54 protein-coding genes (1 of these 54 running past the window's edge) are annotated in these 55,130 nt (G+C 64.2%); 20 read left to right on the forward strand and 34 right to left on the reverse strand.

Annotation, left to right across the window (positions count from 1 at the left end; all coding sequences use genetic code 11):
• The 3 genes from ACK4OE_RS10010 to ACK4OE_RS10020 all read right to left on the reverse strand — a co-directional run.
• On the reverse strand, positions 1-263 hold a 263-nt coding region (locus tag ACK4OE_RS10010), incomplete at its 3' end, for a GlcG/HbpS family heme-binding protein (RefSeq protein ID WP_409884666.1).
• A gap of 139 nt (positions 264-402) precedes the next feature.
• Entirely contained in the window at positions 403-1,035 is a 633-nt protein-coding gene (locus tag ACK4OE_RS10015; RefSeq protein ID WP_409884667.1) for a response regulator transcription factor, read from the reverse strand.
• Positions 1,025-2,578 carry a sensor histidine kinase gene (locus ACK4OE_RS10020; RefSeq protein WP_409884668.1) on the reverse strand — a complete coding sequence of 518 codons (1,554 nt, stop codon included), beginning with the start codon at positions 2,576-2,578 and terminating at the stop codon, positions 1,025-1,027. The genes ACK4OE_RS10015 and ACK4OE_RS10020 overlap by 11 nt, the downstream gene beginning before the upstream one ends.
• A 132-nt stretch (positions 2,579-2,710) precedes the next feature.
• Here ACK4OE_RS10020 and ACK4OE_RS10025 point away from each other — a divergent pair, with 132 nt between their 5' ends.
• Positions 2,711-3,661 (forward strand): cation diffusion facilitator family transporter, encoded by a 951-nt coding sequence (locus ACK4OE_RS10025; protein ID WP_409884669.1) that lies wholly within the window; start codon positions 2,711-2,713, stop codon positions 3,659-3,661.
• Entirely contained in the window at positions 3,658-4,110 is a 453-nt protein-coding gene (gene dtd, locus ACK4OE_RS10030; RefSeq protein WP_409884670.1) for a D-aminoacyl-tRNA deacylase, read from the forward strand. The genes ACK4OE_RS10025 and dtd overlap by 4 nt, the downstream gene beginning before the upstream one ends.
• A gap of 135 nt (positions 4,111-4,245) precedes the next feature.
• Here the strand turns inward: dtd and ACK4OE_RS10035 are convergent, their stop codons facing one another.
• The 11 genes from ACK4OE_RS10035 to cyoA form a co-directional block, all read right to left on the reverse strand.
• Positions 4,246-7,878, reverse strand: a complete 3,633-nt coding sequence (locus ACK4OE_RS10035; protein ID WP_409884671.1) for a PAS domain S-box protein — start codon at positions 7,876-7,878, stop codon at positions 4,246-4,248.
• A 21-nt stretch (positions 7,879-7,899) separates the two neighbouring features.
• A complete protein-coding gene (locus tag ACK4OE_RS10040) occupies positions 7,900-8,718 on the reverse strand; it encodes an alpha/beta fold hydrolase (protein ID WP_409884672.1) in 819 nt (272 codons plus the stop codon).
• Between the two features lie 359 nt (positions 8,719-9,077).
• Positions 9,078-10,277 carry an MFS transporter gene (locus tag ACK4OE_RS10045; RefSeq protein ID WP_409884673.1) on the reverse strand — a complete coding sequence of 400 codons (1,200 nt, stop codon included), beginning with the start codon at positions 10,275-10,277 and terminating at the stop codon, positions 9,078-9,080.
• 80 nt (positions 10,278-10,357) lie between these two features.
• Positions 10,358-11,107 (reverse strand): sulfite exporter TauE/SafE family protein, encoded by a 750-nt coding sequence (locus ACK4OE_RS10050; protein WP_409884674.1) that lies wholly within the window; start codon positions 11,105-11,107, stop codon positions 10,358-10,360.
• A gap of 220 nt (positions 11,108-11,327) precedes the next feature.
• Positions 11,328-11,864, reverse strand: a complete 537-nt coding sequence (locus ACK4OE_RS10055) for a response regulator transcription factor (RefSeq protein ID WP_409884675.1) — start codon at positions 11,862-11,864, stop codon at positions 11,328-11,330.
• Positions 11,854-13,209, reverse strand: a complete 1,356-nt coding sequence (locus ACK4OE_RS10060) for an ATP-binding protein (RefSeq protein WP_409884676.1) — start codon at positions 13,207-13,209, stop codon at positions 11,854-11,856. Before ACK4OE_RS10060 ends, ACK4OE_RS10055 begins: the two co-directional genes overlap by 11 nt.
• Entirely contained in the window at positions 13,206-14,012 is an 807-nt protein-coding gene (locus ACK4OE_RS10065) for an SURF1 family protein (protein WP_409884677.1), read from the reverse strand. The genes ACK4OE_RS10060 and ACK4OE_RS10065 overlap by 4 nt, the downstream gene beginning before the upstream one ends.
• A 36-nt stretch (positions 14,013-14,048) precedes the next feature.
• Positions 14,049-14,498: a cytochrome o ubiquinol oxidase subunit IV gene (gene cyoD / locus ACK4OE_RS10070; RefSeq protein WP_409884678.1), complete on the reverse strand. Its 450-nt coding sequence runs from the start codon at positions 14,496-14,498 to the stop codon at positions 14,049-14,051.
• Positions 14,499-15,131 carry a cytochrome o ubiquinol oxidase subunit III gene (cyoC, locus tag ACK4OE_RS10075; protein ID WP_409884679.1) on the reverse strand — a complete coding sequence of 211 codons (633 nt, stop codon included), beginning with the start codon at positions 15,129-15,131 and terminating at the stop codon, positions 14,499-14,501.
• A complete protein-coding gene (gene cyoB, locus ACK4OE_RS10080) occupies positions 15,124-17,127 on the reverse strand; it encodes a cytochrome o ubiquinol oxidase subunit I (RefSeq protein WP_409884680.1) in 2,004 nt (667 codons plus the stop codon). The genes cyoC and cyoB overlap by 8 nt, the downstream gene beginning before the upstream one ends.
• Before the next feature lie 8 nt (positions 17,128-17,135).
• Entirely contained in the window at positions 17,136-18,209 is a 1,074-nt protein-coding gene (gene cyoA / locus ACK4OE_RS10085; RefSeq protein ID WP_409884681.1) for a ubiquinol oxidase subunit II, read from the reverse strand.
• 324 nt (positions 18,210-18,533) lie between these two features.
• Between cyoA and ACK4OE_RS10090 the strand changes: the two genes are divergently transcribed.
• Positions 18,534-19,868: an MFS transporter gene (locus ACK4OE_RS10090; protein WP_409884682.1), complete on the forward strand. Its 1,335-nt coding sequence runs from the start codon at positions 18,534-18,536 to the stop codon at positions 19,866-19,868.
• Between the two features lie 69 nt (positions 19,869-19,937).
• Here the strand turns inward: ACK4OE_RS10090 and ybeY are convergent, their stop codons facing one another.
• A complete protein-coding gene (gene ybeY / locus ACK4OE_RS10095) occupies positions 19,938-20,396 on the reverse strand; it encodes an rRNA maturation RNase YbeY (RefSeq protein WP_409884683.1) in 459 nt (152 codons plus the stop codon).
• Positions 20,397-20,465: 69 nt separating this feature from the next.
• The gene (locus ACK4OE_RS10100; protein WP_409884684.1) at positions 20,466-21,416 is read right to left on the reverse strand and encodes a PhoH family protein; all 951 of its coding nucleotides are present in this window, start codon (positions 21,414-21,416) and stop codon (positions 20,466-20,468) included.
• An 81-nt stretch (positions 21,417-21,497) separates the two neighbouring features.
• On the opposite strand from ACK4OE_RS10100, the gene ruvA reads away from it, so the two are divergent.
• The 6 genes from ruvA to ACK4OE_RS10130 all read left to right on the forward strand — a co-directional run bounded on the left by ruvA (position 21,498) and on the right by ACK4OE_RS10130 (position 28,507).
• Complete coding sequence (ruvA, locus tag ACK4OE_RS10105; protein WP_409884685.1) at positions 21,498-22,073, forward strand: Holliday junction branch migration protein RuvA; 576 nt, start codon at positions 21,498-21,500, stop codon at positions 22,071-22,073.
• Positions 22,074-22,292: 219 nt separating this feature from the next.
• The gene (locus ACK4OE_RS10110) at positions 22,293-24,083 is read left to right on the forward strand and encodes a trypsin-like peptidase domain-containing protein (RefSeq protein WP_409884686.1); all 1,791 of its coding nucleotides are present in this window, start codon (positions 22,293-22,295) and stop codon (positions 24,081-24,083) included.
• Between the two features lie 34 nt (positions 24,084-24,117).
• Complete coding sequence (ruvB, locus tag ACK4OE_RS10115; RefSeq protein ID WP_409884687.1) at positions 24,118-25,176, forward strand: Holliday junction branch migration DNA helicase RuvB; 1,059 nt, start codon at positions 24,118-24,120, stop codon at positions 25,174-25,176.
• 31 nt (positions 25,177-25,207) lie between these two features.
• A complete protein-coding gene (locus ACK4OE_RS10120; RefSeq protein WP_409884688.1) occupies positions 25,208-26,503 on the forward strand; it encodes an efflux RND transporter periplasmic adaptor subunit in 1,296 nt (431 codons plus the stop codon).
• A 10-nt stretch (positions 26,504-26,513) separates the two neighbouring features.
• A complete protein-coding gene (locus tag ACK4OE_RS10125) occupies positions 26,514-27,752 on the forward strand; it encodes an ABC transporter permease (protein WP_409884689.1) in 1,239 nt (412 codons plus the stop codon).
• A complete protein-coding gene (locus ACK4OE_RS10130) occupies positions 27,752-28,507 on the forward strand; it encodes an ABC transporter ATP-binding protein (RefSeq protein WP_409884690.1) in 756 nt (251 codons plus the stop codon). Before ACK4OE_RS10125 ends, ACK4OE_RS10130 begins: the two co-directional genes overlap by 1 nt.
• A gap of 127 nt (positions 28,508-28,634) precedes the next feature.
• Here the strand turns inward: ACK4OE_RS10130 and ACK4OE_RS10135 are convergent, their stop codons facing one another.
• The 7 genes from ACK4OE_RS10135 to ACK4OE_RS10165 form a co-directional block, all read right to left on the reverse strand.
• The gene (locus ACK4OE_RS10135) at positions 28,635-30,479 is read right to left on the reverse strand and encodes a lysoplasmalogenase family protein (protein ID WP_409884691.1); all 1,845 of its coding nucleotides are present in this window, start codon (positions 30,477-30,479) and stop codon (positions 28,635-28,637) included.
• A gap of 36 nt (positions 30,480-30,515) precedes the next feature.
• Positions 30,516-31,685, reverse strand: coding sequence for a DSD1 family PLP-dependent enzyme (locus ACK4OE_RS10140; protein ID WP_409884692.1), 1,170 nt, complete (start codon positions 31,683-31,685; stop codon positions 30,516-30,518).
• Positions 31,669-32,310, reverse strand: a complete 642-nt coding sequence (locus ACK4OE_RS10145) for a histidine phosphatase family protein (protein WP_409884693.1) — start codon at positions 32,308-32,310, stop codon at positions 31,669-31,671. Before ACK4OE_RS10145 ends, ACK4OE_RS10140 begins: the two co-directional genes overlap by 17 nt.
• Positions 32,311-32,339: 29 nt before the next feature.
• The gene (locus ACK4OE_RS10150) at positions 32,340-33,056 is read right to left on the reverse strand and encodes a DUF4136 domain-containing protein (RefSeq protein ID WP_409884694.1); all 717 of its coding nucleotides are present in this window, start codon (positions 33,054-33,056) and stop codon (positions 32,340-32,342) included.
• Positions 33,057-33,140: 84 nt separating this feature from the next.
• Positions 33,141-34,109 carry a tRNA 2-thiocytidine(32) synthetase TtcA gene (gene ttcA, locus ACK4OE_RS10155; protein ID WP_409884695.1) on the reverse strand — a complete coding sequence of 323 codons (969 nt, stop codon included), beginning with the start codon at positions 34,107-34,109 and terminating at the stop codon, positions 33,141-33,143.
• A 4-nt stretch (positions 34,110-34,113) separates the two neighbouring features.
• Positions 34,114-34,485, reverse strand: coding sequence for a dihydroneopterin aldolase (locus ACK4OE_RS10160; protein ID WP_409884696.1), 372 nt, complete (start codon positions 34,483-34,485; stop codon positions 34,114-34,116).
• Positions 34,486-34,511: 26 nt separating this feature from the next.
• Positions 34,512-35,297 carry an SDR family oxidoreductase gene (locus ACK4OE_RS10165; protein ID WP_409884697.1) on the reverse strand — a complete coding sequence of 262 codons (786 nt, stop codon included), beginning with the start codon at positions 35,295-35,297 and terminating at the stop codon, positions 34,512-34,514.
• A 15-nt stretch (positions 35,298-35,312) separates the two neighbouring features.
• On the opposite strand from ACK4OE_RS10165, the gene ACK4OE_RS10170 reads away from it, so the two are divergent.
• Complete coding sequence (locus ACK4OE_RS10170; protein WP_409884698.1) at positions 35,313-36,431, forward strand: class I SAM-dependent methyltransferase; 1,119 nt, start codon at positions 35,313-35,315, stop codon at positions 36,429-36,431.
• A 10-nt stretch (positions 36,432-36,441) separates the two neighbouring features.
• Positions 36,442-36,636, forward strand: a complete 195-nt coding sequence (locus tag ACK4OE_RS10175; RefSeq protein WP_409884699.1) for a DUF2905 domain-containing protein — start codon at positions 36,442-36,444, stop codon at positions 36,634-36,636.
• Positions 36,637-36,662: 26 nt separating this feature from the next.
• On the opposite strand, the gene otsA is transcribed toward ACK4OE_RS10175, so the two are convergent.
• The 3 genes from otsA to otsB are packed head-to-tail and all read right to left on the reverse strand — an operon-like array spanning position 36,663 to position 40,645.
• Complete coding sequence (otsA, locus tag ACK4OE_RS10180) at positions 36,663-38,042, reverse strand: alpha,alpha-trehalose-phosphate synthase (UDP-forming) (RefSeq protein ID WP_409884700.1); 1,380 nt, start codon at positions 38,040-38,042, stop codon at positions 36,663-36,665.
• A gap of 48 nt (positions 38,043-38,090) precedes the next feature.
• Positions 38,091-39,896: a glycoside hydrolase family 15 protein gene (locus tag ACK4OE_RS10185; protein WP_409884701.1), complete on the reverse strand. Its 1,806-nt coding sequence runs from the start codon at positions 39,894-39,896 to the stop codon at positions 38,091-38,093.
• A complete protein-coding gene (gene otsB / locus ACK4OE_RS10190) occupies positions 39,893-40,645 on the reverse strand; it encodes a trehalose-phosphatase (RefSeq protein ID WP_409884702.1) in 753 nt (250 codons plus the stop codon). The genes ACK4OE_RS10185 and otsB overlap by 4 nt, the downstream gene beginning before the upstream one ends.
• A gap of 243 nt (positions 40,646-40,888) precedes the next feature.
• On the opposite strand from otsB, the gene trxC reads away from it, so the two are divergent.
• On the forward strand, positions 40,889-41,326 hold the full coding sequence (trxC, locus tag ACK4OE_RS10195) for a thioredoxin TrxC (RefSeq protein WP_409884703.1): 438 nt from the start codon (positions 40,889-40,891) through the stop codon (positions 41,324-41,326).
• Positions 41,327-41,350: 24 nt separating this feature from the next.
• On the opposite strand, the gene ACK4OE_RS10200 is transcribed toward trxC, so the two are convergent.
• From ACK4OE_RS10200 to ACK4OE_RS10215, 4 genes are read right to left on the reverse strand one after another with little or no spacing between them, the layout of a single operon-like run.
• The gene (locus tag ACK4OE_RS10200) at positions 41,351-41,827 is read right to left on the reverse strand and encodes a DoxX family protein (RefSeq protein ID WP_409884704.1); all 477 of its coding nucleotides are present in this window, start codon (positions 41,825-41,827) and stop codon (positions 41,351-41,353) included.
• Positions 41,824-42,612: a DNA-binding domain-containing protein gene (locus tag ACK4OE_RS10205; protein WP_409884705.1), complete on the reverse strand. Its 789-nt coding sequence runs from the start codon at positions 42,610-42,612 to the stop codon at positions 41,824-41,826. Before ACK4OE_RS10205 ends, ACK4OE_RS10200 begins: the two co-directional genes overlap by 4 nt.
• Positions 42,603-43,454, reverse strand: a complete 852-nt coding sequence (locus ACK4OE_RS10210) for a DUF692 domain-containing protein (protein WP_409884706.1) — start codon at positions 43,452-43,454, stop codon at positions 42,603-42,605. Before ACK4OE_RS10210 ends, ACK4OE_RS10205 begins: the two co-directional genes overlap by 10 nt.
• Before the next feature lie 43 nt (positions 43,455-43,497).
• Positions 43,498-43,785 carry a DUF2282 domain-containing protein gene (locus tag ACK4OE_RS10215; RefSeq protein ID WP_409884707.1) on the reverse strand — a complete coding sequence of 96 codons (288 nt, stop codon included), beginning with the start codon at positions 43,783-43,785 and terminating at the stop codon, positions 43,498-43,500.
• Positions 43,786-43,989: 204 nt separating this feature from the next.
• Between ACK4OE_RS10215 and ACK4OE_RS10220 the strand changes: the two genes are divergently transcribed.
• The 3 genes from ACK4OE_RS10220 to ACK4OE_RS10230 all read left to right on the forward strand — a co-directional run bounded on the left by ACK4OE_RS10220 (position 43,990) and on the right by ACK4OE_RS10230 (position 46,332).
• Positions 43,990-44,616 (forward strand): sigma-70 family RNA polymerase sigma factor, encoded by a 627-nt coding sequence (locus tag ACK4OE_RS10220; RefSeq protein WP_409884708.1) that lies wholly within the window; start codon positions 43,990-43,992, stop codon positions 44,614-44,616.
• Between the two features lies 1 nt (position 44,617).
• A complete protein-coding gene (locus ACK4OE_RS10225) occupies positions 44,618-45,259 on the forward strand; it encodes an NrsF family protein (protein ID WP_409884709.1) in 642 nt (213 codons plus the stop codon).
• A 245-nt stretch (positions 45,260-45,504) separates the two neighbouring features.
• Entirely contained in the window at positions 45,505-46,332 is an 828-nt protein-coding gene (locus tag ACK4OE_RS10230) for a MipA/OmpV family protein (RefSeq protein ID WP_409884710.1), read from the forward strand.
• Between the two features lie 64 nt (positions 46,333-46,396).
• Here ACK4OE_RS10230 and ACK4OE_RS10235 read toward each other — a convergent pair whose 3' ends face one another.
• Positions 46,397-47,647 carry a multifunctional CCA addition/repair protein gene (locus ACK4OE_RS10235; RefSeq protein WP_409884711.1) on the reverse strand — a complete coding sequence of 417 codons (1,251 nt, stop codon included), beginning with the start codon at positions 47,645-47,647 and terminating at the stop codon, positions 46,397-46,399.
• A gap of 163 nt (positions 47,648-47,810) precedes the next feature.
• Between ACK4OE_RS10235 and ACK4OE_RS10240 the strand changes: the two genes are divergently transcribed.
• The 3 genes from ACK4OE_RS10240 (at position 47,811) to ACK4OE_RS10250 (ending at position 50,705) form a co-directional block, all read left to right on the forward strand.
• Complete coding sequence (locus ACK4OE_RS10240) at positions 47,811-48,266, forward strand: hypothetical protein (protein ID WP_409884712.1); 456 nt, start codon at positions 47,811-47,813, stop codon at positions 48,264-48,266.
• A gap of 106 nt (positions 48,267-48,372) precedes the next feature.
• On the forward strand, positions 48,373-48,759 hold the full coding sequence (locus tag ACK4OE_RS10245) for a hypothetical protein (protein ID WP_409884713.1): 387 nt from the start codon (positions 48,373-48,375) through the stop codon (positions 48,757-48,759).
• Between the two features lie 74 nt (positions 48,760-48,833).
• Entirely contained in the window at positions 48,834-50,705 is a 1,872-nt protein-coding gene (locus ACK4OE_RS10250) for a hypothetical protein (protein ID WP_409884714.1), read from the forward strand.
• Positions 50,706-50,713: 8 nt separating this feature from the next.
• Here ACK4OE_RS10250 and ACK4OE_RS10255 read toward each other — a convergent pair whose 3' ends face one another.
• The 3 genes from ACK4OE_RS10255 to ACK4OE_RS10265 form a co-directional block, all read right to left on the reverse strand.
• Positions 50,714-51,022: an NIPSNAP family protein gene (locus ACK4OE_RS10255; protein WP_409884715.1), complete on the reverse strand. Its 309-nt coding sequence runs from the start codon at positions 51,020-51,022 to the stop codon at positions 50,714-50,716.
• A gap of 8 nt (positions 51,023-51,030) precedes the next feature.
• Positions 51,031-51,723, reverse strand: a complete 693-nt coding sequence (locus tag ACK4OE_RS10260) for a glutathione S-transferase family protein (RefSeq protein WP_409884716.1) — start codon at positions 51,721-51,723, stop codon at positions 51,031-51,033.
• Between the two features lie 263 nt (positions 51,724-51,986).
• Complete coding sequence (locus ACK4OE_RS10265; RefSeq protein ID WP_306556427.1) at positions 51,987-52,559, reverse strand: 5-formyltetrahydrofolate cyclo-ligase; 573 nt, start codon at positions 52,557-52,559, stop codon at positions 51,987-51,989.
• A gap of 14 nt (positions 52,560-52,573) precedes the next feature.
• On the opposite strand from ACK4OE_RS10265, the gene ACK4OE_RS10270 reads away from it, so the two are divergent.
• Positions 52,574-54,556: a transglycosylase SLT domain-containing protein gene (locus ACK4OE_RS10270; RefSeq protein WP_409884717.1), complete on the forward strand. Its 1,983-nt coding sequence runs from the start codon at positions 52,574-52,576 to the stop codon at positions 54,554-54,556.
• 93 nt (positions 54,557-54,649) lie between these two features.
• On the forward strand, positions 54,650-55,130 hold the 5' portion of the coding sequence (locus ACK4OE_RS10275) for a DUF4124 domain-containing protein (protein ID WP_409884718.1). 116 nt of this gene lie beyond the right edge of the window; only the first 481 of its 597 coding nucleotides appear in the window; it begins with the start codon at positions 54,650-54,652; the stop codon falls past the right edge of the window.

Genomic DNA, 55,130 nt, shown 5'->3' on the forward strand with positions numbered 1-55,130 from the left:
GTGTAGGCCTTCAGGCGGCTGGCTTCCAGCGTGTGGGGGCCTGCGTTGTCGGCGCGGTGCACGGCGCGCACGGTGCCTGCGCGGTCCACCACGGTGGCGGTCACGTTGTAGCCGTTGGCGCCGCAGGTGGCGACGGTTTGCGCGGCGATCTGCGTGGCCAGGTCCAGTGAGATGTTCTTTTCGGTGCGTACGCCTTCGGCGCTGGCCGCTGTGGCGATCAGGGACAGGGTGAAGGCGGCGATGGTGGCGAGGCGGTTTTGCATGGTGTTCTCCGGTGTTTTTGACGTCGGGGCCACCGGTTGTGGCGCCGTGGGAGAACTGTAGAAATTGCCGCTGTTTTCAGCCATTCGTGCGGCTACGCGCGTGCCTCCGTAGAACTACGGAAGTCCCATGCAGACTGATTCAAGCCGCCAAGTCCACCAGTGCCGCATACCGCCGTATCAGCTGCGCCAGCGATTCCGCCCCCAGTTTGGCGAACAGGTTGGCGCGGTGCGTCTCCACCGTGCGGGGTGAGAGTTCGAGCGCCCGGCCGATTTCTTTGTTGGTCAGCCCCTCGACGATGAGGCCCAGCACCTCGCGCTCGCGGGCCGACAGTTGCGCAAAACGTTCGCGCGCCTGCTGGTCCGCCTGGTGGCGCTCGCGGGACCGCACATGCTGGCGCACTGCGTTCTGCAGGGCTTCGATCAGCACCTCGTCGTCCACCGGCTTTTCCAGAAACTCCGCCGCGCCGGCTTTGAACGCGCGGCGGCACATCTCCACGGTGCCGTGGCCGGTCAGCAAGATCATGGGCTGGTCCACGCCGTGCGCCAGCAGCTGCTCCAGCACCGTGAGGCCGCTGATGCCGGGCATGCGCACGTCCAGCACGATGGCGCCGATGCTGGCGCGGTCAAACCCCGCCATGAAGGTTTGCGGGTCAGCCCAGGTCTGTACGCGCAAGCCCACGGTGCTGATGAGCAGGCCCAGGCTGTCACGCACGGCGGCATCGTCGTCCACGAGGTGGATCAGGGGCGAGAGGGATGGCGCGTTATCGGTCATTGGCAGGCGGTGAGGTGGGCAGGGTCAGCACAAACTCGGCGCCCGGGCGGCCAGTGGCCGGGTGCGTGGATTCGGGCGCCAGGGTCAGTTGCGCTCCCATGGCTTGCGCCAGGCTCTCGCACAGCGTCAGGCCCAGGCCCAGCCCACCGGTGCGCGTGGTGTAGAACGGCTCGAACAGGTGCTGGCGCGCGTCGGGCGGTATGCCCGGGCCATGGTCGCGCACCGATAGCACCACATGCGCAGCATCTGCACGTTGCATTGAAACGCGCAGCTGGCGCTCGGCGGGCGGCACCTGCTCCAGCGCCTGCAGGGCGTTCATCAGCAGGTTGTGAATGATCTGCTGCAGGGCAACGGGTTCGGCTAACACGTGGGGCAGGTCAGGGGCGGCAGACACCTCGGGCACCACACCGCGCTGCGCCAGCTCGGGCTCCAGCAGGTGCAGCGCGTCGTGCACCGCTGCAGGCATGGCCAGCGGCTGGGCTTGCCCCACCAGGTCGGGCCGCTCCACCAGTCGGCGCAGGCGGCCCACCACGGTAGACGCGCGGCGCGCTTGCTCTACCGCGCGGGCCATGGCCGTTTGCGCGGTGTCGAGGTCGGGCGGGTCATCGGTCAGCAGGCGCTGGGCGGCCTGGGTGCTGGACAGCAGGGCGGTCAGCGGCTGGTTCAGCTCGTGCGCCATGCCGGCTGCCAGCTCGCCCAGCGTGTTCAGCCGCGCCACCTGCCCCAGGCGCAGCAGCTCTTCGGCCCGCTGGCGGGCCACACGCTGGCGCCGCAGGGCGCGGCCTGCCGCCCACAGCGCCGCAGTCAGCAGGCACCAGCCCAGCATGCCCCACCAGGGCAGCTCGTTCAGGCCGACGCTGCGGCGCGCCACCACGTCCAGCGGCTGGCTGGGTGCCGCCAGCAGTTTGTGAAAGTCGTAGGTGCGGATGCCGCTGGCCAGGTCGGCCTGCCCGGGCTGCACCACAAAGGCCTCGCCGCCCTGCTCCAGCGTCACCCGCACGGGGCTTGTCGCCCGGTCCATGGGCCACTCGTCGTTGGGGATGGTGGTGCGCAGGTCGATGTGCAGCGCGTAGCTGGCGGGCGTGGCAGCCAGCACCAGGTAGTAGCGGCCCGCGGGCAGGTTCACGCCCGCCATGGCGGCGTGGCCGGTGCGGCGCGACGTGGCTTCGGCCGCTGCCAGCTCTGCCTGCAGTGCAGGGGGCCAGTCGCTTTGCGCTGTGCGCTGCAGCACCGACAGGATCTGCGGGTACACCGAGGTCAGCCGTGGCAGAGGCGACGATGCGGTGCTGGTGCTGTCGCCCGCAGCCGCAGCGGGTTGCAGCAGCGCCAGCGTGGCCATGATGGCGTCGTGCTGCACCACACGCTGGCTCAGCAGCCGGTGCACGATGCGCGCGTCGGTCTCGAACGCGGCGTGCAATTGCTGCAGGCGCGCCACAGTCAGCCAGCTGACCCCCGCACACGCGATAGCGGCCCACAGCAGCAGGCTGGTGAGGTGGCGTTGTACAGGTCGTGGAAGGAGGCGCTGGCGCCATGCCCGGGTCATGCGCGGATTCTGGCATGGGGGCTTGCACAGGCGTGTGGCTTGCGACGGTTTGAAGCGACCTTAAAGCTGCCCAAAGGCGGCTCTGGTGTAATTTCGGGCTGGCGCTCGTCGCGCCTCGCCCATACTCCCTCCATGTCCAACGTTCCCCCCAAGCCGCACCACTGGCTCACGCCCCGCAACCTGCTGTGGGCGTCGATTGCGGTGGCGGTGGTCACCATCGCGCTCAAGACGCTGGCCTGGGTGGTCACCGGGTCGGTGGGTTTGCTGTCTGATGCCATGGAGTCGTTTGTGAACCTGGCCAGCGCCATGTTTGCGCTGGCCATGGTGACCGTGGCAGCACGGCCTGCGGATGATGACCACCCCTATGGCCACCACAAGGCCGAGTATTTCTCGTCGGGGTTCGAGGGCATCCTCATCGTGGGGGTGTCAGCAGGCATCTTGTGGGCGGCGGGGCACCGCTTGTTCGACCCGCAACCGATTGAACAAGTGGGCTGGGGTCTGGGCCTGTCGGTGCTCAGCTCGGCGCTCAACGGATTCTTGGCGTGGCTCATGTTCCGGTCGGCGCGCGAGTACCGTTCCATAGCGCTGGAGGCCGACGCCCGCCACCTGGTCACCGATGTGTGGACCTCGGCGGGCGTGCTGGTGGGCATTGCGGGCGCGGTGCTCACCGGCTGGCTGTGGCTGGACGCCGTGGCCGCAATTGCGGTGGCGCTGAACATCCTCAAGGAAGGCGTTTCACTCGTCTGGCGCTCGTCCCAGGGCCTCATGGATTCAGCCGTAGAGCCCGAGGTGCAGGCCACCATCGACACCACACTGCAGCAGTTCGTATCGGCCCAGCCGCCTGGCGCCGTGCGGTTCGACCATGTATCCACCCGCCGCGCAGGCCAGCGCCAGTTTGTAGACATGCACCTGCACATGCCCGCGCACTGGACTTTGCGCCACGCCGCGGAGCTGCGCGGCCAGGTCGAGCGCGCACTCATGACCGCCGTGCCCGGCCTGCGCGCCACCATCGAGCTGCTGCCTACCGACGTGGAAGCGCATTTTGACGACCCCCGTGACGACCCCAAGGAAACAACGAAGTGATCAGCGTATTGCAACGTGTGCGTGAAGCCCGCGTGGATGTGGAAGGACAGACCGTGGGCGCCATCGGGCCCGGCCTGTTGGTGCTGGTGTGTGCCGAGCGTGGCGACACCGAGGCGGAGGCCGACAGATTGCTGGCCAAGATCCTCAAGCTGCGCATCTTTTCAGACGCCGCAGGCAAGATGAACCAGAGCGTGCAGGACACCGGAGGCGGGCTGCTGCTGGTGAGCCAGTTCACCCTGGCGGCAGACACCACGGGCGGCAACCGCCCCAGTTTCACCCAGGCCGCCGCGCCGGACGACGGCCGCAGGCTGTACGACTATGTGGTGGCCCAGGCCCGCAAGGTGCACCCCGACGTGGCCACGGGCCAGTTTGCGGCGGACATGCAGGTGCACCTGGTCAACGACGGGCCGGTGACGATACCGCTGCGCATGGCGCCACCGACGTGTTGATATTTAAAAATGATAGCTGCTGGCGCTTGATGGATAAGCGCTAGAGCCTGTTTTTGCTAAAATTTCGGCCCCAGTCATGCTTGTCTGTAGCGGCGCGGCGGTCAGCTGTCAGCGCCGTGCCTTTGGGCACTGCGCTCACAAGGCATTCGCCTCCGCCTTGGCCGCAGTCTCAGTCAGGCGGTCGATGGGCTCGGGGCAGTGCTTGAGATATCCCTGCGCATAGTCCACCCCCATCTCCTTGAGGCGCTGCAGCACTTCGGGGCTTTCTACAAACTCAGCCACCGTTTCCAGCCTCATCAGCCTGGCGACATCGGCAAAACAGCGGACCGCCGCTTCGTCCAGTGGATCGCTGATAAGGTTTCGAATGAACTGCCCGTCGATCTTCAGGTAGTCAACAGGCAGGGCTTTGAGGTACCCGAACGACGACGCACCAGCGCCGAAGTCGTCCAGTGCGACTTTCACCCCGCCGGCGCGGACATGGCCGATGAAGGTCGCCGCGTCCGCAAGGTTGGTGACGGCGGCTGTTTCTGTGATTTCGATGCAGAGCTTGGAGCAAACCGTTGCACCGGCTGCGCCAAACAATTCGAGTGCCCATGCGTGAAACGCCCTGTCGCCCACCGATTGCCCCGAAAGGTTGACGCTGAGGCTGTCGATCAGGCCAGGCTCGTTCAGGCTTTGGAGCCAACGGACCGAGTTTTGTAAAACCCAGCGGTCAATGCGCGACGCCAGATGAAAGCGTTCGGCGGCAGGCAGGAACACTCCGGGCTGCACCAACGATCCGTCGTCGTTTCTCAAACGCAGCAGAACTTCGGCGTGAATGCCCGGCGCTTGATCCCTCAGGCAATGAATGCGCTGCGCAAACAGCACAAAGCCATCGTGGTCCAGCGCGTGCTGGATCCGGGTCGTCCACTGCATCTCATGGTTTCTTTCGCGCATGGTCACGTCGGTTTCAAACCATGCGTGGACGCGATTTCTCCCGGCCTCCTTGGCCGCATAGCACGAGGCATCGGCAGCCTGCTGAATGGCTGAGACGTTGGCCCACCGCTTGTCCAGCGGAACGAGGCCAATGCTGGTGCCGATCCGAAAACGTTTCTCCCCATGGACAAACCGAAAGTCGTTCATGCGGTCACAGATCTTTTGGGCAATCCGACTCGCCTGTTCCATGGTGCAGTGCTCCAGGATGATGGCGAATTCGTCACCGCCCAGGCGCGCAAGGGTGTCGCGCGCACGGATCGAGTCCCCCAGCAGCTTGCTGACCTGCTGCAACAACTGGTCACCGATGGCGTGACCACATGCGTCATTGACCAGCTTGAACTGGTCCAGGTCAATGTAGAACAGAGCATGGCTGCTGTCGTTGTCCTGCGCATGGCGTAGCGTTCTGAGCAAGCGCGACTCGAACTCCGCGCGGTTGACAAGACCGGTCAGCGAATCGTGCGTGGCCCGATAGGTCATCTCGCCACTGAGCCTGCGCTGCTCGCTGACATCATGAAAGACCAGCACAACGCCGAGCATTTCGCCCTGCGGACTGCGAATGGGGGCCGCCGAGTCCTGGATTCCGTGTTCAGTGCCGTCTCGCGCAATGAGCAAGGTTTTGGGGGCCAGGCCCACCGTCTTGCCTTCGGCCAGGCACGCCGCCACCGGGTCGGGTGCGGGCTCGCGCGTTTCTTCGTTGACGATGTGAAACACCTGCAGCAAGGGGCGCCCGATCGACTCCGAAGACAGCCACCCCGTCATGCGCTCGGCCACCGGGTTGAGCCAGCTGATCAGCCCATCGGCATTGGTGGTGATGACGGCGTCCCCAATCGACTGGAGGGTGACCCTCATCAGTTCGTGCTGCTGAGCCAGTTCGGCGCTTAGTTGCAGCATGGCTTCGTCACGGCGTTTTCTCTCGGAAATGTCGATGTGGATACCAAACACCCACTCGGGCTTGCCGTCGGCGGTGCGTGTGATGAGCCTTCCCCGGTCTTCGACCCAAATCCAAGAGCCATCCCGATGGCGCAGGCGCAGTTCGAACACATAGGCGTCGCTACGGCCCGCAAAATGCTCGCGCAGCAACTGCTGGGTCTGGGGCAGCTCGTCCGGGTGGGCGATGTCTGCACGGTACTGGTTCGTTATGACGCCCAGTTCTTCGATGGTCCAGCCGATGATCTCCGCCCAGCGAGGGTTGACGATCACCTCGCCGGTTCGGACGTTCCATTCCCAGGTGCCGGCGTTCGTGCCCTCTATGAGGTTGCGTAGTCGCTCGTGCTCCCTGGCCAGGGCTGTCTCCGCGCGCCTGCGAAGCGTCACGTCCTGGCTGACCGAGAGACTGCGCAAGGGCTGGCCGTGCTCGTCGCGCTCCATAAGCGCGGACAGCAAAACGTCGATGATTTCGCCCTGGCGCGTGACCATTTGGTAGGGCACTTCGTCGCACCGGCCGGCGGCAAAGAAGGTCGGCAGGACTTCCTCTTTGGCCCGCCGGCGGGACTCTTCGGTGAGGAAATCTGACGACAATCGGCCAATGACTTCCTCGCGGCGGTAGCCTAGACAAGCGAGCCAAGCATCGCTGACATGCAGAATTCGGCCTTGGGCATCAATGGAGTGGAGCATGGCAGGCGTGGTTTCGTACATCGCCCGCAGTCGACCTTGCGCGATCACCAGCGCCTGTTGCTGCTCCCGCCGCTGCGTGATTTCCTGAAGTGTTCCGCGCAGGCCGCTGATGCGCCCAGACGCATCGCGCACAGCCTCGCCGCGCGCCTCCACCCAGCCTGTATGGCCACCGGGTCGCCGGTAGCGCAGATCCAGGACGTAGTCCTGGCCGGTGCTCAGCGCATTGGATACCCGCTCTGCGAGCTTGGCATAGTCTTCCGGCAGGTAAATGCGCGATTGATCTTCAAAACTGGGTGCGGGTGCCTGTGGGTCGCCGCCGAGAATCGAGTACATCTGCGGAGACCACGTCACCACATCCCCCTCGACTTGCCAGTTCCAACTGCCTGTTTGACCAAGCCTCTGGGCTTCTTCCAGTGCCAACTGCGCTGTCTTGAGTGCGGTCACGTCACTGACATTGACGAAAAAACCAAGCACCTCGCTGCCTGCGATATCGGGGACGTAGTGCGCCAGGATGTGGCGGCGACTTCCATCAAAATTGGTCACTGCACGTTCGAAATTCTGTTCGTGTCCTGCCAGCGCAGCGTGGGCGTAATCCTCGTTCCATTCAACGATGCGTTCGCCCAGCAGCTCTTCGCGCGACATGCCGATCAACTCGTGCGGTTGCCTGCCGAACCATTGCGCGTAGGCATGGTTGGCAAAGCGGCATCGCCGATCCTTACCCCAGTAAGCGACCATGCCTGGGATCGCGTCAGCGATGGCGCGAATAAAGCGCTGGCTTTCGCCGAGCGCCAGGCCCGCCGACTCTGCCAGGTTGCGCTGTTCAATGAGTTCAGCCTCGAAGCGGTGGCGCTCGTGGGTGGAAACAAGGCTCCAAAAATAGGCGGGAGCGCCGTTGTATTCCCCCCGGCGGCTATCGAGCAGCACCGGTACGCGAGTTTTGTCGCCGCCGCTGACTTGCAAATGGATCTCGCTGATCTGCCCGTCCCGCAGCAAGGTGGGCCAGATATGGGTCTGCAAAAAAATACGGCTGGCTGGCGGCAGCAGTGCTTCCAACAAAACCCCGATGCGATCCTCTCGTGCCCCCCCTGCAAGCGCAAGAAGTGCTGCGTTGACGTCCAGCAGGCGGCCCCCTTCGTCCGTGACGATCACCGCGCAGGGCAATTGGTCCAGCAGATTCATGGAAGGGGCCTTGCCTTTGCGTCAGGCGCTGACGGCAGCCTGATCCAGGTAGTCGCGCATGGCTTTGATCACAAGGTCGGGGTTGCTCATGTGCGCGCAATGGCCGGAAACGTCGAGCACTTCAAGCGTGCTGTCCGGCAGGTGGGCATGCAGATACTCCCCGACGGAAAGGGGTGCCAGAGTGTCGCTGCGGTGTTGCAAAAGCAACGACGGGCGCGAGACCTTGGCCAGGTCTGCCCGGTTGTCTGCGAAGAATGTGGCCCGAGCGAACACTTTTGCAACGGCCGGGTCCGTCGAGCAAAAACTGTCGGTCAGCGTGCTGGTCACGTCGCCAGCTCCTGCATTTCCTGCAACCACCGGTGCCAGGTAGTTGGCCCATCCCATGTAGTTTTGATCCATCAGCGCCAGCAGGCCTTCCAGGTCGTCACGCTCGAAGCCCCCAGCGTAGCCGGGCGGGTCATTCAGAAAGCACGGCGATGGGCCCAGCAAAACCAGCCGGTCAAACAGCGAAGGCCGCTCTATCGACGCGAGCATGCCGATGCTGCAGCTGACCGAATGGCCCACAAAAGTCACCCCTTCGTCCAGGCCAAGGGCATCGCATATTTCCAGGACGTCCAGTGCGTAACCTTTAAGGTCGGCATACCGCAGCCGGTCAAACGCTGCCCGATCCGATCCGCCGCTGCCCACATAGTCGAACATTACTTGGCGGTGCGTAGCTCTGAACGCCGGTGTAACCAAGCTCCACATGTCTTGACTGCACCCAAAGCCATGCGCATACATCAGCACAGGGCCTTCGTCGCCCAAAATCTTGACATTGTTTCGCTTCAAAACGCTGCTCATGGCGCATGTTCTCGGGTTGGTGCGGTATTGCCGCAAAGCGGTTACTACAACTTTGTAGGTTGCCATGGACTATAGCGACGCAGCCGCTGCCTGGCTGTGTGCAACAGGCGGCGGTGCGGGTAAACACCGCGTTTAACAATAGTTTGCAGTTGCCGTGGGATTCCACGGGGGTTGAGTGTCTTGCTTGCGCTCCCTGGTTTGAGAGGTTGCAGCGGGCCGGAGATGCTGTCTTTTGGAAAGCACTGGCGCGCAGGGCTCGATCAGTGGGACCGGTTCAGTCCAGTGCACCAGCCGTTCATGGCATTTTGAACAGGTTCTCAGGATTCGTGTGCAGAATCCCCGAAAGCCTGAGGTGAGCACTATTTCTGAAGAACAAGCAGTGGCGACACCGGCAGCACCCGGAACGCCACCGACGCCAACGCAAGCCATGCCGCGATGGTCAGCATGACAGCGGTGTGTGCATCCCACCCCCAGCGCTGTGCCCAGGTGGCGACGAAGCCGGTGAACCACTGCATCAGCGCCACGCCCAGGAACATCGCCATGGTGTATGCCGACAGGGCGCGGCCCGTCAGCGCGGGCCGGTAAGACGCGCGCACGTCGGCGTACTGCAGCACGCCGTAGCCCGACAGCAGGCCCATCAGCAAGATCAGCACCACGCTGGCGGCCGCGTGCACGCGCATTAGCGCAAGCACGGCAAACAGTGCGGCCATCAGCAGCGACGCATTGCCGATCCACCACCTGCGGCGGCCGGTGCCCGGGTCCAGCCGTCCCGCCAGACCGGGCGCGAAGAGGGCGATGAGCGAGAGGCCCAGCGCCACGTTGCCGCTGTCCACCAGCGAGAGGTGGTAGCGGTCCATCAGCAGCGGTGCCAGCCACAAGCCGCGCAGCGACAGGAACGCAGCATAGCCCGACATGCCGAGCACCAGAATGCCCCAGGTGTGCGGCACTATCAGCAGCTCGCCAAAGCCCCGCAAGGCCTGGCCCCAGGTTTCACGCTGCGCCGGGGGTGGGGCCAGGGGCGCAGGCTCATGCACCCGCAGGTAGATCATCAGCCACGACAGCGCGCTCAACACCGCCAGCACCGCATAGCCCGTGCGCCACCCCCCGCCGTGTTGCACCAGCCATGCCAGTGGCGTGCCCGTGAACAGCAGGCCCAGCCCGCCAACGCCCATGGCCACCCCGGAGAGGTAGGCAAACCGCTCCGCCGGAAAATGCCGCGCGATAAACAGTGTGCAGGCCAGGAAGGCGGGCGAGCAGCCCACCCCGATCATCAGCTGGCCCACCATGAGCCAGGCGTAACCCGGTGCCGCGGCAGAAAGCGCCGAACCTGCGATGGCCAGCGGAAACGCAGTGAGCACGGTTCGGCGCAGGCCATACAGGTCCAGCCCCACGCCCATCAGCAACTGGGCCACGCCAAACGACAGGCCGAACAGCCCGGCAAAGGCGCCCAGCGACCCGGGCGAAAGCCCAAAATCCGCCGTCAGCCCTTGCGCCACCATGGCGGTGGTGGTGCGAAAGGCCTGGCTGAGCGCGAAGCCGCTCAGCAGCGTCAACAGCATGGCCCACAGAGCGCGGGGCTGCGGGCGCTCGTTACCCGCTGGGGTGGCCCCGGATGAAGAAGGTGACACTGCGCTTGCTTTCACTGGCGCCAGAAGAACACCGCTGCCATTACCAGGCCGGTGGCCACGATGCCCCAGCGCAGCACATTCGCAGGCAGTTTGCGCGCCACCCGTGCGCCGCCGTAGCCGCCTGCGGTGGCGGCCACCATCATCATCAGCGCCTGCGGCCACAGCACGATGCCGCCCGCCGCGTAGATTGCCACGGCGATGGCAGTCAGCAGGGCAGACACGAGGTTCTTCATCCCATTCATGGCGTTGAGTTGCGTCTGCCCCAGGAGGCCGAACAGCGCCAGCAGCAAGATGCCCAAACCCCCGTTGAAATAGCCGCCATAGCCCGCGACTGCCAACATGCCCAGCGCGGCCTTCCATGGCTGTGCGGGGCCGTGGGCAGACGCCCCCGCCCACTGCCGCAGCGTGGGGCCAAAGGCGAACATGGCCGTGGCCGCCAGCAGCAGCCAGGGCACCACCTTGCGGAAGGTGGCATCAGGCGTGATGAGCAGCAAGGCAGCCCCCGCCGAGCCACCGATGAGAGCCAGCAGAATCACAGCCCGCATGGACAGGCCGGGTGGCGGTTGCATGTCTTCCCGAAAACCCCAGGCCCCTGCCATGTAGCCAGGTAGTAGGGCCACGGTGCCCGTGGCGTTGGCCACCACCGGCGGCACGCCGGTGAAAACGAGCGCGGGCAGGGTCAGGAAGCTGCCGCCGCCTGCAACCGCGTTGAGGGCGCCGGCCGCGAAGGCGGCAGTGAGCAGCAGGGCGGTGTCGAACATGGGTCTCCAGAAATCGTGTTTTTTGTAGCTGCAAGGCGTACCGGGTGGCAACACCAGGCAGCGATTCGCCGCTGGCGCAGTGCTGCGGCGCGGGGCACACGATGTTAGACGGCCTTGGCCGGTGTCAAAGGCACGAAAGCACTGCTGTTTGGAGAAGGTGCCATGCGCAAAACGTGCGCAATGGCGATGCGGCTGCCTGCAATGGGCAGGCGCCGCGTGCTCACACGCGCTGCTTGCCCAGCTTGCGGCTAAGGGTGCGGCGGTGCATGCCCAGCCGGCGGGCTGCTTCCGAGATGTTGAAGTCGGTTTCGGCCAGCACCTCGTGAATGCGTTCCCATTCCAGCGTCTTGATGGAGCTGGAGCGGTTGGTTAGCTCGACCTCGGCGTTGCCCTCCATCAGGCCAAAGGCGGCTTCGATGTCGTCGGTGTTGGATGGCTTGGCCAGGTAGTGTACGGCTCCGAGTTTGACGGCCTCCACCGCAGTCGAGATGCTGGCAAAGCCGGTGAGCACGACGATACGCATGGTGTTGCTGTGGGCATGGAGCATCCGCACACAAGCCAGGCCCGAGGCTTCGCCCTTGAGCTTGAGGTCTACCACCGCGTACACGGGCATGTGCTCAAAGAGCAGCTGCTCCATATGCGCCAGGCTGTCGGCGTGCAGCACGCGGTAACCCCGCCGCTCGAACGAGCGCGCAAGGGTGCGGGCAAAGGCCTCGTCATCCTCCACGATCAGCAGCAGCGGGTTTTCAGTGTCCATGGTGGTTGGGTCGCTTGTCTTGCAATGCAATGGCCGCCAGCGGGATCGTGATGGTGACCTCGGCGCCACCGCCCTCAAGGTTGCGCGCTGCCACGGTGCCGCCCAGCGTGCGTGCCACGTTCATCGACAGGAACAGCCCTAGCCCGCCGCCGGGGCGCCCCTTGGTCGACTGGTAGGGCGTGCCAATCTGTTTCAGTACCGCTGCGGAGAAGCCGGGCCCCCGGTCGCTGACCACGATGCGCAGCACCTCAGCATCACTGCGCGCCTGCAGGCTCACCCAGTGCGGCGACGCATCACGGGCATTGTCCAGCACATTGAAAACCATTTGCTCCAGCGTGGCATCGGCCACCATGGGGCGGTCGTCTTCAATGTGGTTGTCAAACACAAACTGGTCGACCGACCGCGTGGCCCGCCAGTCCTGCACCAGAGTGTCAAGAAACCGGCACGCCGTGGTCTGGCTGGAGTCCTCGCCGCGCGTCTCGCCTGCGGACAGCAGGATGCCGCTGACAATGGTTTTGCAGCGTTGCACCTGGGCTTCCATCTCGGCGATTTCTTCCTGCAGCACGGGGTCAGTTGCCAACGCGGGGATGCGTCGCCAGTCGCCCAAAATGACGGCCATGGTGGCCAGCGGCGTGCCCAGCTCGTGCGCGGCGCCCGATGCCAGCAACCCCATGCGCACGATGTGTTCCTCCTCGGCGGCACGCTGGCGCACTGCAGCCAGCCGGGCGTCGCGCTGGCGCAGGTTGCGGCTGATGCGGGTGATGAAGATGACCACCAGGATGGCATTGAGCACAAAACACACGAGCAGCCCCAGCACATAAGGGCTGGCCCAGCCCTCGTGCATGTTGGGCGCCATGGGCAGGGGTTTGCTGTGCTGGGCCAGCAGCACCACACACGCCGATGTCAAAATAACAATGAACCAGATGTAGCTGCCCCGCAGCAGCATCGCGCCCACTGCAATCTGTAGCACGTACAGAAAAACAAAGGGGTTGCTGATGCCACCGCTCAGGTACAGCTGGGCGGTCAACGCGGCCACGTCGATCAGCAGGCCAATGAAGATCTCGACGTCGTGCACGCTGCGTCGGGTGCGCCAGCGCACCAGGCTGACGATGTTGAAGATCGCCATACAGCCCACGATAGTGAGCATCTCTCGCATGGGCAGGGGCATGCCCAGGATGTAGTGCGTGGTCTCGATGGTGAGCAGCTGGCCCACCACGGCAATCCAGCGTAGCTGGATAAGCTGCTGCAGGTTCTTGAGCCCGGCCGTGGCGGTGGCCGAACTGGCTTTGCTCAAAGGCCGTAAGGGCCGGGGGGGTCTGCGGCTACTGGGGCGGGTACTGGTCATGGCGGAGGGGCGGCGCGGCTGTGGGCGCGCAGACGCATCTCGTAGCGTGCCACAACCACAGTGGCCCCTACCACCATCAGTGCCAATCCAAACCAGGTCAGCGCATAAACCAGGTGGCTGTTGGCAAAGCGCACAACCGTAAGGCCGGTGCGGGGCCAGGGGCCTTGCGCTGCCGGACGCTGCTCGGTGTTGGTGGCGCCTTGCCGGGTCGGGAAACCCACATCCACAAAATATGGTGCTGCGTTGGGCAGCTGCAATGCCTGCGCCATGGCCCCCACATCGCGTGAGTGCCAGCGCTGTTGCTCAGGCGCATTGCGGCGAAGGAACCCCCCGCCCGGCTCGCTGATGCGCAGCAGGCCTTCGATGGTCACCGGCCCACCCGCCGTGGCGTTGATCGCTTGGCTCTGCCACTGCTCGCGCTGGTTGGCAGGCACAAACCCCCTGTTGACTAGAACCTGTGTGCTGTCGTCCTGCTGCAGGGGGGTCATCACCCAGAACCCGGCACCCAGCTCGGTGGTGGCTTGGGTCAGCAGGGTTTTGTCTGCCAGCCATTCACCCTGCAGCCGTACCGCCAGGTACTCGTGCGTCGGGGCGGTGATCTGCGGCCACTGCGCCGCAGGTGGCGGCGCGCTCGGGGTGGCGTAGAGGCGCTCCGTGGTGCGTTCGATCAGATCGAGCTTCCAGGAGCGGCGTTGCACTTGCCACATCCCCAGGGCGATGAACCCCGCAAACAGGGCCACACCCACCAGCGCGAGCACGGCCAGCGTCCACGTGGAGTGCGGGCTGCGGCGGCCCGTGTGCATGGCAGCGTCCACCTTTGACCTGGGCCGTGCGTCAGGTCAGGGCGACGAGCGCAGCTCGGTGCCCGCGGGTGCCATGCCCGGCATGGGCGGGTGCTCCGGCATCATGTTGGTGTTCATGTGGAACATCACCCACAGCGTGCCTGCAATGGTGATGGCCACAAACACCACGGTGAAGATGGTGGCCAGCAGCGTCCAGCCGCCCTCGATCTTGCCGTTCATGTGCAGGAAGTAAACCATGTGCACGAGGATCTGGATGACGGCAAAGCCGCCCAGCACCAGCACAGCGGTGTTGCGGTCGGCAATCACCTTGGCCATTACCAGCCAGAACGGAATGGCCGTGAGAATGATCGACAGCACGAACCCGGTCATGTAGCCAGAGAACGTGCTATGTGGCTCGTTGGCGTCGTGGTGGTGGCTATCGCCCTCATGCCCGTGCCCGTGACCACCGTGGTGGTCGTGTGCGTGCGTTGTGTGTTGTGCGCTCATTTACAGCACTCCCATCAGGTACACAAAAGTAAATACGCCAATCCAGATCACGTCCAGAAAGTGCCAGAACATGGACAGGCACATCAGGCGGCGAGTGTTCTCGGGGATCAAGCCGTGCTTTTTGATCTGCAGCATCAGCACCACCAGCCAGATGAGGCCAAAGGTGACGTGCAGGCCGTGGGTGCCCACCAGCGTAAAGAAGGCCGACAGGAAGGCGCTGCGCTGGGGTGTGGCGCCCTGCTGGATCAGGTGATAAAACTCATAGAGTTCCAGGGCCAGAAAGCACAGGCCGAAAAGGCCGGTGACCGCCAGCCACAGCAGCGTGCCGTTCACATCCTTTTTCTGCTTGCGCAGCATGGCAAAGCCGAAGGTGATGGATGACAGCAGCAGGAACGCTGTGTTGATGGCGACCAGCGTCAGGTCAAACAGCTGCGCGCCCGTAGGGCCCGCCGCATAACTGCGGCCCAGCACGCCATAGGTGGCAAACAGGGCGGCAAAGATGAGGCAGTCGCTCATCAGGTACAGCCAGAAGCCCAGGGCCGTGCCGTTTTCGGGGTGGGGATCGTGCGCCAGGTGGTATGCGCGCGGGGCCAGGGCGCCAGCGGCGCCTGCTTGGATGCGAAGTTCAGACATGGCGGGCCAGTTGCAAAGTGCGGGCTTCTTCGGTGGAGTTCACTTCGGATGCCGGGATGTAGAAGTCACGCTTGTAGTTGAACGTGTGGATGATCGACGCCAGCAGCAGCACGGCAAATGACACACCCGCCAGCAGCCACATATGCCAGATCAGCGCAAAGCCGAACACCAGAGACAGGGCAGAGATCACCGCGCCCGAACCTGTGTTGGCAGGCATGTGGATAGGCGCAAAGCCAGTGAGCGGGCGCTGGTAGCCATGCTTTTTCATGTCCCACCAGGCGTCGATCTCATGCACCACCGGGGTGAACGCGAAGTTGTAGCTGGGCGGAGGCGACGAGGTGGCCCATTCCAGCGTGCGTGCGTCCCAGGGGTCGCCCGTCCAGTCGCGCAGTTCGTCGCGCTTGAGGTAGCTCACCACCAGCTGGATTAGGAAGCAGGCAATGCCCGCTGCGATCATGGCCGCCCCGATGGCGGCGATCACGAACCAGATCTGGAGCGACTGATCTTCAAAGTGGCTGACGCGGCGGGTGACACCCATCAGGCCCAGCACATACAGCGGGCCGAACGCCACCCAGAAGCCCACTACCCACAGCCAGAAGGAGCGCACGCCCCAGGTGCGGTCTAGCTTGTAGCCAAAGGCCTTGGGGTACCAGTAGTTGATGCCCGCAAACAGGCCAAACAACACGCCGCCAATGATCACGTTGTGGAAGTGGGCAATCAGGAACAGGCTGTTGTGCAGCACGAAGTCGGCCGGGGGCACGGCCAGCAGCACGCCGGTCATGCCGCCGATGGCAAACGTAATCATGAAGGCCACGGTCCACATCATGGGCAACTCGAACCGGATGCGGCCCTTGTACATGGTGAACAGCCAGTTGAAGATCTTGGCCCCGGTGGGGATCGAGATGATCATCGTCGTGATGCCAAAGAACGTGTTCACGCTGGCGCCAGAGCCCATGGTGAAGAAGTGGTGCAGCCACACCAGGTAAGACAGGATGGTGATAACGACGGTGGCGTACACCATGGAGGTGTAGCCAAACAGGCGCTTCTTGCAGAACGTGGCCACCACTTCAGAGAAGATGCCAAAGCAGGGCAGGATCAGGATGTAAACCTCTGGGTGGCCCCAGATCCAGATCAGGTTCACGTAGAGCATGGGGTTGCCGCCCAGCTCGTTGGTGAAGAAGTTGGTGCCGGCGTAACGGTCCAGCGACATCAGTGCCAGCGCGGCCGTCAGCACGGGGAACGATGCGACGATGAGTGCGTTGGTGCACAGCGCGGTCCACACGAACACGGGCATCTTCATCAGGCTCATGCCAGGTGCGCGCATCTTGACGATGGTCACGATCAGGTTGATACCTGACAGCGTGGTGCCCACACCCGCTATCTGCAATGACCAGATGTAGTAGTCAAGACCCGTGCTTGCGCTTTGCGACCCCAGGTTGGAGAGCGCCAGCCAGCCTGATGTTGAAAACTCTCCCAGGAACAGTGACACCATCACCAGCACTGCGCCCGCCGTGGTCATCCAGAAGCTGAAATTGTTAAGGAAGGGAAAGGCCACGTCGCGCGCACCGATCTGCAGCGGGATAAGGTAGTTCATCAGTCCCGTGACCAGCGGCATGGCCACGAAAAAGATCATGATCACGCCGTGGGCGGTGAAGATCTGGTCGTAGTGGTGGGGCGGCAGGTAGCCCATGTTGTCGCCAAAGGCCATGGCCTGCTGCAGGCGCATCATCACCGCGTCGGCAAAGCCGCGCAGCAGCATGACGATGCCCAGAATCATGTACATGATCCCGATCTTCTTGTGGTCGATGCTGCAGATCCAGTCACGCCACAGGGGCCCCCACAAGCGGAACCTGGTGATTCCCGCCGTGACGGCGATGCCGCCCAGCAAGACGGCGATGAAGGTTGCCAGAATGATGGGGTCATGTGCCATCGGAATGGCATCCCAGCTGAGGCGACCCAGTGCCCAGTGGGCGGGAGAAGTTGTTTCGTAGGACATGGAAATGCTCACTGGCGAATGCTGGCGCCGGACGTTGGGTCCGGTGCGTTGCGAAGTTCGAGCTCGGCCACCACCTGGGTGGCGTTCTGTACCGTGCACCAGTCCTGCGGCAGGTTCAGGCCCACGGCGCGCACGTAGGCGTCGCCACCGCTGGCGTCAATGGCCATCATGTGGTGCATACACATTTTTCCATCTTCGACGCAGCGGTTGAGCACCTTGTCGTACAGGCCTTCATCCACAGAGGCAAAGTGCTGCACGGGGTGTCGTGCGCTGGGTTTGACGAGGTTCAGGTAGGTGTCTTTGTCCAGAGGCTTGCCTTCGGTCTTGGCCTTTTGCACCCATTGTTCAAAGTCGCTATCGCTCAGTCCATGGAACTTGAACGTCATGCCCGAGAAGCCCGCACCGCTGTAGTGCGAGGACATGCCCTTGAACACGCCGGGCTTGTTGATCACCGCGTTCAGCTCGGTCTGCATGCCGGGCATGGCGTAGATCATGCCGGCCAGGTCGGGTACGTAGAACGCGTTCATGGTGGAGGTTGCCGTCAGCTTGAACAAAATGGGGCGGTCTACCGGGGCGGCCACTTCGTTCACGGTGGCAATGCCTTGTTCGGGGTAGAAGAACATCCACTTCCAGTCCATTGCGACCACTTGCACCACCAGGGGTTTGACGTGGGCAGGCACCGGGCGCTGGGCATCAATGCGGTCCAGCGGGCGGTAGGGGTCGAGCTTGTGGGTGGCGATCCAGGTGATGGCGCCCAGGGCGATGATGATGAGCAGCGGCACGGTCCAGATCACCAGCTCCAGCGTTGTGGAGTGGTGCCACTCGGGGTCGTAGTCGGCCTCGGTGTTGGCGGCATTGTTCTGGCGGTATTTCCACGCAAACCACAAAGTGAGAGCGATCACCGGCACGATGATCAGCAGCATCAGTAGCGTGGCGGTGATGACCAGCTGGCCTTGCTGGGCGGCGACATCGCCAGCCGGGTTGAGCACGACAGCCTTGCTGCAGCCGGTGAGTAATCCAGCGAACAGGGCAGTGGCTGCTGCAAGCCCGACGAGCCTGCGGGGTTCCTTGATGTGGTACATGCTAGGGGCGCGCCTGAAAGCGCTTTAGGTGTAAACGCGAATGACTCGACCACCGCACTGTAGTAGCCCATACAAATTTGTCGATTGGACATTTTGTCCAAGATCAAACTTTTGCAGGTTTTGGGGCAGTTCAGGGTGGGTAAGTGCGTTTCAGGTGACTGCGGCGCTGACTGCGCGCTGTCATGGGGTATCCCATGGCTTTTGGGGGACCCAAAAGGGGCGCTATCAGGGTTTTCCTACGCGCTTTGTTAGCGAAAGCGCACTTGTGATGGTGCGACGCACAAGGTAGAACAGTGGTCAGGTTTTCAATTGAGGAATGTCAATATGGTTGGCCAAGGTTCTGCGGCGCTGGCTGCGCCAGGTTTTGAGGGTGAAGGGTCGCTTGCACGGGCGCACACCGACGAGGATGTCACCCCCGGTGAGATCGCGGTCGGGGTGATCATTGGGCGGTCCTCTGAATATTTCGACTTTTTTGTGTTCGGTATTGCCAGCGTGCTGGTGTTTCCGTCGCTGCTGTTCCCGTTTTTGTCGCGGTTGGATGGCACGTTGGCGGCTTTTGCCATCTTTTCCGTTGCGTTTGTTGCGCGCCCGTTCGGTACTGCCATATCAATGGCTGTACAGCGGCGCTGGGGCCGCGGCACCAAGTTGACGCTGGCGCTGTTCCTGCTCGGGGCCAGCACGGCGGGCATGGCGTTTTTGCCCAGCTATGCCGCTGCGGGCACCGCCGCCATCGTGGCGCTGGTCGTCTTGCGGGTGGGTCAAGGCTTGGCGCTGGGTGGGTCGTGGGACGGCCTGCCGTCGCTTTTGGCACTGAGCGCACCCAAGGAGCGCCGCGGGTGGTTTGCCATGATTGGCCAGCTGGGGGCGCCCATCGGGTTTGTGCTGGCGGCCAGCCTGTTTGCCTACCTATACAGCAGCCTGAGCGTGACCGAGTTTCTGGACTGGGGCTGGCGCTATCCGTTTTTTGTGGCGTTTGCCATCAACGTAGTGGCCCTGTTCGCCCGCCTGCGCCTGGTGGTGGGCCAGTCGTACGCTGAGCTGCTGCAGCAATTGGAGCTGCAACCCGTGGGCGTGACCCGCGTCATGCGCGATGAGGGCCGCAATGTGCTGCTGGGGGCCTTTGCTGCCCTGGCCAGTTTTGCGCTGTTCCACCTGGCCACGGTGTTTCCGCTGTCGTGGATCGCTATGTATTCCGAGCAGTCCATCACCGAGGTGCTGAACGTACAGATCGTCGGCGCGTTGCTGGCCGCTGGCGCCATCATGGTGTCGGGCTGGCTGGCCGACCGCGTGGGTCGCCGCAACCTGCTGGGCACCATGGCGCTGTTTATCGGTGCGTTCAGCTTGGTGACGCCGTGGCTGCTGGGCGCGGGCCAGGTGGGCAACAACATTTTTCTGTTGGTGAGCTTTGTGCTGCTGGGCCTATCGTACGGGCAGGCGTCGGGCACGGTGACGGCGAACTTCTCGCCGCAGTACCGCTACACCGGGGCGGCGCTGTCGGCTGACTTGGCTTGGCTGGTAGGCGCCGGGTTTGCCCCACTGGTCGCGTTGGCACTGTCCGCCAAGTTTGGGTTGGGCGCTGTGTCGTTGTACCTGCTGTCGGGCGTGGTGTGCACGCTGGTGGCACTGCGCATCAATCGCCGGATTGAGCGCAAGGAATAGGGCTGTAGCTTGGGGGCGGGCCGCCAACCCGCACCCAGGCGCAGCAGGGACTATCGAGTAAGCAGGTGCTTACTTGGAGTAGGGGTCAGCGAACCCCAGCCCTTTCATGATGTCCGTCTCATAGGCTTCCATCTCGTCGGCATCGGCGGTGCTGGTTTCGTGGTCCCAGCCCTGGGCGTGCAATGCGCCGTGCACCAGCATGTGGGCGTAGTGTTCTTCCAGGCTTTTGTTTTGCTCCAGGGCCTCACGTTCGATCACCGGGGCGCACAACACCAGATCGGCCGTCACCACGGGCTCCTGGGTGTAATCGAAGGTGAGCACGTTGGTCGCGTAGTCTTTCTTGCGAAAGTCGCGGTTCAGCTGCTGGCCTTCTTCGGCGCCCACGATGCGCACGGTGATCTCCGCGTCAGTGGCAAGTGCGTGGCGAATCCAGCGCGTGACCTTGTGGCGCGGCAGTACGGCGCGGTGGGCGGCTGCGTCAGCAAAACGACCAAACTGCAGTGACAGAGACAGTTGTTGGAGAGACATTTCTGGTCTTTTTGGCTTCTAGCGCTTTATCCATAAGCGCTAGTAGCTATTAATTTATGAGTGGTTGGGTCAGCTACGTGCCGGTGTTGCTCGTCGCGGCGCGTCGTAGGCGTCCACAATGCGCGCGACCAGCGGGTGGCGCACCACGTCTGCGCTGGTAAAGCGGGTGATGGCGATGCCTTTGACGCGCTTCAACACGCGTTCTGCATCGACCAGCCCGCTCATCGCGCCTTTGGGCAGGTCCACCTGGCTCACGTCACCCGTGACGACGGCGCGCGCGCCAAAGCCGATGCGGGTAAGGAACATCTTCATCTGCTCGGGCGTGGTGTTTTGCGCTTCGTCGAGGATCACAAACGCATTGTTCAGCGTGCGCCCGCGCATGAAGGCCAGCGGCGCGATCTCGATCGCATTGCGCTCGAACGCCTTTTGCACCTTGTCATGGCCCATTAGTTCATACAGCGCGTCGTACAGCGGGCGCAGGTACGGGTCCACCTTTTGCGCCAGGTCGCCCGGCAAAAAGCCCAGCCGTTCGCCTGCTTCGACTGCGGGGCGGGTTAGCACGATGCGCTGCACGGTACTGCGTTCCAGTGCATCCACCGCACAGGCCACCGCCAGATAGGTCTTGCCCGTGCCGGCGGGGCCGATGCCGAACGTGATGTCGTGGGAGGCAATGTTCTGCAGGTACAGGTTCTGTGTGGGCGTGCGCCCGCGCAGATCGGCGCGGCGGGTGTTGAGAATGATCGCGTCGTCGGGCGCCTGCAGCAGCTCGCTGTCGCCCGCCAGCATCAGCTGGATGTAATCCTCGGTGATCGGGCGCTCGGCCATCTCGTACAGCGCCTGCAGCAGCTCCATCGCCTGCGTGGCCTTGGCCTTGGGGCCGTCTACCTTGAACTGCTCGTGCCGGTGCGCAATGCTCACCGACAGGGCCACTTCAATGGTGCGCAGGTGCGCGTCGGCCGGGCCACACAGGTTGGTGAGGCGGGTGTTGTTGTGGGGGGTGAAGGTGTGGCGCAGGATCACGCGGATAATTCCAGTTTGGCAATCGAGAACACGGCAAGGAAACGGCGCTGCACCCTGTGCAGCCGCCGACAAAGGACACCCATGATAGGCAAATTGACCGGCACCCTGCTGGAGAAGAACCCCCCGGAGGTGCTGGTGGACTGCCAGGGCGTTGGCTACGAGGTATATGTGCCCATGAGCACGTTTTACAACCTGCCAGCCTTGGGCGAGCGGGTCAGCCTGCTCACCCAGTTCATCGTGCGCGAAGACGCGCAGCTGCTGTATGGCTTTGCTACCGCGCCCGAGCGGCAGGCGTTTCGTGAACTCATCAAGATATCAGGCGTGGGGCCGCGCACCGCGTTGTCCGTGCTGAGCGGCATGGGCGTAGGCGACCTCGCTCAGGCGATCACGCTGCAGGAGGCCGGGCGCCTGGTCAAAGTGCCGGGCATCGGCAAGAAGACGGCCGAGCGGCTGCTGCTGGAACTCAAGGGCAAGCTGGGCGCGGACATCGGTGTCCCCCAGGGCGCTGCGCACAGCGATGCACAGGCAGACATCCTGCAGGCCCTGCTGGCGCTTGGTTACAACGACAAGGAGGCGGCGGCGGCGCTTAAGGCATTGCCGCCAGACGTGGGTGTGAGCGACGGTATTAAGCTGGCGTTGAAGGCGTTGGCGAAGTAGCATCCACCCGGCTTTCAAGGGTGAAGAATCTTTCTCAAACATTTATAGGCGCCTTGCCATGGGCACTGGAGAAGAAAAATGACGCGTAGTTTTGTGGCCCGATGGGGCGGGATCGTTGCGGCAGTGGCCGCACTGTTGGTCGGGTGCGGTGGCGGCAGCCAGGAAGGCGGCACACCCGCATCCAGCCCGGCGCCGCTGGTCACCAAGGTGGATCGCTGGGTGCAGCCTGCCAGTGCGGACCAGGGTGTGGCGAGCATCAAGTCGCGAAGCGCAGATGCGGCGCCTCGGGCTGCTGTTGTTAGCCTGGGGGAGCTTGCCCAGGCCAAAATTGCAGAGGCGGCACCCACTGTCGGTCCGCGTCTGGTGGGCGTGGGCCGAGCTGTCGAGGCCACCAAGAGCGTTTCTGCTACCGGGACGCAGTTGCAGTGGAAAGATGCTGCTTCGGGCGGTAAAGTGGCAGCGATCAGTTTCAGCGCAAAGGGCGCTTACGGCGTGCGCCTGGGCGTGCTGGTGGACCAGTTGCCTGGTAGTGCCCTGCTGCGCGTGTATGCACAGTCTGCTGTGGGCAAACCCTATCAGGTCGCTGGGCAGGAAATTCTGCAGATGATTGAGCGAAACCAAGCTGCTGGCGACCGCAGCGAGGCCACCCGCACCTGGTGGACCCCCGACACAGGCGAAGGCGAGGCAACGCTGGAGGTCGAGTTGCCGCCTGGCGTGCCGGTGAGCGCGCTGCGTATTTCGGTGCCTCAGTTGTCACATATCTTCGAGAATTTATCGTTGCCCAGCGAGGACGAACTGGCGGCGGTCCAGCGGCTAGAGGTCAAGGACATCGGCGATGCAGACCTGTGCAACCTTGATGCCACCTGCTACAACGATGGTGCCAGTGAGCGCAACGCTGTAGCACGCATGGTTTTTGTGAAGGGGGCCTCTTCTTTTCTGTGCACCGGGACTCTGTTAAACGACGCCAATTCTTCCGGCACCCCGTACTTTCTGAGCGCCAACCACTGCATTTCGGAGCAAACCGTGGCTTCGACGCTGCAGACGAATTGGTTTTTCAGATCATCGAGCTGCAACAGCGGCTCTTTGCAAAGCTCATCCATCAGGAAAGTGGGCGGGGCGCGTCTGCTTTATGCCAGCGCAGATACAGACATTTCGTTTATGCAACTCAATGACGCTCCGCCCGCGGGCGCATTGTTTGCGGGCTGGGACGTGTCGACTATTTCGGCCGGATCATCAATCATCGGCCTGCACCACCCACGGGGTGACCTCCTCAAGCTGAGCATGGGCACTGTTGTCGGGCAGTCAAGCTGTGCCACCATTTCTGCTACACAGTTCTCTTGCAGTGGTACCACCGGCAATTTTTACCGAGTCACCTGGAGCCAGGGAACGACCGAAGGTGGCAGCAGCGGTTCAGCAGTCTTCCGGGCTGGCAGGGTGACGGGCACTCTGTTTGGTGGGTCCGCCGTCTGCACCAACCGTTCCTCGTCGGATTACTACGGCCGCCTCGATGTGGCATACAACGCAGCGCTGAAGAACTGGCTCGCGCCCGGGGCGGCTTCTGCAGCACGCACGGCGGTATACCGGTTTTACAACGGAAAGACAGGCGCACACTTCTACACAGCCAGTGCGGCCGAGCGGGATTTTGTAGTTCAAACTTTCCCTGAGTTTGCGTACGAGAACATCGCTTTTTATGCCTATGCAGATTCCAGCTCTGGCAAGGACCCCGTATTCCGCTTCTACAACGCAAAGTCGGGTGCGCACTTCTACTCCGGCAGCGTGGCAGAGCGCGATTTCGTCATCACAAACTATCCCGACTTCAAGTACGAGGTGGTGAGTTGGTATGCCCAGACCGGCGCGGGCAATGGCGCGTCCCCCATCTACCGCTTCTACAACGCCAAAACGGGGGCGCATTTCTACACTATCAATGCCGCAGAGCGTGATTTCGTGATCCAGGTGCACAAGGACTTCCAGTACGAAGGTCCTATGTACTTTGCATGGACCGCTCAGTAGAGCGCTGGCACTGCCGTCCCATTTGCCCGACCGAATGACCATCCAAACCGACGACTTCGCCCCCGCCCCCACCAAACGCGTCATCTCAGCAGCCCCCGCATCGCCCCAGGAAGAGGCGATCGAACGCGCCCTGCGCCCTAAGCTCCTGCAGGAATACGTGGGCCAGGCCAAGGCGCGGGAGCAGCTGGAGATCTTCATCGGTGCGGCCAAGAAGCGCGGCGAGGCGCTGGACCATGTGCTGCTGTTCGGACCGCCGGGCCTGGGCAAGACCACGCTGAGCCACATCATTGCGGCCGAGCTGGGTGTCAACCTGCGCCAGACCAGTGGCCCTGTGCTCGAAAAGCCCAAAGACCTGGCGGCGCTGCTGACCAATCTCGAAAAGAACGACGTTCTTTTCATCGACGAGATCCACCGCCTGTCGCCTGTGGTGGAGGAAATTCTCTACCCCGCGCTGGAGGACTACCAGATCGACATCATGATCGGCGAGGGGCCTGCCGCGCGCAGCATCAAGCTCGACCTGCAGCCCTTCACGCTGGTCGGCGCCACCACACGTGCGGGCATGCTCACCAACCCGCTGCGCGACCGCTTTGGCATCGTGGCGCGGCTGGAGTTCTACACAGCCGAAGAGCTGGCGCGCATCGTTACCCGAAGCGCCGGTTTGCTGGGCACGCCCATGGACGAAGCGGGCGGCTTTGAGCTGGCGCGGCGCTCGCGCGGCACGCCGCGCATTGCCAACCGGCTGCTGCGGCGCGTGCGCGATTACGCCGAGGTCAAGGGCGATGGCCGGATCACCAAAGCCATTGCCGACAAGGCGCTGGCCATGCTGGATGTGGACCCACAGGGCTTTGACGTGATGGACCGCAAGCTGCTGGAGGCGTTGATCCACCGTTTTGACGGCGGCCCCGTGGGCCTGGACAACATTGCCGCCAGCATTGGCGAAGAGGCCGGCACCATCGAGGACGTGATCGAGCCCTATCTCATCCAACAAGGCTATCTGCAGCGCACAACGCGCGGGCGCATTGCCACGCTGGCGGCCTACCGGCACCTGGGTGTCACTCCCCCGCAGGCTGCGGGGGGGCTTTTTTCAGAATAAAAGGGGTCGTTATGGCGCTGAGGAGTTCCCTGTGAAGCGCCGCTGGATGGCCCTGGCGCTGGGTGTCGTGTTGCTGGCTGCCGTCGGTGCCAGCATGTTGGCACTGCGCGGCACGCAAGTGGATGGCGTGGTGGTGCAGTTTGCGCCGCTGGTGCGTACCCTGCAGTTCTCGGCCCGCGTGGCCACGCTGTCGCGCGTGGAGGTGGGCAGCACGGTCACCGGGCGTGTGGCCGCCGTTCGGGTGGCAGAAGGCGCGCAGGTGCGCCAGGGGGATGTGCTGGTGACGCTGGAGTCGGACGAGCTGCGGGCGGCCCTGGCGCAGGCCGTGGCGGCCGAGCGCCAGGCGCAGTCTCGCCTGGTGGGCCTGCGCAGCAGCGGCCGTAGCGTTGCACAGGCAGCGCGCGCGCAGGCCGATGCCACCGTGCTGGCAGCCAGCGCCAGCCTGGTGCGGGTGCGGCAGCTGGTGGCCCAGGGGTTCTACAGCGCCGCGCAGCTCGATGAGGCGCAGCGCGCCGTCGATGTGGCCCGGGCGCAGCAGTTGAGCGCGCAGGCGCAGGTCCAGGCCAACGCCGACGCCGGCACCGATGTAGTCCAGGCACAGGCGCAGCTGGTAGTGGCCCAGGCGGCCACGATGGCAGCCCAGGCCCGCCTGGCACAGACCACGCTGGTGGCCCCGGCCGATGCCCGCGTGCTGGTGCGCGACGTCGAGCCCGGGCAGATCGTGCAGCCTGGCAAGGCCTTGCTCAGCCTGGCGCTGGCCGGGCCCACCCAGCTGGTGGCCCAGGTGGACGAACGTTTTCTGGACCAGTTGCTGCCGGGCCAAAAGGCCTCGGTGGTGGCCGATGCCTTTGCAGGCCAGCGCTTTGCAGCGCGTGTGCTCACCATCGCCCCCTCGGTGGATGCCCAGCGCGGCGCCATCGAGGTGAAATTTGCGCTGGAGCAGCAGGCGCCTGCCTATCTGCGCGAGGACATGACCTTGTCGGTAGAGGTAGAGACCGCGCGGCGCGAGCGTGCCCTGGTACTGCCCCAGGCGGCTCTGCGCGGCCCGGTGGAGGGCGACCAGGCGACGGTGCTGGTGCTGCAAGAGGGGCGCGCCCAGACCCGCCCCGTGCGGCTGGGGCTGCGCACACTGGACGCAGTGGAGGTACTGGACGGTCTGGCTGAGGGCGACACCGTGCTGCGTGGTGGCGCCGTGCAGGCGGGCGACCGCGTGCGTGCCCGCACGGTGGAGTGGAGTGCAGGCGTGGCGGCACCCGGACCCTCTTCTCGGGGCAAAGGGCCGGGTGCCGATGCAGGCGCTGCCCTGACCAACGCCATGGGCCGCTGAGCGCGCTGTCATGCGGATCTGGCCCGGGTTTGAGTTGCGTGTGGCGCTGCGCTTTTTGCGCGAGGGGCGCATGCAGACCGTGCTCATCATCGTGGGCGTGGCGGCAGGTGTGGCGGTCATTGCCTACATCTCGTCGCTGATCAGCGGGCTGCAATCGAACACCCTGGCCAAAACACTGGGCGCCCAGGCGCACATCACCCTGCGGGCGCCGGACGACCTGGTCATACCGGCAGCCCCTGCCTTGCCCGGCACTGCCGCGCTGACCGAAACCCAACCGCGCGCCCAGCGCCTGCGGTCCGTGGCCAACTGGCAGGCGCTGGTGCCGCTGCTGGAGCGCTTGCCCGAAGTCGCCGGGGTGTCGCCCATGGTGTCCGGCTCAGGCTTGGCGCTGCGCGGCGAGGCATCGCAGGCCATTGCCCTGATGGGCGTGGACCTGGACCGCTATGACCGCGTGGTGGGGCTGCGCTCCAAGGTGGTCAGTGGCACGGCGCGGTTGTCACCGGGCGAGGCCATCGTGGGGCGCGAGCTGGCCTCTGACCTGGGCGTGCGCGTGGGAGACCGCCTCACGGTGCAGACCAGCGGCGCGGGCGGCACGGTGAGTGATTCGGTGCGCGTCACCGCCCTGGTGGACCTGGGCGTGAAGGACCTGAACCGCCGCACCGTGATCGTGCCGTTGCGCGCAGCGCAAAGCCTGCTGGCGCTGCCGGGGGGTGCCAGCCAGCTCGATCTGACCTTGAAGGACGTGTGGGTGGCTCAGACCCTGGCGCGTGCGTTGCAAACGCAGTTCCCCTACAAGATCGAGAGCTGGCAAGAGAGCAATGCCCAGCTGGTGTCAGCACTCAATGCGCAGTCCATCAGCACCTCCATCATCCGGGGCGTGGTGTTGGCGGTGGTGGTGCTGGGCATTGCCAGCGTGCTGGTGGTCTCGGTGGTGCAAAAGGGCCGGGAGATCGGCATCTTGCGCGCCATGGGCGCCACGCGGGGCCAGGTGCTGCGTGTGTTTTTGGTGCAGGGCGCCGTGGTGGGGGCACTGGGCTCGGTGCTGGGCCTGCTGCTGGCGGTGGCGCTGATCTGGGTGTTTACCCACTTTGTGCGCGGCTCGGATGGCATGCCGCTGTTTTCGATCACCCTGGCGCCCGCCATGGCGTTGCAGATTGCGCTGATTGCCTCGGTGTGCGGCGTGCTGGCGGCCGTGGCGCCCGCGCGGCGCGCAGCGGCGCTGGACCCGGCGCAAGCCATCAGGATGTGATGAACGCCGCAGCCGCCCCCGAACTGATCGTGCTCGATGCCGTGCGCAAGAGCTACAACCTGGGCCGCTCCAGCGAGGCCGAGGTGCTGCACGGCATCAACCTGCAAGTGCGCCGGGGCGAGTTCATCGCGCTGATGGGGCCTTCGGGCTCGGGCAAAAGCACGCTGCTCAACATCCTGGGTCTGCTCGAACGCATGACGACTGGCAACTATCTGCTGGACGGCGAGGCGGTGCAGGACCTGGACGATGCCGCGCTGACCCTGCGCCGGCGCAGCACCCTGGGGTTTGTCTTTCAGTTCCACCACCTGCTGCCCGCGTTCTCGGCGCTGGAGAACGTGACGCTACCGGCCCTCATGGCCGAAGGCCGCGTCAGTGCCGCTAGCCGCGATCACGCGCGCAGCCTGCTGGACGCCGTGGGCCTGGCCCAAGCCATGGACAAGCGCCCGGCAGAGCTGTCGGGCGGCATGCAGCAGCGCGTGGCCATAGCGCGCGCGCTGGTCATGAACCCGCCGCTGGTGCTGGCCGACGAACCCACGGGCAACCTCGACACCGCCTCGTCGGCCGAAGTGTTTGCCCTGCTGCGCCGCATTCACGCCGAGCGGGGCACGAGTTTTGTCGTGGTCACGCACGACCCGCGCCTGGCCGCACGCTGCGACCGGCTGGTGGAGCTGATCGACGGGCGCATTGCGCGCGACGAGCCGATTGCTGCGGGTGTGGAGCCGGTGCCCACCGCGTTGCCGGCGCTGAAGCGGTAAGGTGCGCGCGGTGGGGTGCCTCCGCGTGCAAAGAATCGTAGTGCTTCTGATTTGATAGCTGTTAGCGCTTATATATCAAGCGCTAGAGGCTATTTTGGCTTGTTTTTTCGCTTTGTGGCCTGCTGCTTCACAGCCCGGGCGGCGCGGTGGAAACCAGCCCGTCAGCGCCGGTGTAGCAATTGGCCGCGTGCGCAGCGCGGCCCGCTTCGACCGGCGCCACAGCCTTCGCATCGCCCGGTATCCGCGCCATGCCCCGCAGCATGCCCCAGACGATCAGCACCTGCGCCGCGTAGTAGGTAGACAGCACCCACACCTGTGCCATCGGCAGGGGCGTCACAAAGCGGTTGGTGGCCAGCAGCGAGTCGCTGAGCATGAAAAACCCAGCGCCAACCGCAACCAGTAACGATGGCGCATCGCGCAGTGTTGTAGCGCGGCCGATGGCCTGGGCGGCCATGAGCGCAATCACCAGCACATAGGCAGCCACCGGCGCGCGCAGCGCGGGCGGCAAACCGCCGGCGCATAAAAATGCGTACATCGCCATGCCAATGCCCAACGTGGCGGCCAGCGCACCCCGGTGCGCAAACCACGCCTGCCCGCTTTTGAACAGCGCCACATAAAACAGATGCGCCACCAGAAAACTCACCAGGCCCGGGATGAAGAAGCCCTGGAACATGAGAAACACATCCCCCGCCAGCGATCCGCCCAATGCAGCAGCAAGAAGAAACAGATTTTTAGAGCCAAATTGGCATCTGGCGCTTGATGGGTAAGCGCTAGCAGCTACCGAAATAATAGCAAAAGCCATCGTCAGCGGCTTGAACAACCAGTGCCATTCCAAGAACCCCAGCGCGCTGGTGGCGGTGGCCAGCGCGCCGCTTTGCAGCATCAGCGCCATCAACATGCCGATGCGTCCCTGCATCACCGCGCCCAGCGCCCATTGGCTGACCAGCAGCACCGCAAACCAGATGGCGCTGTGGGCCAGCGGCGCCGCATCGGCGCGCCACAAAAATGCCGCCACCCCCGCCAGCAGCGCCCCAAACTGCACCAGCGCAAACCACTGCACGGCGCGCGACATGGGTGGGTGGTAAGGCTGCATCTGCGCCATGCTGAAGGCGGGCTTGGGAAACCGCTCAGCCACATCGGCAGGCCGCCAGCCCGGCGGCTTGACCCACACCCTGAGCTTGTCCGCCCAGCTGCGCGCGTGCCAGCTGTCATGCGCCAGCCCCGCATACACCTGGGTGTTGGCCCACAGCGGGTCCCAACTGTTGAGCAGGCCGCGCGTGCCGTACACGCACTTTTCCTTGTCATCTTCGTCCTTGAAGGTGCCGAAGAGGCGGTCCCAAATAATCAGGATGCCGCCATAGTTCTTGTCCAGGTACGCATCATTCACCGCGTGATGCACACGGTGGTTGCTGGGGCTGCAGAACCAGCGGTCAAACCACCCCAGGCGCCCCACCTGTTCGGTATGCACCCAGAACTGGTAGAGCAGATCGACAAGTGCCACCACCGCAAACACCAGCGGCGGCACGCCTGCCAGCGCCATGGGCACATAGAACACCCAGCCCAGCAGCGCGCCCGAGCTGGTCTGGCGCAGCGCGGTACTCAAGTTGTAGTCCTGGCTCTGGTGGTGCACCGCATGCGCAGCCCACAACACGGCCGACTCATGCCCCATGCGGTGCAGCCAGTAGTAGCAAAAATCGTAGAACACCAGCGCCAGCAGCCAGCCGGGCAGGCTGGTCCAGAACGCATCGTTGCGCCACAGGGCCACGTGCTCGAACAGGGCGGTGTAGATGCCGATACGCAGCAGCCGGGTGAACACGGCGCTGGTCTGGCTCAGCATGCCCAGACTGATGCTGCTGACCGCATCGGCCAGCCGGTAGGTATTGCGCTGGCGCTTGTAGCCCACCGCCAGCTCAATGGCGATCAGTACAAAGAAGACGGGGGTGGCAAGGACGATGATCTGGCTGGGGCTCATGGAGGACACCAAAGTGTCCGCCGATTCTTGCCCCAATCAGGTCAGCGCGCCTCTGGCATCAACCCTGATGATGCGCTCCACCGTGCCCATGGCCAGCCCGCCACGCACGCCGATCAGAAAGTCGTGCAGGTTCACCGTCGGGTCGCAGTGGCCGGGAATGAGCCACAGCATGCGGCCCAGCGCAGGCAGGCGCGCCTTGGGGCTGTCGGCGTAGATCAGACCGTGTTCGTCGCCGCCGTTGGCGTAGCGCAGTGCGCGGTCGGCGGGCAGCAGGGCCACTGTGGGCAGGCCCGAGTCGATGGCGTGGCTTTTGTGGCCCGCGTCGCACACCACATGGGTGTCGCGCACCGACACCACCTGGGTTTTGACGAACAGCGCGTGTTCAAACGCCGGTTGCGCCGGTTCGCGCTCGTTGCGCGCGTAGTCGGCATCCATGAACAAAAACGAGCCCGCCTGCAGCTCGCCGAACACGCCGCTGGCGGCTTCGTGCACCAGCGTGCCGGTGCCCGAGCCGGTGATCAGCGGCACGGTGATGCCCGCCTCCTCAATCAGCTGCCGCGTGTGGATGGCTGCGCGCACGACCTGTGCGATGGCCTCTTTGCGGCCCACGGTGCTCGCCATGTGCTGCGCCCGGCCATGGTAGGCCTGCAGACCCGCGAACCGCAGGCGGGGGCTGCGCACCACGGCCTGCGCCAGGGGTACGGCCGCCTCTCCCGGGGGCACGCCGCAGCGGCCCTGGCCCACGTCAATCTCTACCAGCACGTCAATGCCCGCGTCGCTGCCGAATTGCGCCATGGCCTCCGTCAGGCGCTCGATGCCTTCGGCGTGGTCCACCGCCACGCCCAGGCGCCCGCCGCGTGCCGCCAGCTGGGCGGCCAGCCGCGCCACGCGGTGCAGTTTGGGCATGGCAATGACCTGGTTGGTGATGGTGATGTCATCCACGCCCCCGGCCGCCAGCACCTCGGCCTCGGCCACCTTTTGCACGCACACGCCCTGGGCACCCGCGCGCTGTTGAAGCAGGGCGATTTCGGCGCTTTTGTGCAGCTTGGCATGCGGTCGCCAGCGCACCTGGTGCTTGCGCGCAAAGTCGGCCATGCGCTGGATGTTGCGGTCCATGGCGTCCAGGTCCACCACCAAGGCGGGGGTGTCGATCAGGTCCACCCGTTGGCCAATACAGGCCGCAAGTGCTTCAGGAATGGGTTTCATCGCGCGCTGCGTTGTTGTCCAGGTGGTTGGTGTCCGCCCAGCCCACCAGCGTGAGGCCGTCAGGTGTCCACAGCAGGCGGTTGATGGCGGCGTTGGCGAGCTGCCAGGTGCGCGGCGCCTGGATGTCCTGGCGCGTGGCCAGGCGGTACAGCACATCCAGCACGCCGCCGTGCGCCACCATCACCACTTGTTCGCCCACGTGCTGCTGCGCCAGGGTGGTGACGATGCGTTCGATGCGCTCGCGCAGCGTGACCAGCGACTCGCCGCCCTCGGGGGTGTAGTGCGGGTCGCGCTTGCGCCAGCGCAGCGCGTCTTCGGGCAGTTCGGCCTCGATCTCGGCAAACGTGCGGCCCTGAAAGTGACCAAAGCTGCGCTCGCGCAGATCGACTTCAGTCACCAACGGCGCGCCCGTGGTGCGTGCCACGGCCTGCGCCGTGACGTGGGCGCGCTGGAGGTCGCTGGTGTAGATGGCGGCAATCGGCTCACCCGCCAGCGCTTGTGCGACCTGATCGGCCTGCCACAGGCCCGTGTCGTTGAGGGGAATGTCCAGATGTCCCTGGATGCGGGTGTCCACGTTCCAGGCGGTTTCGCCGTGGCGGATGGCAACGATGCGGGTAGCGTGCATGCAGTTGGGTGACAGGTTCAGCGGTTGAATCAGCGGGCCGGTGCAGCAGGTGCAGGCACCACCACCCCCGGCTGGGCGGGGGAGTGCGCTGGCGTTCCAGCCGTTTCGGGTGTGAAGGGCAGGCGCACCTGCCGCGGGCCTTGCGGCGGCTGGGGGAAGCCTTGTAGTGCTGCGTCCAGCAGCACGCCGTACACGGCGGGGTCGCTCACCCACACGTCCTCGTGCACGGCCGAAGTCTCATACACCACGGCCTGGGTCTGGGCATCGCGCATGACCAGGCTGACGGCGCGGCGGTGCAGCGGCGTGGGTTCACCCATGCGCCAGATGCCGCCCACGCCCCAACCCCGGCCGTGCCAACCACCACCAAACCCACCGCTAAATGCCCAAGGCGAAGGGCCGTAGAACCCGTACGGCCCATACGGGTAGGCCCACGGGTCTGCGCGCGGCACGTTGTCAGCCTGCACGCCGATCTGCACCAGCAGACGGGGGTTCGCTTCAACGCGCTGTAGGCCCGCGCGGGCCAGAGATTGTTCTGCGAGCTGGGCGATGGGGTCGAACGACGGGGTTTGCTGCGACGGCAGGCGTTCCAGCCGGTAGGTGGCGGGGCTGGGCAGCGCATTCAGTGTCGAAAAACTCTGCACCCGCCCGTCGACGATGCGGGTGGTGCTGCAGCCTGCCAGCAGGGCGGTGGCCAGGCTCAGCAGCAGGGCGGCCGTCCAGCGGCGCGGTGTGGTCAGTCGGGTCATGGCAGTGGCTCCTCAGTCGGTGTCAGCAGGCCATCCTGCACGCAGGTGGCAAAGGCTGTGGGAGTGCCCGCGGCCGCACGAGGTTCACGACAACTGCACCACCTGAACACCTGGTAACGAAGGCGCGGGCGCCACAAACTCTTCCTTGTCAAACGCCTTGTCGCCGTCTTCGCTGGCGACGCCCGTGGCCTTGGCGTTCTTGAAGTCGAACAGGCTGCCGTCCAGCAAGTGCGAGGGCACCACTTTCTGCAGTGCGTTGAACATGTTCTCCACGCGGCCGGGGAACCGCTTTTCCCACTCGCGCAGCATCTCGCCCACCTGCTTGCGCTGCAGGTTCTCCTGGCTGCCGCACAGGTTGCAAGGAATGATGGGGAAGTTGCGGTGCGCAGCCCAGCGGGTGGTGTCCTTCTCGGCCACGTAGGCCAGCGGGCGGATCACCACATGTTTGCCGTCGTCGCTCACCAGCTTGGGCGGCATGCTCTTCATCTTGCCGCCAAAGAACATGTTGAGCAGAAGCGTCTGCAGGATGTCGTCGCGGTGGTGGCCCAGCGCGATCTTGGTGCAGCCCAGCTCATCGGCCACGCGGTACAAAATGCCCCGGCGCAAGCGGCTGCACAGGCTGCAGGTGGTCTTGCCCTCGGGGATCAGCTTCTTGACGATGCTGTAGGTGTCTTCGTTCTCGATGTGGAACGGCACGCCGGTGCTGGCCAGGTACTCGGGCAGCACATGCTCGGGGAAGCCCGGCTGCTTCTGGTCCAGGTTCACGGCCACCAGGTCAAAGTGGATGGGCGCGCGGGCCTTGAGCTTGAGCAGGATGTCCAGCAGCGCATAGCTGTCTTTGCCGCCGGACATGCACACCATCACCTTGTCGCCTTCTTCGATCATGTTGAAGTCGACGATGGCCTTGCCGACCTCGCGGCACAGGCGCTTTTCGAGCTTGTGGGTTTCGCGCTCGATCTTCATGCGGGCGGCGCCGCTGGTGGCTTCGGTGCTTTCCTCCGTCCAGCCAGTGGATGGGGCGGAGGCTGGGGCTTCGTTCAATACTGCGCTCATGGGGTCACCACTGTCCTGTCTCGATGCGAATGGCCACTTCGCAGTCGTCAAAAATTTCGAGTTTGGCAATCTTCACCCGCACGCCCCGCACGCCGGGCAGTTGCATGAGGCGGTTGGCCAGCTTGCCGATCAGGCTCTCCAGCAGGTTCACACGCTCTGCGGTGCATTCGTCGATGATGATCTGGCGCACACGCCGGTAGTCCAGCACATGGCCGATGTCGTCGTCGCGCGGGGCCAGCGGCTGCACACCCAGGCTCAGTTCGGCATCGACCTGGATGGGCTGGGGGGCGGTCTTTTCGTGGTCAAGGATGCCCAGGTTGGCGTCAAAGCGCAAACCGGTGAGTGTAAGAATCTGGGTGCCTGCAGCGGTGGTCATGAATAGGTCCTGGAGTGAGCGTGCGCTCACATCAAAGAGAAATCGCGGTCAAACTTCATCAGGTGCTGGCCACCATCGACCAGCAGCGTGGTGCCGGTGATGGACCGGTTTTCCAGCGCAAACTTCACCGCGCTCGCCACGTCCTCGGGGGTGGACGAGCGGCCCAGTGGACTCAGTGCGTGCAGCTGGGCAAATTTTTCGTCGCTGAGCATGTGGCTGGTCAGCGTGAGGCCCGGGGCCACGCCCACCACGCGCACGCGCGGCGCCAGTGCGATGGCCAGCATGGTGCCCGCGGCTTCGAGCGCGGCCTTGGAGAGCGTGTAGCTCACAAAATCGGGGTTCTGGTTCCAGAGCTTCTGGTCCAGCAGGTTGACGACGGCGCCTTGCGCATCGGCCTCGCCCTGGGCAACGCGGTCGGCCACATGCTGGTGCAGCGCTTGGGCCAGCAGCACGGGGGCGGCGGTGTTGCTGCGCAGGTGTTTTTCGAGCGCGGTAAAGCCAAAGGTGGCGGCGTTGTCATGCTCGAACAAGGATGCGCTGTTGACCACGGCATCCACGCGGCCAAAGTGCGCCACCACACGGGGCAACAGGCCACGGACGGCGGTCTCGTCCTCAAAATCAGCATCAAAATGGGCACTAGCGCTTGTCAGTGCTGCGCAAGCGGCTACGGTATCGATAGCATCCTGCTCGGAGGATCGATAGTGCACCGCCACCTGCCAGCCGCCCGCTGCCAACGCCAGCGCAATGCTGCGGCCCAGGCGCTTGGCGGCGCCAGTGACCAAAACGGTACGTGGTGGGGTGGGTGGGGTCATAGGGGGTGGGAGACAATGCGGGCCGTGACCCAAAGACCCGACAGTTTAACGACCGCCCTGCACCAGCACATCACCCAGGCCATTGCCGCCGAGGGCGGATGGCTGGGTTTTGACCGCTTCATGGCCCTGGTCCTGTACACGCCCGGCCTAGGCTACTACGCCAACGACTCCACCAAGTTCGGCGCCATGCCTGAGTCTGGCAGCGACTTCGTGACCGCGCCTGAGATGACGCCCCTGTTCGGCCAGACGCTGGCCGTGCAGGTCGGCGAGGCCCTGGCGCGCACCGGCACCGACGAGGTCTGGGAGTTTGGCGCGGGCTCTGGAGCGCTGGCGCTGCAGTTGCTCGATGCGCTGGGCGACCAGGTGCAGCGCTACACCATCGTCGACCTGTCGGGCAGCCTGCGCGCGCGCCAGCAGGCCAAGCTGGTGGCCCATGCGCACAAGCTGCGCTGGGTGGATGCCCTGCCCGATAAGTTCAGCGGCGTGGTGGTGGGCAACGAGGTGCTCGACGCCATGCCCGTGCAAATGCTCGCCCGCCATGGGGGCCATGAGCATGGGGTGTGGCATGAGCGCGGCGTGGTGGTGGCCGAGGACGGTAGCTTTGCCTGGGCCGACCGCCCCACCGATCTGCGCCCGCCCATTGACATCGAAGGCCCGCAGGACTACCTGACCGAAATCCACGCCCAGGGCGAAGGTTTTGTCCGTACCTTGGCCGACCGGCTCACGCGTGGCGCCGCCTTTTTGCTGGATTACGGTTTTGGCGAGGGCGAGTACTACCACCCCCAGCGCCACATGGGCACGGTGATGTGCCACCAGGGCCACCTGGCCGATGGTGACCCGCTGGTGGAAGTAGGGCTCAAAGACATTACCGCCCACGTCAACTTCACCGCCATGGCGCTGGCCGCGCAGGATGCGGGCCTGAATGTGCTGGGTTACACCACGCAGGCGCACTTTCTCATCAACTGCGGATTGCTACCAAAAATGGAGCTGCTGCCGCAGGCGGGACGGGCGATAGCGGCCAAATTGATCATGGAGCACGAGATGGGCGAGCTGTTCAAGGTGCTCGCTCTCGGGGCGGGGGAGGCGTGGGAGCCTGTGGGGTTTGTGCACGGCGACCGTTCCCACCGGTTGTGATGTTCCCACCATGATCCGCTGGTTCCTCGTCATCTTCCTGGCCCTGATGTTCATCAGCTGGCTGTCACCCGTTCTGCGGCGCATGGGGTTCGGACGGTTGCCGGGCGACCTGCGGTTTCGGTGGCTGGGGCGGGACTGGGATGTGCCGCTCGCGTCCACGCTGCTGCTGAGCTTTGTGGTCAGCCTGCTGGTGAAATGGCTCTGAGCCGCTGGGTTGGCTGAGCCGCCGTTTTATTCGCCAGCCGCTTGCAGCGCGCTCAGGAACGTGTTGCGCCACCAGTGCACATCGTGCTGGCGGATGCGGGCCATCAGTTTTTGGTGGCGGGCCTGCCGCTCTACCAGTGGCATCTGCAGTGCTTGTTGAATGCTGTCCGCCATGCCCTGGGTGTCGTAGGGGTTGACCAGCAATGCTTCTTTCAGCTGCTCGGCAGCCCCTGCAAAGCGCGACAGCACCAGCACACCGGGGTCGTCCGGGTCTTGCGCCACTACGTATTCCTTGGCGACCAGGTTCATGCCGTCACGCAGTGGCGTGACCAGGCCCACTGCGGCAGCGCGGCACAGGCCCGGCACGCGCTTGCGCGCCACCATGCGGTGGATGTAGCGCACGGGCATCCAGTCCAGCTCGCCATAGTCGCCGTTGATGGCGCCGCACAGCCCTTCCAGCTCCTGGCGCAGGTCGCCATAGGCGTTCACGTCATCGCGGGTGGGCGAGGCGATCATGATCAGCGTGGCGCTGTCCCGGTTCTCCGGGTAGCGGTCCAGCAGCTCGCGAAAGGCCCGCACCCGTTGCGGGATGCCCTTGGAGTAGTCGAGCCGGTCAATGCCCAGCAGCAGCCTGCGCCGTGAATACTCGGCGCGCATGTTCTCGTAGGTTTCCACCGCGTCGGCGGCGTGGGTGAGCCGGGTGAACTCGTCCACGTCAATGCCGATGGGAAACGACTGCACCACCACCGTGGCCCCGAACGCGCGCACGCGCCGCTCGTCCAGTTCTTCGGCGCTGCCCTCATTGCGCACATAGCGCTTGAAGTGCGATACGTCCGCTTCGCTCTGCAGGCCCACCAGGTCGTAGGCAAACAGGGACCGCATCAGCCACTCATGCTGCGGGATGGCGGCCATGATGAGCGGCGGTGGCATGGGGATGTGCAAGAAGAAACCAATGCGCTGCTTGCAGCCCATGGCGCGCAGCTCGGCCGCCAGCGGGATCAGGTGGTAGTCGTGCACCCAGATGATGTCGTCGTCACGCAGCAGCGGCAGCAGCTTGCGGGCAAACATCTGGTTGACCCGGCGGTAGCCCGCAATGTAGCCCGCGTTGAAGTCGGCCAGGTCCAGCCGGTAATGGAACACCGGCCACAGCACGCTGTTGCTGTAGCCCTGGTAGTAGGTGTCGTGGTCTTCACGGCACAGGTCCACCGTCGCCAGGGTCACAGCACCGGCGTTGCGCGCGTGCAGGTCGCCTTCGCCCGGCGTGCCGTCCTCCACCACGGTGCCACTCCAGCCAAACCACAGGCCTCCGGTCTGGTTCAGGGCTTCACCCAGGGCCACCGCGAGTCCGCCTGCGGCTGGTTTGCGGGGGTCTGCGACGCGGTTGGAGATAACGACTAATCTGCTCATCCAGGAATCATCCTTGTAACAGGGTGTGGCGAGCTGTCAGACACCGCCTCAAATCACTGTGTCCCACGGGGCTGAAAGGCGCACGGCAGCGTTGATTACACCGACCATTGAATAGGTCTGCGGGAAGTTGCCCCACATCTCGCGGGTTTCGGGGTGCGTGTCTTCCGACAGCAGGCCGAGCGGGTTGCGGGCGGCCAGCATGGTTTCAAAAATGGCGCGTGCCTCGGCCTTGCGGCCGATGCGGGCCAGCGCATCAATGCGCCAGAACGTGCAGATGTTGAATGCGGTTTCGGGTTTTCCGAAATCGTCTGCGGCCTCGTAGCGGCGCATGTAGGGGCCATCGCACAGGCTCTTTTCCATGGCCTCTACCGTGCTGACAAAGCGCGGGTCGCGTGGGTCGATCAGGCCCACCTCTGCCATCAGCAACACGCTGGCATCCAGCTCGTGGCCGCCAAAACTCTCGGCAAACGCCTGGCGTGATTCGCACCACGACTTTTCCAGAATCTCGGCGCGCATGCGGTCGGCATGGTCGCTCCAGTAGGTGGCGCGGTCGGGCAGTTGCAGGGCACTGGCAATCTTGGCCAGGCGGTCGCAGGCGGCCCAGCTCATCAGCGCTGACGAGGTGTGCACCCGGGCGCGCGTGCGCAGCTCCCACATCCCTGCGTCGGGCTGGCCGTACACCCGCACGGCCTGCTCCCCCACCTGCTCCAGCCGGGTGAACTCGGCCAGGCCCGCGCAGTGCAGCAGGCGGTGGTCATGGAACGCCTGTGCGGCCCCCAGTACGATGTTGCCGTACACGTCGTGCTGAAAATGCTCGGCCGCCTGGTTGCCCACGCGCACGGGGCCCATGCCGCGGTAGCCAGCGAGCTGCGGCATCATGATTTCGGGCAGTTCGCGCTCCAGGCCAATGCCATACAGCGGCTGGATGTGGCCATCGCCTGCATCCATTACCACGTTGCTCAGCCAGCGCAGGTAGTCCTCCATGGTGCCCACTTCAGAGATGCTGTTGAGCGCCCGCACCACAAAGAACGCGTCACGCAGCCAGCAGTAGCGGTAGTCCCAGTTGCGGCCGCTGTGGGCGGACTCAGGGATGCTGGTGGTCATGGCGGCCACGATGGCACCGGTGTCTTCGTACAGCGACAGCTTGAGCGTGATGGCTGCGCGGATGACGGCCTCTTGCCATTCCAGCGGCACGGCCAGCGCACGGCTCCAGCCACGCCAGTAGGTGGTGGTTTCCTGCTCGAACAGTCGCGCCGTGTCGGCAATGCCGTCGTGCAGGGTCTCGTCGGCGCCCAGCAGAAAGTTGTGCTCGCCGGTCAGTACAAAGGACTGACCCGACAGCACATGCGACACCGGTGCATCGGTGGACAGGCGGAGCGTCATGTGCTCGCCCACATAGCGGATGTGGTTGCTGCCCCGCGTGATGCGTGGCTCGCTCTGACCCCAGTCGTAGCGCACCTTGAGCGCCACACGGATGCGCGGAGCACCTTGAATAGGTCGCACCCGGCGTACGAGCGTCATGGGACGAAAAAAGCGTGACCGGCTGTAAAAGCGCGGCGCAAAGTCGGTGATCTCCACCCCATGCCCGGTCTTGTCGAACAGCTGCGTGCGCAAAATGGCCGTGTTGGGCTCGTACCACTGGTGGGCTGACGCGAGGTCTTCGATTTCGATGGCGAAGTGGCTACCTTCGTCGCCCGGTTGCAGCAGGGCGTTGAACACCGGGTCGCCATCAAAACGGGGCAAGCAGCACCACACCATGCGGGCGTGGTTGTCGATGAGTGCGCTGATGGCGCAGTTGCCGATTGCGCCCAGGTTCAGGGAGCCCGTCTGGGGCTCAAAGGCGGCAGTGTTCATGGTTGGCGTTCCTGGTGGGGGTGGTTCCAGTGGGTGCGTGCGGCCGACAACCAGCCGCGCAGCGCAGCAGGGGTCATGCAGCGGTGTTGCGCCATGGTCGGGCCCTCGCCCACCTTGATGCCCCACCCGCCCAGCGCCTGCACCGCGGCAAAGCCTGCCTCGTCAGTGACATCGTCACCCACAAACACCGGGATGCGCCCCGCAAACGGTGCCTGGGTCATGAAGTCGGTGATGGCCTGGCCCTTGTTGGTGCCACGCGGCTTGACTTCAAACACGCATTTGCCGGGCAGCAGCTCCACGCCGTCCACGCCTTGCATCGCGCACACCAGTGCCTGGCGGCACAGGTCTTCCAGATGGGGTGCCATGCGGTAGTGCAACGCGACGCTGGAACGCTTGGGCTCCATCAGCAGGCCGGGGTGAAGTGTCACCAGCTCTTGAACGGCACGCAGAACCGGTTCCAGGTCTGGCTGTGCAATCGACGGGTAGGACGTGTCCGTGAGTCGGTATTGGGCGCCGTGTTCGCTGGCCAGTGGCAACCGGAGGGGCGCCAGAAAGATATCAATGTCCGCCTCGCGCCGTCCCGTCACGATGGCGAGTGCACCTCCCAGTTGGGTGTGCAGTGCACTCAGCGTGGGCACCAGTCCAGACGCGACACGCACCGCCTCGGGGCGCGGCGCCATCTCTGTGAGAGTGCCATCGAAATCGAGGAAAAGCGCGTGGGCAGTTGTCAGTAAGGGGAGCAGCTGCATAGGTAAAACCATAGCAGATTGCGCAAGGCGGGATTCAGTGGAAGGGTGTTTCAAGTCTGGTATTCGCGCGGGTTTTTGTATTTTTTTGTTCGGAGAAGAAGTGTCCGATAGACGCCGGCCGCGTTAAAGCTGGATGGTTTGGAACCACTGCGAATGCACCTTGAAACACTCGGTTTTGGCCGCATAGTGAGAGAAGAACCTTACCGCGTGCCGAGCGCACCACCACCCACTTTCTCCGGACCCATGACCGAAGCTCCCCACATCGTTTGCCCGCATTGCCACACCACCAATCGCGTGCAGCTTGCGGACCTGGGCAATGCGCCTGACTGCGGCAAGTGCCACCAACCTCTTTTTGCAGGCGCGCCGCTGGAGCTGGATGGCAACTCCTTCGACCGCCATGTGGGTCGCAGTCAGATTCCGGTGCTGGTGGACTTCTGGGCGCCTTGGTGCGGGCCTTGCCTGCAGATGGCGCCTGCGTTTGCGCAAGCCGCCCGCGAACTGGAGCCGCATGTGCGCGTGGCCAAGCTCAATACCGAGGCCCAGCAGGCCATTGCGGCGCGTTATGCCATCCGCAGCATTCCCACCATGATTCTTTTTCGGCAGGGCGGCGAGGTGGTTCGCATCTCGGGCGCCCTGGGTGCGGCAGACATCGTGCGCTGGGTGCGTACTGCGGCGGGCTGAGGCAAGCGCCGAGGCGCGCTTCTTTCAGCGGATACCCAGTACCCGGTCCAGCGACACGTTGCCTGCGCCGCGCCCCGCCAGGTACAGCATCAGCCCCGCCCACGACAGGTGCGTGGGCCACGCATCGGGGTAGACAAATAGCTGGATCACCAGCGTCATGCCCAGCAGTGCCAGGGCGGACAGGCGCGTGAACAGGCCCAGCACCAGCAGGATGGGGAACACATGCTCCGCCACCGTTGCCATCTGCGCGGCCAGCTCGGGGGGCAGCAGGGGCAGCTTGTACTCCTCCCGGAACAGGGCATAGGCGCTGTCGGATACGGTGAACCAGCCATCCACTTTGGTGCGGGCTGACAGCCAGAAGATGCCGGCAATGGCGACACGGTTGACCAGGGCCAGCAGCGAATGCGGGGTACACATTGCCGTGATATCGGCCACGCTTGCCAGCACCGCGCGCGGACCTTTTGCGTGGGTGAGGGTGGTTGGGTGCGGGGCGGGGTTCATGCGGCCTCCTCAGCCTGGGTGATTTTTGTGAATGGGGTCAGGGCGCCCATCTGGAGCAGTTGCCCCAGCAGCGCTGCGAAGTCGGTGGTGGGTGCGTTTGTCAGCGTTTCGGTAGCGGCGTCTTCCAGGCATGCGCCACGGGAACAGGCGTCCAGAAACATAGCACCCGCCTGCGTCAGCGGGCACCACACCACAGCGCCTTGCGGTCGCGTCAGCAGGCCGCCGTCGCCTTGCCAAGGCATGCCTTCATGGCTTTCCAGGCCCTCGCGCTGCGCGGCCCAAAGTGCATACGCCGGGTGCTCTGCACACCATGCCCAGCGCGCTGAGGGGTGGGGCTTCAGGTGCAGGGTGGCCAGCGCATCAGCCGGTTGCGCGGCCAGCCAGTCTGCGGTCGCGGCATGCGCGTCCGCGGCCAGGTGGCATTCCGTCCAGTACCGGTCCAGCTGCGCTACGGCGGGCAGATAGGGTAGTTCAGCAGCAGGACCAAAGGCCTGCAAAAAATCGGCAAAACCGGCGCCGTAGTCCATCAACCGTCCGTCGGTGGGTGGGTGAGCGCGGGCGTAGACGGCAGCCACGCCGCGAAACCATTCGTCGCCCACCAGCTGGCACACCGATGGGTAATTGGCCTGCAGTGCGTCCATGCAGGCCTTGAGCACGGTGTTGCGATACACGGCAAACCCGGGCTGGGCTTGCAGCGATGTGAGCCACGCAGGGCTCAGTTCAGCTGTCGTGCAGTCGCCCAAAAGGGACGCCGAAAATCCATCCTGAAAGGTGTTCAGCTGCACATGGCCTCCTCGTGCGTGGCAGAAGCCAGCACCCGGTGTGCCTGGTCTCGCTCGGCCAGTAGTTCGTTGAGGCTGGGCAGCTTGTCATCGCGCTCGATCAGTGTGGGAATTGGCCCCGTGCGTGCAATCACACGCTCGTAAAGCGCCCACACCGCAGGGGCAACGGTGGCGTCATGGCTGTCGATGAGCAGGGCGTTGCCGTGCACCGGGTCTGCGTGGTGGCCCGCCATGTGGATCTCGGCCACCGCGTGCAACGGAAACGCATCCAGGTACGCCTGGGCGCTGAAGCCCATATTGTTCGCGCTGATGTAGACGTTGTTAATGTCCAGCAGCAGGCTGCAGCCGGTGCGTTGCACCAGCTCGGCCAGAAAATCGGTTTCGGCCCAGTCGTGGCCGTCGATGTGCAGGTAGTGCGTGGGGTTCTCGATGGCGATGGGGCGCTGCAACGCATCCTGCGTGCGCGCGATGTTGTCGGCGATGCGCTGCAGGGCCGCGTGCGTGCGTGGAAACGGCAGCAGGTCGGGCAGGTACTGCCCTCGCCAGGTGGACCAAGCCAGATGTTCGGAGACGAGCACCGGCTCGATGCGTCGCGCCAGCGCTGCCAGGCGGGCCAGATGGGCTTCATCCGGCGGGGCGTCGGCGGCCAGTGACAGGGACACGCCGTGCAAGGCAACCGGGTGCTGGCCCCGAATGGCTTCCAGCCAGGCCAGGCGGGGGCCGCCGTCGGCCAGATAGTTTTCGGGGTGCACCTCCCACCACAGGCCGGGGGCGGTGCAGTGCAACGCCTCGTCGTAGTGTTGGGGCTTGAGGCCCAGGCCTGCAGTGAGAGGGAGCGGCGTCATGGCGCTAGGCGGGCATGGATAAACGTAGTCGACTCTCAGCCTCTCAGGCCTTGACAGGCGTCAGCGACCCCGTGCCCTTGGGCGTCTTGATCGACACACAGGTGCCTGCGGGCACAAACTTCCAGGCATTGCCCTGGTAGTCCACCTTGGAAGAGCCCGCGCAGGTGGTGCCTGGGCCGGCGGCGCAGTCGTTCTTGCCAGCCATCGAGACACCGTAGCACTTCTCCATGGCAGGCTTGGCGGCTTCGGCGGGCTTGGTTAGAGCGATGGCTGCGCTGGATGCGAGGGCGGCAAGAGCGAGGGCACCGATGCTGAGGGTACGAGTGGTCATGGCGAAGTTCTCCAAAAAAGTGATGAGGGTTGAAACCGACCGGGAGCCTGCGCTGTGGCTGCTCCAAACTACCCGATCTGCGTTGTAATTCGCGCAGCCCGCCGGGCTGGTTACACCGTATCGAAAAAAATTGTTGCGCCACATTTATTTCGCCAGCGATGTAACCCACAGGCACTTTGACCCGAATTCCCCCAGGGAGACGCCATGGAGATAGAAGAACGGCTGCGCGGTTTGCTGCTGCAGGGCCTGAACGCCGACGCAGCCGCTTACCAGCGCTTTCTAAAAGAGCTGAGCGCGCATCTGCGTGCCTTCTTGCGCCGCCGCCTTGCGCAGCGGCCCGATGAAGTGGAGGACCTGGTGCAGGAAACCCTGCTGGCGGTGCACAACCAGCGCCACACCTACCGGCCCGAAATGCCGGTAACGGCCTGGGCGCATGCGATTGCGCGCTACAAGCTCATCGACTGGCTGCGCTCGCATGCGGTGAAAGAAGGGCGCAACGACCCGCTGGACGAAGCGGACGAATTGTTCGCCAGCAGCGACAGCGAGGCCGCCGAGGCCCGGCGCGACCTGGGGCAGTTGCTGCGCACCTTGCCCGACAAGCAGCGTCTGCCGATTGAGTACATGAAGCTGGAGGGTTTGTCGGTGGTCGAGACGGCGCGTCTTACGGGGCTGTCGGAGTCGGCCGTCAAAGTCGGCGTGCACCGGGGCCTCAAGGCCCTGGCCGCCAAGATCAGAGATATGACTTACGCAAAAAATGGTTCAAGCAAATCACCTGGTCAAGTAGACGGGTCGCTGTTGCACCCTGATTTGCGCAAGTCCCACAAGGAATGACATGAAAACCGATGAATTGATCCACCTGCTGGCTGCAGATGACCGGCCCGTGCAGACCACGGCGATTGAGCAGCGTTTTGCCGTCGCCACCGCTGCAGGCATTGCAGGTGCCGGGGTGCTGATGCTGGCAATGTTCGGCCTGCGCCCCGACCTGCTGGCGACCATGGCAGTGCCCATGTTCTGGGGCAAGCTGGTGTTTGCCGCCGCGTTGGCCGCTGGCGGGTTGGCGCTACTGCGCCGCATGGCCCGCCCGGGCATGGCGGTGGGGCAAGCAGCGCTGTGGCTGGCCGTGCCGCCAGTAGTGCTGTGGGCCATGGCGCTGATCGCCCTGTCGCAGGTGTCTGCCGCAGAGCGCATGCCTCTCATCCTGGGCAGCACGTGGCGCACCTGCCCGTTCAATATCGCGGCGCTGTCGGTGCCAGCGTTTGTTGCGGGTTTCTGGGCGCTCAAGGGCGCTGCGCCCACACGGCTGGCCTGGGCGGGCGCGGGTGCCGGTTTGCTGGCCGGTGCGCTGGGCGCGTTGGTGTACGCCCTGCATTGCCCCGAGATGGCCTCACCGTTTTTGGCGGTCTGGTATGTGGCGGGCATGGCCATTCCGACGGCGCTGGGGGCGGTGCTAGGGCCGCGTCTGCTGCGCTGGTGAAGGGCGCAGGCGCGGTGTCCGTCAGGCGTGGGCGCGTTTTCTTTCTGTGTGTGCGAAAGACCCATCCCAGCGTCCAGCACAGCGACTCGTGAAGCGCCGGCGCCATGGTGTTGGTGTGTGCCTGTGCGGTAGGGGCGCCTGCTGCCCTGCGGCGCTTCCCCCTCGAACGGCCCCGGGTTTTGACTGGGTTGTATTAAAAATATACTATTCAGTCACTTTGCAACCACCATGTATAGGAGTTGATCATGCGCTCTGCCGTGCTCGCACATTCCCCTGCGGTCCGTATCGCCATCTTGCTGACCACCACCGCTCTCGGAGCCGGGCTGTCTTTCGGAGCGCGTGCCCAGGCGTTTGACGCCGTGCGTCTGTACGGCGCCGCAGCTGACCGCGATGGCGGAACGGTGGGGTTGGCGGTGGTGGCCGGCCACCGATACATGGGGTCGGACGAGCGCCGCACGCGTGCCTATCCGGCCATTGACTACCGCTGGGCCAATGGCTGGTTTGCCGGTACCACCAATGGTGTGGGCTACAACTTCTCGCGCCAGCCGGGTGTGCAGTACGGTGTGCGCCTGACGGCTGACTTCGGTCGCGATGAAAGCCGCTCGGAGGTTCTGCGTGGTCTGGGCGACGTCGATGTGCGTCCGGAGCTCGGTGCGTTTTACAACCTGCAGCCTACGGCCAACACGTTTTTGACCTCGTCGCTGCGCTATGGCGCAGGTCAGGGGCGCAACGGCCTGCTGCTGGATCTGGGTGCGGGACTTACGGCGCAAGTGGCCCCGGCTTGGCGCATGGGAGCGGGTGTGGCGGCCACCTGGGCCAATGCCGATTACACGCAGACGTATTTCGGCGTCGATGCTGCCCAGGCCGCCCGCAGTGGCCGCAGCATCTACACGGCCAGCGCAGGGGTGCGGGACGTGCGTGTGTCGGTGTCCGCCACCTATGCAATCACACCGCGCGCATCGGCGACCGCAGCGCTGTCCTACAGCCGCCTCCAGGGCGATGCCGCCAGCAGTCCCATCGTGCGCGACCGGGCAGGCGTGAACGGTGTCTTGGCGGTTGCCTATGCCTTTTGACGGACCGCTGGCACGCCTGAGCTGCTAAAGCCGGTTCAATGCACCAGGCGCCCTCGTGCGCAGGTCATGCCGCAGCATCGCTACGGAGCCACTGCGCCACCGCTTCCACCCGCGCCTGGTGAATCAACGCACCCACCTGCGGGCCGCTCACACCCTTGGCGGCAGCCTGCGCTGCAATGTCCCTGGTGACCACCGCCTGCACGGCACCCAATACGGCCATCAGGCGGGGACGCTGCGGGTAGGCCGACTCTTCAAACCCCAGCCGCCCGCGCGCATCGCATTCACACGCCAGCAGGATGTCGGCAAAACGCTCGGGCTTGCGGATGGCGTCGCAGCGCTCCAGCAGGCGCACCAGGGCGGCGGCCGACAGCTCGGTGCTGCGGTGGATGTGGCCGTGTTCTCGCGCCACCACATCGGCGGTCTCGCGGCAGTCCACGGGCACACGCAAGCGCTCCGCCACATCTTTCAGCAAGTCGGCACTGCGCTCTTCGTGCCCGATGTGGCGCGGTAGCACATCGGCGGCCGTGGTGCCCTTGCCCAGGTCGTGCGCCAGGCAGGCAAACCGCACAGTGAGCGGCGCCTGCAGCCTGGCTGACATGTCCAGCACCATCATCAGATGAACGCCCGTGTCCACCTCGGGGTGGTACTCGGCCCGCTGGGGCACGCCCCACAGGCGCGCCACCTCGGGCAGCAGCACCTCCAGCGCGCCACACTCGCGCAGCACCTCGAACATGCGTGAAGGTTTTTCTTCCATCAACCCACGCGCCAACTCCTGCCACACGCGCTCTGCCACCAGGTGGTCCACCTCGCCATGCTCCACCATCTCGCGCATCAGTTGCATCGTCTCGGGGGCCACGGTGAAATCAGTGAACCGCGCCGCAAACCGCGCCACGCGCAGGATGCGCACCGGGTCTTCGCGGAACGCGTCCGTCACATGGCGCAGCACCTTGGCCTCGATGTCCCTGGCGCCAAAATATGGATCAAATATGCCTCCAGCGCTTGTCCCGTAAGCGCTGGTAGCTATTGCATTGATAGTAAGATCGCGGCGCGACAGGTCTTCTTCCAGCGTCACATCGGGCGAGCTTTCCACCACAAAGCCCCGGTAGCCCCGCCCGCTCTTGCGCTCGGTGCGCGCCAGCGCGTATTCCTCACGTGTCTCGGGGTGCAAAAACACCGGGAAGTCGCGGCCCACGGGCAGGTAGCCCAGCTCCAGCATCTGCTCGGGCGTGGCGCCCACCACCACCCAGTCGTGGTCATTCACCGGCCGGCCCAGCAGCTTGTCGCGGACAGCGCCGCCCACCATGTAGATTTGCATCGGGCTAGTTTAGAGTGGCTAACAAAACTCAGCGAAGCGGTTCTGGCTAGGCGCTGCGTCGCAGGCAGTACGGGCAGTACGGGCAGTACGACAAGACGCGGTAACGACGCCAGAAGAGTTTTGTTAGCTGCTCTTAGGGCGAGGACCGTATAGTCCCGGCACCATGTCCCTTGCCTCCGACCTCACCATTGCCCAGCTCAACCCCGACGGCAGCGTGCCCGTGCCCACGGCGCCCGACGCAGCGGCCAACGCCGCCGCCGAAGCCCTGCAGCGCGAGGCGCAGTTTGAGGCCCTGAAGGCCCAGGTGGACGACCTGCAGGAGATCCTGGCCAAGCCGCTCAATGAAATCCTGGCCGACCGCGACAAGTTCAAAGAGGCGATGGCCGCGTGGGATGCCTTTGGCGCCATGTGGATGCTGTCGCAGCGCGCCATGAAGCGCGTGGCGCTGGACCTGGCCGCGCAGCAGGGCGTGAGCGACGAAGAGGTGGTGGCCCGTGCGCTGGCCTATGCCAACCAGGTACTCAACGCGGAAGAGGAAGACCTGGGCGGCACCATCGCCCCCGCCCAACTGGCGCACATTGCGCGGCATAAGCCGTTTTTGCGCAAACAGTTTCGGTAGCCGTTCGCAGTTGCATGGCTTCCGCGTTCCTTGCGAAAAAGGCCGTGCTTTGCTGGATACAATTTGCAACACTGTTAACAAATGTCAAAAATCGACCTCTGCCACCGTGAAGCTTCCAGTTTTCCGAAATCCTGTCGCATTCGCCGCCGCATCAGTGGCGCTTCTTATCACAGCGGGGTGTAACCAGCCCGCAGCCGAAACTGCAAAGTCCAGTTCGCCTAAAGAGGCGGATATTCAACAACAGCAGCTTTGCGAAGTCAGCGAGTGGCAACGTGATGTGGTGGCTGCAGCTTGCAAACCGGGTCAGAAGGTCGTATTTCTGCCTCGTAACTGGGGCAATGCCCAATTGCCTGTGATCTTTGCTGCAGTGAACTGCGACGTGCGTTACGCGATTGCGCTCACTGAAGGCGCGGTCATGTGTGTGTATCGTCCGATTCAGTCAGAGGCTTCCACCCCTGCTAACGCGGCCAGTCAGCCAGCGTCCAGGCCTTGAGTGGAGTTGTTGTGAGGTTGCTTCGATCAGCGATTACCCGCTCCATCTTCATTTGCTTGGCAGTCTTGGGCTGCATGCCATCGGCATGGGCCGACTTTGAAAAAGGCGCTGCTGCGCACGAGAAACAGGACTACGCTGCAGCCGTGGCTGAATTTCAGGTGTCTGCCGAGCAAGGTGATGCTCGCTCGCAATATGCACTGGGCGTGATGTATCAAAACGGCCAGGGCGTTGCGCGGGATGCAAAGTCTGCGTTCGGTTGGTATCGCAAGGCTGCAGATCAAGGGCATTCGGGGGCGCAGTCAAGTTTGTCGCGGATGTACTTGTTAGGAAATGGTGTGACACTGGACCATGCCCAGGCAGCCGTTTGGGCGCGCAAGTCGGCAGAGCAGGGCGATGCAGTGGGGCAGAATACTTTGGCTGTGTTGTATGCCCAGGGGCAAGGTGTCGCCAAAGATGCGCGTGAAGCTGCCCAGTGGTACCGAAAGTCCGCTGACCAAGGTAATTCCAGGGCGCAAAACAATCTGGGTCTGGCTTACTCCAACGGGCAAGGTGTGCCCAAAGATGATCGCGAAGCGGCCATCTGGTTTCGCAAGGCTGCAGACGCTGGGCTGGATGATGCACAAGTGAACTTGGCGGGGATGTACCTCCAAGGTACAGGTGTTCCCCAAAGCCGGGCGCAAGCGATTGCTTGGTACCGCAAGGCAGCAGAGCAGGAGCACTATCGCGCGATGATGCTTTTGGCGGAAGTCCACGAACGTGAGAAGGAGTACGCAGAGGCGATGACTTGGTATCGCCGCGCTGCAGCGCACAACTATCCTCCCGCGCTGAATCGACTGGGCGAAATGCACGAGTACGGGCACGGTGTTCAGCAAGACTACAAAGCCGCAGTGGACTGGTACCGCAAAGCGACTGAACTGGGCGACATGGCGGCGCAGTTCAGTTTGGGGCGCATGTATCTGAATGGGAACGGCGTGGCCCAGAGTGATCAGGAGGCGGTCAGCCTTTATCGCAAGGGCGCTGTGCGTGGATATGCATGGGCGCAAAACATGCTGGGGGTCATGTATGCCGACGGTAGGGGTGTGAAGCAGGACATGCGCCAAGCCATCGACTGGTACCGCAAAGCAGCCGACCAGGGGCTATCGAATGCGCAGGACAATCTGGGAGACGCTTATTCCAATGGCACAGGCGTTGCACGCGATGACGCAGAGGCGGTCAAGTGGTACCGCAAAGCTGCTGAGCAGAACCATGCCGATGCTCAAAACAGTTTGGGCTTTATGTTTGTCCAAGGTCGTGGTGTGCCGCAGGATGCCGCCGAGGCTGTCCGTTGGTATCGCAAGGCTGCGGAGCAGGGCAATGCTTTGGCACAGTTCAATGTGGGCGTGAACTATGCGAACGGGAAAGGAGTTCCCCAGGACGTTGCTGAAGCCATACGCTGGTATCGCCTGGCCGCAGAACAAGGCAGTAGCAATGCCCAGAATAACTTGGGCGTGATGTATGAAGAGGGCAGCGGAGTAGCTGCCAATCCTGTAATCGCATATGCGCTGTTCAACTTGGCTGCTGCCCAGGGCAACGACAAGGCGCCGAACAATCGGGCGCGAGTGGCTGAGCAGCTATCGCCCAAGCAATTGGAGGAAGCACAGGCTTTGTCCAGTGGATGGCAGGTCAATACGCCATTGCCCACCAAAACCCTGACGTGGAAGCCAACCGCCATCAAGCCTGCAGCAAAGACCCCTGCTAAGACTGAGCCGCGCGCCGCTGCACCTGCAGAGCAACCGATTAGCACTTCGGATTGCAGGCCAAAGACAAGTTCTCTTTCGTGTCAGTCATCTTGCACCAACGGTAGCTGCGTAGTCGCCTATGCCAACGGTTGCCGTATGCGGGTGCAGGTCAGCCCCAAGTTCAATGCATTCAACAACCAGTGGGAGTACCCGTCGCCCTCGTGCTGAGGTTCCGTTCAGCCAAACACCGGCCTGAAAAAACTCCGCTCATAACTCACGATGCACCCCGTCTCCTCGGCATAGCGGAACGCTGCCTGGCACTCCGTGTCCTGCATCGACGCTTCGCGGTAGCGCTCGTAGGCCGCGAGGCTTTCAAACGTGAACAGCGCTAGCGCAATGTTGTTGGCGCCCTCGCTGGGCATGAAGTAGCCGTGGTGTTGGCCGCCGAATTTTTCGACCAGCGGTATCCACAGTTTTCCGTAGTGTTCAAACTCTTTGAGCTTGCTGGTGTTGAGCACGTAGCGCAGGTAGATGGTGACGGCCATGGTGGTGCTCAGCCTTCTGTGTGGCGCAGGCGGTAGGGCTCTTCGAAGTCCAGAAAGTCCTTTTCGGCCAGGGCCTCATCGATCCAGGCTTTCACGCCGGGCAATGCGCGCACGCGCTGAACGTAGTTGGCGATGTGGGGCGGCAAGGGCAGTGCGTAGGTGTGCAGGCGCATGCACACGGGGGCAAAGTAGGCGTCGGCGATGGTGAACTCGCCAAAGAGCATCGGCCCACCGTGCTCCTGCAGCAGCGCGCTCCACATGTCCACCAGGCGCTGCACGTCGGCGCGCACACCCGCCTGGTCGCGCCAGATCAGCGCACCGGCATCGGCCAGATTCGCCTCAATGTTCATGGGGCAGTTGCCGCGCAGGGCGCTGAAACCGCTGTGCATTTCGGCGCAGACGCTGCGTGCGCGTGCGCGGGCTTTGGCGTCTGCGGGCCAGAGGTTTTTGCCAAGGTGGGTTTCGGCCACATATTCGGCAATGGCCAGGGTGTCCCAAACCACCAGGTCGCCATCCACCAGCACGGGCACCTTGCCGGTGGGGCTCACGGGGGCCATCACACGCTTGAACTCCGAATCGGCATCAAAACTGTCGAAGCGCACCCGCACTTCCTCAAACACGATGCCCGCCTGCTTGAGCAGCACCCAGGGGCGCATGGACCAGGAGGAGTAGTTCTTGTTGCCGATGTAGAGCTTGAGCATGGGTGAAAAATGTGGCTGGAACGAAGCCCGGATGCTACCCCCGGCCCTGCCTTTCGCCAATGCTCATTGGCACGCTGTTTGATGCCGCGTGGGCATCAATACAGTACCCGCGCAGGCTGCGGGGCACCAGCAGGCACTGCCAGTGGCTACGCGCTTGGAAACAGGCGCGGCCCCAATACCAGTGCCACCGTGGAACTGGCTTTGCCAGGCCACTGGTGGCGTCCCCCTGCGGGGGAAGCGGCGCAGCCGCTCAGGGGGGCTTCCTATACAGGCCAGACCAAGCCGTTGTCGTTCAAGATGCCATCGAGCGGCAGGTCAAACTCTTCCGGCTCAAAGTCATCCAGATAGCCATGGGTGAAACCCAGCCCCACCGTAAAAGGCTTGGGCTGCAGCGTGGCCAGTGTGCGGTCATAAAAACCACCGCCGTAGCCCAGCCGATAGCCGCCGGGCGCGTAGCCCACGCAAGGCACAAACAGCAGCGTGGGCACAATGACTTCGGTGTCTTTCGGCTTGGGGATGCCGTAGGCGTCTTCTTCCATGAGGCAGCCGGGGTGCCAGGCGTGGAAGGTCAGCGTTTTGTGCACCTTGTTGACCACCGGCAGGCCGATGCGGCGGCGTTGGGGTTCGTCCAGCAGCTCGCCGTCTTCCTTCCAGCGGTGCAGGGCGGGCAGGGGGTCAAACTCGCCCTTGATGGGCCAATAGGCGCCGATCACGGTGTCCGGCCGGTTCACCAGCCAGATGCGCATCACCTGCTGTAACAGGTCGGATCGCTGTAGGCGATCAGGCAAGTTGAGGCGTTCTTCTATCAACGCGCGCCGAAGGGCTGCTTTGTCCATCAGATAATTCCCCCATGCAATTGTTTCGAATTCTGACACCGCTTGTCGCCAGCGCCTTGCTGGCTACCGCTGCGCCCCTTGTCCAGGCGCAAAACAAGGGTGACGATACCCTGCTGGAGATGCAGCAGGCGTTTCGCAAGGGCGATCGCAACAAGCTCGCGCAGCTTCTGCCCGCCGCACGCGGCCATGCGCTGGAGCCTTGGGCCGCCTACTGGGAGCTCAAAGCCCGCCTGGGCGAGGCCCAACCCGCAGAAATCCAGTCGTTCATGCAACGCTACGCTGGCAGCTACCAAGAAGACCGCATGCGCAACGACTGGCTGCTGCTGCTGGGCCAGCGCCGCAACTGGGCGCAATTTGCGGAGCAGCACCCCAGCTACCGCATGTCGGACGACCGCGAGGTGCGCTGCTACGCCTTGCTCATCGACCAGATCAAGGGCAAAGCGCCCGCCACCGTCGCCGACGACGTCCGCAGCAACTGGTATGCCATCCGCGATGCCGATGACGGCTGCACCCACGCGGCGGGTGAACTCTACGGTTACAAAAAGCTCACGGCGCTCGACATCTGGCGCAAGGCGCGCCTGGGCGTGGAGGCCAACCGGCCGCGCGTGGTGCGCAACGCGGTGGAGATCGTCTCGCCCGACTCGCTGCCGCAGCTCAAGGAAGTGCTGGACGCGCCCACCAAATTCCTTCTGTCACGAGCCACCGCACGCGGCAACGCCCGCCAGGAGCTGGTGTTGCTGGCCCTGATCAAACTGGCGGGCGGCGACCCGGACGGCGCTGCGCAGCAGCTCGACAGCAAATGGAGCGTGCACCTCACGCCCGAAGAGCGCAACTGGGCCTGGGGCGTGATCGGCAAGGCCGCGGCCCAAAAGCTGTCGGGCAACGCTGCAGGCTACTTTGCCAACGTGACCAAAGACAGCGACCTGAACGACGACCTGCTGGGCTGGAAGGTGCGCGCTGCATTGCGCGCAGGCCAGTGGAAGGCCGTGGGCAAAGCCGTGGACGCCATGAGCGCCGACGCCCGCCAGGACAGCACCTGGGCGTACTGGAAGGCCCGCTCGCTGCTGGCAGGCAAGCCCAGCGATACCGACCGCGCCGAAGCCCGCCAGTTGCTGGAAGCCATCGCCAGCACCCGCGGCTTTTACGAGATGCTGGCGCTGGAGGAGCTGGGCCAGCGCATCACCACGCCCCCGGCCCCTGCGCCGCTGACAGCCGAAGAAAAAGCTGCCGCCCGCGCCAACCCAGGCTTGAACCGCGCCCTGTACGCCATCCTGCTGGGCCTGCGCACCGAGGGCGTGCGCGAGTGGAACTACACCACCAACCTGCACCAAAGCGGCGGCATGCCCGACCGCGAACTGCTGGCCGCTGCCGACTTTGCGTGCCAGCGCGAGGTGTGGGACCGCTGCATCAACACCAGCGAGCGCACCAAGGGTTTCATCGAGACCAGCCAGCGCTTTCCCACTCCCTTCCGCAACGCGGTCGTGGAGCGCGCCCAAGGCATCGGCCTGGACCCCGCCTACGTCTATGGCCTTATCCGCCAGGAAAGCCGCTTCATCATGGACGCGCGCTCGCATGTGGGCGCATCGGGCCTGATGCAGGTGATGCCTGCCACCGCTCGCTGGACGGCCAAAAAGATCGGTCTGAACGGTTTCACTGCCGACCAGATCAACGACCGCGACACCAACATCACCATCGGCACGGCCTACCTCAAGCTGGCGCTGGACGACTTTGCGGGCTCCATGCCCATGGCCGCCGCCGCCTACAACGCAGGCCCCGGGCGCCCGCGCAACTGGCGCAACGGCCCGGTGCTGGACGCCGCCATCTGGGCCGAGAACGTGCCCTTTTCCGAAACGCGCGACTACGTGAAGAAGGTCCTCGCCAACACCACCAACTACGCCGCCATGCTCACGGGCCAGCCGCAGTCGCTCAAAAGCCGCCTGGGCACCATCGGCCCGCGCGATGTTGCCGCGCCGGAGGTGAACAAGGATCTGCCTTGATCGATAAGTGTGGTTTGCTATAAATAGAAGAGCTATCAGCGCTTATTGGGTAAGCGCTAGAGCCCGTTTTTATCTATAAATGGAAGGGAAGCCATGAGAAAGCTGGGTTGGGTGGCTCTGGCCACCGTGATGATGGTTTTTGGCACGGCGGCGCATGCGCAGCCGGTCTACAAATGGGTGGATGAGAACGGCAAGACCCATTACGGATCGCAGCCGCCCCCTGCCAAGCAAGACGCCGAGCCGATGAAGCTGCAGAGCAACAACGGCACCAGTGGTGGTGCAGGCAGTGCAGGCAGCAAGGGCAGCACGGCGGGCAAGTCCGCCGGTGCCACCGAGTACAACCCTGACGGCACCAAGAAGATTCCAAAAGACGTGGCGGAATTCGGCGAGGCCCTCAAGGACTCGCTGGGCAAGGTAGACAGCAAGCAGGCTCCGCTCAACTGCGCTACGGCCGTGGACAACATCAAATACCAGGCCGACCTGATGCTGGAAGTGGGCCAGAAAAACGTGCGCGACGGCTACATGACCCAAGCAGCTTTCGACAGCACGGCGCCCAAGATCCGCGAAGCCAAGG

Source organism: Acidovorax sp. (assembly GCF_046314175.1).
GTDB lineage: Bacteria > Pseudomonadota > Gammaproteobacteria > Burkholderiales > Burkholderiaceae_C > Acidovorax.

What these genes read in the sequence shown, in the direction of transcription:
- ACK4OE_RS10160 (WP_409884696.1), bottom strand. Translation starts at nt 34,485, where the DNA reads ATGACCACCGCTGCAGGCACCCAGATTCTTACACTCACCGGTTTGCGC.
- ruvB (WP_409884687.1), top strand. Translation starts at nt 24,118, where the DNA reads ATGACCATCCAAACCGACGACTTCGCCCCCGCCCCCACCAAACGCGTC.
- ACK4OE_RS10140 (WP_409884692.1), bottom strand. Translation starts at nt 31,685, where the DNA reads ATGAAACCCATTCCTGAAGCACTTGCGGCCTGTATTGGCCAACGGGTG.
- ACK4OE_RS10210 (WP_409884706.1), bottom strand. Translation starts at nt 43,454, where the DNA reads ATGACGCCGCTCCCTCTCACTGCAGGCCTGGGCCTCAAGCCCCAACAC.
- ACK4OE_RS10135 (WP_409884691.1), bottom strand. Translation starts at nt 30,479, where the DNA reads ATGAGCCCCAGCCAGATCATCGTCCTTGCCACCCCCGTCTTCTTTGTA.
- ACK4OE_RS10220 (WP_409884708.1), top strand. Translation starts at nt 43,990, where the DNA reads ATGGAGATAGAAGAACGGCTGCGCGGTTTGCTGCTGCAGGGCCTGAAC.
- ACK4OE_RS10225 (WP_409884709.1), top strand. Translation starts at nt 44,618, where the DNA reads ATGAAAACCGATGAATTGATCCACCTGCTGGCTGCAGATGACCGGCCC.
- ACK4OE_RS10255 (WP_409884715.1), bottom strand. Translation starts at nt 51,022, where the DNA reads ATGGCCGTCACCATCTACCTGCGCTACGTGCTCAACACCAGCAAGCTC.
- trxC (WP_409884703.1), top strand. Translation starts at nt 40,889, where the DNA reads ATGACCGAAGCTCCCCACATCGTTTGCCCGCATTGCCACACCACCAAT.
- ACK4OE_RS10185 (WP_409884701.1), bottom strand. Translation starts at nt 39,896, where the DNA reads ATGAACACTGCCGCCTTTGAGCCCCAGACGGGCTCCCTGAACCTGGGC.
- ACK4OE_RS10130 (WP_409884690.1), top strand. Translation starts at nt 27,752, where the DNA reads ATGAACGCCGCAGCCGCCCCCGAACTGATCGTGCTCGATGCCGTGCGC.
- otsB (WP_409884702.1), bottom strand. Translation starts at nt 40,645, where the DNA reads ATGCAGCTGCTCCCCTTACTGACAACTGCCCACGCGCTTTTCCTCGAT.
- ACK4OE_RS10230 (WP_409884710.1), top strand. Translation starts at nt 45,505, where the DNA reads ATGCGCTCTGCCGTGCTCGCACATTCCCCTGCGGTCCGTATCGCCATC.
- ACK4OE_RS10090 (WP_409884682.1), top strand. Translation starts at nt 18,534, where the DNA reads ATGGTTGGCCAAGGTTCTGCGGCGCTGGCTGCGCCAGGTTTTGAGGGT.
- ACK4OE_RS10055 (WP_409884675.1), bottom strand. Translation starts at nt 11,864, where the DNA reads ATGGACACTGAAAACCCGCTGCTGCTGATCGTGGAGGATGACGAGGCC.
- ACK4OE_RS10125 (WP_409884689.1), top strand. Translation starts at nt 26,514, where the DNA reads ATGCGGATCTGGCCCGGGTTTGAGTTGCGTGTGGCGCTGCGCTTTTTG.
- ACK4OE_RS10215 (WP_409884707.1), bottom strand. Translation starts at nt 43,785, where the DNA reads ATGACCACTCGTACCCTCAGCATCGGTGCCCTCGCTCTTGCCGCCCTC.
- ACK4OE_RS10145 (WP_409884693.1), bottom strand. Translation starts at nt 32,310, where the DNA reads ATGCACGCTACCCGCATCGTTGCCATCCGCCACGGCGAAACCGCCTGG.
- ACK4OE_RS10040 (WP_409884672.1), bottom strand. Translation starts at nt 8,718, where the DNA reads ATGAGCAGCGTTTTGAAGCGAAACAATGTCAAGATTTTGGGCGACGAA.
- ACK4OE_RS10025 (WP_409884669.1), top strand. Translation starts at nt 2,711, where the DNA reads ATGTCCAACGTTCCCCCCAAGCCGCACCACTGGCTCACGCCCCGCAAC.
- ACK4OE_RS10045 (WP_409884673.1), bottom strand. Translation starts at nt 10,277, where the DNA reads ATGCTGTTGACGCTGCTGAGCGGCTTCGCGCTCAGCCAGGCCTTTCGC.
- ACK4OE_RS10065 (WP_409884677.1), bottom strand. Translation starts at nt 14,012, where the DNA reads ATGCACACGGGCCGCCGCAGCCCGCACTCCACGTGGACGCTGGCCGTG.
- ACK4OE_RS10150 (WP_409884694.1), bottom strand. Translation starts at nt 33,056, where the DNA reads ATGACCCGACTGACCACACCGCGCCGCTGGACGGCCGCCCTGCTGCTG.
- ACK4OE_RS10260 (WP_409884716.1), bottom strand. Translation starts at nt 51,723, where the DNA reads ATGCTCAAGCTCTACATCGGCAACAAGAACTACTCCTCCTGGTCCATG.
- cyoC (WP_409884679.1), bottom strand. Translation starts at nt 15,131, where the DNA reads ATGTCTGAACTTCGCATCCAAGCAGGCGCCGCTGGCGCCCTGGCCCCG.
- ACK4OE_RS10200 (WP_409884704.1), bottom strand. Translation starts at nt 41,827, where the DNA reads ATGAACCCCGCCCCGCACCCAACCACCCTCACCCACGCAAAAGGTCCG.
- ACK4OE_RS10020 (WP_409884668.1), bottom strand. Translation starts at nt 2,578, where the DNA reads ATGACCCGGGCATGGCGCCAGCGCCTCCTTCCACGACCTGTACAACGC.
- ruvA (WP_409884685.1), top strand. Translation starts at nt 21,498, where the DNA reads ATGATAGGCAAATTGACCGGCACCCTGCTGGAGAAGAACCCCCCGGAG.
- ACK4OE_RS10035 (WP_409884671.1), bottom strand. Translation starts at nt 7,878, where the DNA reads ATGAATCTGCTGGACCAATTGCCCTGCGCGGTGATCGTCACGGACGAA.
- ttcA (WP_409884695.1), bottom strand. Translation starts at nt 34,109, where the DNA reads ATGAGCGCAGTATTGAACGAAGCCCCAGCCTCCGCCCCATCCACTGGC.
- ACK4OE_RS10050 (WP_409884674.1), bottom strand. Translation starts at nt 11,107, where the DNA reads ATGTTCGACACCGCCCTGCTGCTCACTGCCGCCTTCGCGGCCGGCGCC.
- ACK4OE_RS10060 (WP_409884676.1), bottom strand. Translation starts at nt 13,209, where the DNA reads ATGACCAGTACCCGCCCCAGTAGCCGCAGACCCCCCCGGCCCTTACGG.
- ACK4OE_RS10015 (WP_409884667.1), bottom strand. Translation starts at nt 1,035, where the DNA reads ATGACCGATAACGCGCCATCCCTCTCGCCCCTGATCCACCTCGTGGAC.
- cyoD (WP_409884678.1), bottom strand. Translation starts at nt 14,498, where the DNA reads ATGAGCGCACAACACACAACGCACGCACACGACCACCACGGTGGTCAC.
- ACK4OE_RS10165 (WP_409884697.1), bottom strand. Translation starts at nt 35,297, where the DNA reads ATGACCCCACCCACCCCACCACGTACCGTTTTGGTCACTGGCGCCGCC.
- ACK4OE_RS10270 (WP_409884717.1), top strand. Translation starts at nt 52,574, where the DNA reads ATGCAATTGTTTCGAATTCTGACACCGCTTGTCGCCAGCGCCTTGCTG.
- ACK4OE_RS10170 (WP_409884698.1), top strand. Translation starts at nt 35,313, where the DNA reads ATGCGGGCCGTGACCCAAAGACCCGACAGTTTAACGACCGCCCTGCAC.
- ACK4OE_RS10250 (WP_409884714.1), top strand. Translation starts at nt 48,834, where the DNA reads ATGCCATCGGCATGGGCCGACTTTGAAAAAGGCGCTGCTGCGCACGAG.
- otsA (WP_409884700.1), bottom strand. Translation starts at nt 38,042, where the DNA reads ATGAGCAGATTAGTCGTTATCTCCAACCGCGTCGCAGACCCCCGCAAA.
- ACK4OE_RS10265 (WP_306556427.1), bottom strand. Translation starts at nt 52,559, where the DNA reads ATGGACAAAGCAGCCCTTCGGCGCGCGTTGATAGAAGAACGCCTCAAC.
- cyoB (WP_409884680.1), bottom strand. Translation starts at nt 17,127, where the DNA reads ATGTCCTACGAAACAACTTCTCCCGCCCACTGGGCACTGGGTCGCCTC.
- ybeY (WP_409884683.1), bottom strand. Translation starts at nt 20,396, where the DNA reads ATGTCTCTCCAACAACTGTCTCTGTCACTGCAGTTTGGTCGTTTTGCT.
- ACK4OE_RS10175 (WP_409884699.1), top strand. Translation starts at nt 36,442, where the DNA reads ATGATCCGCTGGTTCCTCGTCATCTTCCTGGCCCTGATGTTCATCAGC.
- ACK4OE_RS10235 (WP_409884711.1), bottom strand. Translation starts at nt 47,647, where the DNA reads ATGCAAATCTACATGGTGGGCGGCGCTGTCCGCGACAAGCTGCTGGGC.
- cyoA (WP_409884681.1), bottom strand. Translation starts at nt 18,209, where the DNA reads ATGTACCACATCAAGGAACCCCGCAGGCTCGTCGGGCTTGCAGCAGCC.
- ACK4OE_RS10240 (WP_409884712.1), top strand. Translation starts at nt 47,811, where the DNA reads ATGTCCCTTGCCTCCGACCTCACCATTGCCCAGCTCAACCCCGACGGC.